Origin of the sequence: Croceitalea sp. MTPC6, from assembly GCF_036985525.1 — a bacterium.
In the GTDB taxonomy this organism is placed as follows: domain Bacteria; phylum Bacteroidota; class Bacteroidia; order Flavobacteriales; family Flavobacteriaceae; genus Croceitalea.
In genome coordinates this window covers 1-57671 of the sequence record NZ_BTGR01000003.1, presented here as the reverse complement: position 1 = coordinate 57671, position 57671 = coordinate 1, and the positions used below count along the sequence as shown (strand labels likewise).

Below are 57671 nucleotides of genomic sequence, written 5' to 3'. Positions count from 1 at the left end.
TTTTATTGCGTTTTAAGAATAATAGATAAATTCTATCCTATTTTAAAGTATCGATTTGCTGTGTCTATTAAAACACGCCTGTATAATTAACTTTTCTTCACTTAAAAACGTGTTTTCGGGGATAACTATATATGCTGTACTGTTAGGCGCTTAAAACGCTTTAAATTGATTTTCTAAGGATATATACGTGTGAGGAGTACTCTTTTGTGCTATTAGCCCTAAGATTGGATTTTAATCCATTAAAAAAAGCCTTGATAAAATTTTGTTTCCCTGTTTTGTATTTTTCTGAAAGCAATGAAACATAAAAAGAATCAAATAGCATAGGTTTGGTTTTTACCATTTCCATTTTATGTTTTTCAAAAAGCTTTTGAATCGATTGTTTTGAAAAATGCCAAAGGTGTCTTGGTACATCATAAGCTGCCCAAAATTTTTCATAATGTTCGGCGTCGTAGGATTTAAAATTTGGAACAGCAATAACCAAAGTCCCATTTTCATCTAGCAAAGAAACAATACTTGCAATCTGATTCTCCAAATCTGGCAAATGTTCCAACACATGCCAAAGCGTAATTATCTGAAATTTCTTATTAGACACTTCGTTTAAATCCGAAAAAAGAACTATTCCTTTTTTATTAGCCTTATTCCTTGCAGCACTATTTGGTTCTACTCCATTTACTTTCCAATCACTTTTTTTAGCTGCTGCCAAAAAATCTCCGGTTCCGGCTCCAATATCCAATATTGTTTTTTCAGATGGTTTAAAAGAGTTTAGTAATGAAACCTTCCTTTTTAAACTATAGCTTTTTACCAATTGGTAAATCTTATCTACAAAAGATTTTTTAGAATCGGTGTGGGAGATATAAGCTTCGCTTTCGTAATATCTATCTAGATTGTTCGGTCTTGGTTTGGTCACCAACATATCCAAATCTTCGTCATGAAAAAGTTCAAACTCTTCCTGGGAAACTGAAAAATCCTTAGTTCTTAAATACGACTTCATTGTAGTTGTGGGTAGAAAGGTATTCTTCTTTCATTGCCCGAAGATAAGGCAAAACCTTGTCTCTTGAAATGGAATCTTCATGCAAACAATCCTTTTCTTCCTTACTAAAAACTTCAATGGCGATATACCAAAATCCCTTCTTTAAAAGTGTAGTGTCTTCTTTCGTCGCATACGTTTCAAAGTCCTCGTTTTGTAATGTCGCATTTGCGGCAACATCGAAAACTAACGGAAACAAACTTATTGTCTTTGTAGGTATTTCAACTTCATAAAAAGAAAAGAAGTATTCCCTGCCATCTACTTTAAAAGGTACTTCTACATCCACGTAGTAATCTTCTAAATAAAACTTGGTGTTCACATAACTATAGAATTGACCAGCATCTTTTGGGTCTTCAAAAACAAAGGTTGTTGTTTTTGGGAGCCCTTTTTTAAACCGCTTGCCCTTTGTCAGTTTGTAATCAGAAATTGATGGAGCAATACGAATTGGAATACAAGAATTAAGTAATAATAGCCCTAGGATTAGCGTGTAGAATTTTTTCATTTTGGTTTTGATTTAGCTGGAATAACTATTTTCAAAAACCAAGCCAAAGAACATGTTCCACGTGGAACATTAGAGTTATTTATCTTCCAAGAAACACTAAAAGAACACTAACATCCGATGGTGAAACGCCACTGATTCTAGAAGCTTGTGAAATGGTAACTGGTCTAATGGCTTCCAATTTTTCAATTGCTTCATAAGACAATGATTTCAATTTTCTATAGTCAAAATCTTCAGGGATTTTTATGTTTTCCAGACGCAATAACTTATCTGCGTTATTCTTTTCTTTGGCAATATATCCTGAATATTTAACCTGAACTTCTGCCTGTTCTAAAACCTCTGTATCCAGATTATGTTCATTAACAAATTCAGAAACAGCATCCAAGCGAAGCATGTGGTCCATAGTAACTTTTGGTCTAGAAAACACCTTGAACATTTTATCAGACTGTTTTACTGGAGCTGATGAAACTTCTTCCAGAATAGGATTTATCTCTTCTGGATTGTAACTGGTATTTTTAAAAAAGTCAACAAATTTATCTGAGTTTTGTTGCTTCTCTTCCATTCTTCTAAGGCGCTCTTCATTAGCCAAACCTAATTCATAACCTTTAGGCGTTAATCTTAAGTCCGCATTATCTTGGCGAAGCAATGTTCTATATTCTGCCCTAGAGGTAAACATACGATACGGCTCCTCAGTTCCCTTGGTGATTAAATCATCAATTAAAACACCTATGTAAGCCTCGTCTCTTTTGAGAATGAAAGACTCTTTTCCATTAATTTTTAAATGTGCATTTATCCCGGCCATCAAACCTTGCGAAGCTGCTTCTTCATATCCCGTAGTTCCATTAATCTGACCAGCAAAATATAAGTTGTTTACCAACTTGGTTTCAAGCGTATGTTTTAATTGTGTGGGAGGAAAATAATCATACTCGATAGCGTATCCTGGTCTAAAGAATTTTACATTCTCAAAACCAACAACGGATTTTAAAGCTTTGTATTGAACATCTTCTGGCAAGGATGTAGAAAATCCATTTACATATACTTCAACCGTATTCCAGCCTTCTGGTTCCACAAATATTTGATGTGAACTTTTATCCGCAAAACGATTAATCTTATCCTCTATAGAAGGACAATATCTTGGTCCAATACTTTTAATTCTTCCATTAAACATTGGAGATCTATCAAAACCTTCTCGCAACAAATCATGAACCAGCTGACTCGTATGCGTCATATGACAATCACGTTGTTCTGTTAACTTTGGAGTGTTTAAATAGGAGAACTTTTCCGGATTAGCATCTCCTGGCTGTAGAATCATTTTAGAATAATCCAAAGAACGACCGTCTACTCTTGGCGGTGTTCCTGTTTTCATTCTACCACTTTCAAAACCAAAATCTACTAACTGTTCAGTAATTCCAGTTGCAGCCTTTTCCCCGGCTCTTCCACCTCCAAATTGCTTCTCTCCAATATGTATTAAGCCGTTTAGGAAAGTGCCGTTAGTTAGCACAACAGCTTTAGCCCTAACATCTATTCCCAAAGACGTTCGCACACCTACAACTTTGTCACCCTCGACCAATAACCCTGAAACCATTTCCTGATAGAAATCAGCATTAGGTGTTCTTTCCAATTCAAGTCGCCATTCTTCAGCAAAACGCATTCTATCATTCTGCGCTCTTGGACTCCACATTGCAGGCCCTTTAGACTTATTGAGCATTTTAAATTGGATAGCAGACTTATCTGTTACGACTCCACTGTATCCTCCCAACGCATCAATTTCCCGAACTATCTGTCCTTTTGCAATTCCGCCCATAGCAGGATTGCAAGACATTTGTCCAATCGTTTGGAGGTTCATGGTAATCAAAAGTGTTTTTGACCCCATATTTGCCGCTGCAGCAGTCGCTTCCGCGCCTGCATGACCTCCTCCTACTACTATTACATCGTATTCTTTATCAAACATAATTTCTATTGTTCCACGTGGAACAATCGCATCATTTCATTCTCTTTACTTCTCATCAATTGCTTATCACTCTCTGTCTTATCATTGAAACCTAATAAATGTAAAACGCCATGACTCATTACTCTCAAAAGCTCTTCCTTAAAATCAACCTTAAATATCTTTGCATTATCTTTAACTCTTTCAATCGATATGAAAATATCCCCTGAAATGGTGTTTTCATCAGAATAGTTAAAAGTTATAATATCAGTTAAGGTATCGTGGTTTAAATATTGAAGATTGATATCCAATAGATAAGCATCATCACAAAAAATATAGCTTAGATTTCCGAGATATGAATCTTGACTTTGAATCAGCTTATTAATCCAATCGGTATATTTTGATTCATTAACTAGTTTAAAATCAATCTCGTAGTTGAATTCAATCTTCATCCTTAAAATAAGTCTTTACCTTATTCTTGTAATTTTGGCGCAAAGGTAAGGCTTGTCTATTTAAAATCTCAATAGTGTTGCTTTTGTTCTTTAGTAAGGATGGTTTTGTTATTATAGGATTCTGAAACTGGTTTATATTTGTTTTGCTTTCGCGCTCTTTTCGTTCGCCTTGTTTTAGAGCAGCATTTTCTAATTTTAATAATTGATGCTGGATGGTATTCATTTTATTTATGGTGCGCTGTGTAATCCCATTCTCTAACAAATCATTCTCAAAATTTTCCATTTGTCTAACCAGTTTCTTGGCTAAATCTTGTTTGTCTTTCTGTATAATATTTGCCAATTGTTGTTCTAACTTTTGGCGAATTGTTTGCTGTTCTTTGTAAATCTCGTAAATCTCTTTGAGTTCTTCCTCAGATGGTCCATTTCCGTTACCCCCATCACTGCCACCTTGACCAATTCCATTTTGGCCATCTCCTTGTTTCCCATTTTTACCATTACCATTTTTTCCTGAACTGCCATTCTCACCACCATCTCCATCTTTTCCAGAACTTCCTTTCTGCCCAGATTCACCTTCCTTACCCCCTTGTCCTTCTTTTCCATTCTCTCCAGATTGTCCTTGTTGCCCTTCTTTACCCTGTTGACCAGATTGACCACTTTTACCCATCTTCTCCCCTAATTTTTGTTGTCCTTGTATAATGTCGGGCAACTGAAAACCATCACCCTGACCTTGCCCTTGACCTGGTTGCATACTTTGTTGCATATTGTCTAACAATTTTGCAAGGAAATCAGCCAAGGAATTTGAGGCTGTTAATACATATTGTTGATAAGAGGCTCCTTGATACAATTGATTCTCTGCAATACTCTCTAAAGACTTATCAATATTATAATACACTTCTGTAATCTGTTCGTTTATTTCTTCAGACAATTCTGCTCTACGAAGCGAAAGTGCAAACAGACTATCATCAACATGCTCAAAAAGTCCACGGAGCTCTTTTTGCTTACGTACCGTATTAGAAAACTCAGAAATCTCTCCTTGTGATTCTTGAATCCTATCAAAAAGACTTTCTTGCTTAAATGAAAACGTAATAAGATTATCCAAAATCTGTCGTAACATTTCAGCATCCTCTGTTATCGAGGAGCCTCCACCAGAAGATGAGCTTTGCTGTAAACTTTCGCTTATTTCCTTCATCTTTTGAGCTGCAGATTTTTGCTTTTGAGAAGCTTTATTTTTGCTATCCTGCTTCTCTTGACTTTCAGATGATTCATCCATGCCTTGGTGTTTATTAATTTCTTCCAAAGCATCTTCTTGGTCTTTCTTAACATCTTCTTCTTTTTGTTTGCTAATATCTATATCAAGTGGTTTCTTTAATGCTTGATTATCTTTTTTGAGTTCCTGTAATTCCTTAGCCAATTCATTAAACTTTTCATTCAGTTTTTCTTGTTGTTCATTGGAAAACTCCTCTCCGAGCTTAAGTTCAGACAACAACTTTTGTCGCTCAGCCAGCTTTTCCAGTTCTTTGGCTAATTGCGATGCTTTTTCAGTTACATAATAGCGCTTTGTTAATTCTAAAAGCTGTTCCAAATTACGTTCACTGTTACTTTGTTTCTTGCCTAATTCTTCAAGTCGCTTCTTTAAATCTTCTTTATCAATCTTATCAGCAATTTCATTTAATTCCTCTAAAAGCTTTTTATTCTTTTCCGCTTCTAATTCTTGTCGTTCCAAACGCTCTTTGAGCAATTCGTTCATCTTATCATTCTTCTGACTTTTATTCAGATTGTCTTTTAGTTCCTTGCTAAACTTCTGCATCATTGATTCCTGACGCTCTTGCTTTTGTAAAAAATCTTTAATCTGGTTTTGCTCATTAAAATTGAGGCCGCTATTTTCCTTCTGCTTATCGTTGATTTCCTTTAACGCCTCTTTTTGTTCTTTGAAGTTCTCCAAAGACTTGTCTAAATTTTGTAAAATCGACTTTTGGGCTTCTAACTCTTTGTTTTTCAATTGGTTATTGTCTAAAACTGTAGTTCTAAACAATTGGCTTTGAACTGACTTTCCCTTTCTAAGCCCGTCATTATCAAACACTTGAAAATACAATTCATAGTCCTTGCCCTCATCTAAATTTAGGCCTGAAGGGAATGTATAGTAAAACCGTTCTACATTGTTTTTTGCATCAACTAAACTCAGCTTATTAATAGCCTGAGGATTATCTAACGGATAGTAAACCAAGTCAATGCGTTGCAAGCCAATATCATCGGAAGCTAATCCAGCATAATACGAAACATTGGGATTTAAAGAATCTAAAGTTTGTTCCACCTTTACTGTTGGGTAAGCATCTTTAACGACGTCAATACTGTAACCCAAAGTTTCATAATGCTTTACATTTTTATTTGATGTGCTTAACTCATAACTCAAATCTGAATAAATGAATTTTGACAACTCAAAGTTGCTGTCATCATTTGTAAAACTAATAGTGGTGTCCTTTTCTACAAAATCTATTTGCTCCGTATGAATACCGGTAATCTTCCAAGTAACCCTAGTCCCTTCTTGCACTACAGCATTACCTGTTCCCTTTAAGACTTCATTTCGTTTGCCTAAATAGTTTGGATAGTTCAATTGCATTTCAAAACCTTGAATTGCTGGTACTTTCCCTACTGTAATTTGATGTGTTCTAGAATTGAATCCGTTAGCGGTAAAATAAAAACTACTCGATTCCAATGGCGGTTCAAACGTATATTGGAATTGTCCATTAGCTTCTTGCATCAGTAACTCCTTTCCTTCTATAACTATAGCTACGTTTTCAGGTTTTACTTTCCCTTCTGTAATTAAGTTAATGGTTAGTGATTCGTCCTCTAATAAATTCAATTCCTCGTTAAGTAATTGAAAAGAAAATGGTGCTGGCGGTTCATAAGCCACATCATAATTCACCACTCTCTTGTAGGAGCCAAAGAAATCGGCAATGTTCCCTGAAAGCCAAATAAGTCCGACCAATAGTAGCGGAATTAAAATATACTTTGCATACTTTATGTTATCCTTAAAGTCTACAGCTTTTGCAAATGGAATTGGCTGCATCTGTGCTGAACGTTGTTCTATAGCTGCCAACAACAAATCTGATTGTTGTGAATTATCAGCAAGGTCCAAAAGATTAATGAGCTTATCATCTACATCTGGAAAATGCTTGCCAATAAGTAATGAAGCCTCCCTATTGGAAATACCTTTTCTTACTTTAAATAAATAAAACAGCGGGGTTAAAATATAGCGATACAGCAAATAAAGTTCTATCCCAATAAATATTATTAGCAGCACTAAACGAAACGTAGAATTCAACCACAGGAAATATTCAACCGCAGTTATAGTAAGAAAAAATAGTAGCCCCAAGGTCAAAAATAAGATGACACCTTTAATCAAAAGCTTGGTGTAATACTTTTTGGTAAAGGCGTTCAGCTTATCCAGAACATTACTAAAACTGCTCAAATTCTACTATATTTAATACCAAGATACCCGTTGTTTCAAAACAGGGCTGAAAATTTTATGTTAAAATAGACGATATGAAGGATTTAAAGTATCTAGCAGCGTTAACTATACCTATTTCGGCAGTAATCAGCATCTATTTTAAAGGATATTGGGCCTTTTTTACCCCTTTTTATGCTTTTGTCATCATTCCAATATTAGAGATCTTGCTACCACATGACACTTCCAATTTAGAAGGTGAAGAACTGAAAACTAAAGCTAAAAGCAAGCTATTTGACTGGATGCTCTATTTAAACATTCCTATTGTATTTGGGTTTTTGGGCTTTGCTTTATGGGATGTTACCAACAACTCTTATGCTATTTATGAACTTATAGGGGTAGTCTTTTCTGTGGGGATAGTTTTTGGGGTAAATGGAATTAATGTCGCCCATGAACTAGGGCACAGACAACAAACTTTTGAACGATACTTGGGTAAGCTTTTACTTTTGCCCTCATTCTACATGCATTTTTATATTGAGCATAACTTTGGTCACCATGTACATGCTGCTACCAAAGAAGATCCTGCAACTGCGACATTTAACCAATCTGTTTATTCCTTTTGGTTCACCTCAACCATTAGACAATATGTGAACTCTTGGAAAATTCAAAAGAAGCTTTTAAAAACCGAAAACAAAGGGTTCTTCTCCTTAAAAAATGATATGCTTTTCTACACACTCATTCAACTAAGTTATCTTCTTTTGGTGTTTCAGATTTTTGGAAGTATTGGTGTACTTTTTGCCTTGGCCTCAGGAATCATTGGATCCCTTTTGCTTGAAACCGTTAATTATATTGAACATTATGGGCTAAAACGGTTTAAGCTCCCATCTGGCCGTTATGAACGTGTGCGAGAATGCCATTCATGGAACAGCAATCATGTTATTGGCAGAATTGTTTTATATGAATTAACAAGGCATAGCGACCACCATTACAAGTCCTCTAAAAAATATCAAACTTTGGATTATCATGATATTTCTCCTCAAATGCCCTTTGGGTATCCAACCTCTATGGTTTTGTCTTTTATACCGCCGCTTTGGTTTGGTATTATGAACAAGCGTATACCTAAAGAAATGAGGCTAACCACATAAGTCTAAATACTTGATTCACCTTAAAAGAGTTCATTACCTTTGTGGCTCAATTTTAAAAAATGAGTCAAAAAGTACGGGTTCGTTTTGCCCCTAGTCCAACAGGACCGCTTCATATTGGTGGGGTTCGCACCGCCTTGTTCAACTATTTATTTGCCAAAAAACATGGTGGTGATTTTGTATTGCGTATAGAGGACACTGACCAGAATAGATATGTTGAAGGTGCCGAAGCCTATATTGTTGAGGCTTTAAACTGGTGTGGAATTCCTTTTGATGAAGGACCAGGCAAGGAAAAAGGATTTGGTCCTTACAGACAGAGTGAGCGCAAACATTTATACGAGCAATATGCTTTGGAATTAATAGCAAAAGGACACGCCTATTATGCTTTTGATACTTCAGAACGATTAGATTTTCATAGGAAAGACCATGAAGCAAAAGGAAAGACCTTTATCTATAATTGGCACAATCGCTTAAAATTAAACAACTCGCTTTCGCTTTCTAAAGAAGAAACTAAAACAAAGCTGGATGCTGGTGAGCCTTATGTGATACGTTTTAAATCGCCGCAAGATGAAAAACTGCATCTAAAAGACATCATCCGCGAAGATATTGAAATAGACACCAATGTCTTAGATGATAAAATTCTTTTTAAGAGTGATGGCATGCCAACCTATCATTTGGCAAATATTGTAGATGACCATTTAATGGAAATTACCCATGTTATCCGTGGGGAAGAATGGTTGCCTTCTTTGTCATTGCACCAATTATTATACAATGCTTTTGGGTGGGAGGCGCCACAGTTTGCACACTTACCTTTAATAATGAAGCCAACAGGTAAAGGCAAATTGAGCAAGCGTGATGGTGAAAAAGGAGGTTTTCCTGTTTTTCCATTGTCTTGGAACGAATCTCAAGGTTATCGAGAAGCGGGATATTTCCCAGAAGCTGTAGTCAACTTTTTGGCAATGCTGGGCTGGAATCCTGGAACAGAGCAAGAATTGTTTTCTCTTGAAGAACTTGTTGAAACCTTTAGTTTAGAACGTGTTAACAAAGCTGGTGCTCGTTTTGACCCAGAAAAAACCAAATGGTACAATCATCAATGGTTGCAAACAAAAAGTGATACTGAGCTGGCAGATTTGTTTGGTTCAATGCTAGCTGATAAAGAAATTTCTCGCGATGCTCGAAATGACGGTTATGTTGAGAAAGTAGTAGGGTTGATAAAAGAACGGGCAGATTTCCCTTCAGATCTCTGGTATTTAGGAAACTACTTTTTTGAAGCCCCAACAAACTATGCTGAAAAATCTGTAAAAAAACAATGGAAGGAAGATACGCCAGAGCTTATCCAAAAAGTGGCTGAAATCATTGGAGCTACAGAAGATTTTACCCCTCAAAATCTAGAGACCAATATAAAGGCATGGATAACCGAAAGTGAACTTTCTTTTGGAAAAGTTATGGGGCCATTACGCTTGGTTATTGTTGGTGATTTAAAGGGTCCTCATTTGTTTGATATTCTGGCGATGCTAGGAAAAGAGGAATGTTTAAGCAGGATTAATAAAGCTGTTGAAGTTTTGGGTTAACGATCATTTGTATAGCTACCGCTTAAAACATTTTTAGTTTAGATTCTGAATTCACATTTATTGTATATAGAATCTTATATGTTTATTCCATTTTTTTGAATCCATATTCAGTATCCCATAATTGGTTCCTGATTACGTAAGCGAAATCAGACTTAGTTAATCTTATTATTCTTTTGTGTATTATGCCCTTTCTATCTTTGGTAATCAGAGTCATTGTTTTTGGATTTAATTTCCATTCACCATAGTAATCATCCCAACCATTGCTTATTAGGGTGCTACCATCGGGGTAGAAGATTGTCCAATAACCTGAGCTTACGGGCATTGAATAAAGCTTTCTTTGACCTTCATATGCCCGATAAGAGCCGTGCCATTTGCCCGAACAAAGGTTCGCTATTAATTCTTCGGTTTGAGCAGATAGGGTTTGTCCGAATATAAAAAGAATTAAAAAAAGAGTTTTTAATTGAAAGGATTCTTTGTTTATGAATGGTTTTCTCATTTTGATATAATGTTTTACAACAAGTGTATATACCAAACTAAGATAACTAATCTTAATTTGAATATTTAAAGGAAACTCAGTAAGAAGATTCACAATAGTGGTCAATTGTAACAATTCTCCTATAAATACTACTAATCTATTACTCTCTTTTGTATTTTAAACACATAAACTAAAAACACTAATATTATGGGCAGTTATATTTGGATTCCAGTAGCATTTTTCGTCGTTCTTACTATTCTTTCAGGTGTATTTATTGTAAAGCAACAGACGGCTGTAATTATTGAAACCTTTGGTAAGTTTACCAGTGTTAGACAATCTGGTATTCAATTTAAAATCCCATTTGTACAGCGTATTGCGGCTAGAATTGGCTTAAAGATTCAGCAATTAGATGTAATTATAGAAACAAAAACCTTAGACGACGTTTTTGTAAAACTAAAAGTCTCTGTGCAGTATGTGGTTATTAAAAGTAAGGTATATGATGCTTTTTATCAGTTAGAATATCCGCATGATCAAATTACTTCTTACGTTTTTGATGTAGTACGTGCCGAGGTGCCTAAAATGAAATTGGATGATGTCTTTGTAAAGAAAGACGATATTGCGATTGCTGTTAAGGGGGAATTACAAGATGCGATGTTGGAATATGGATATGACATTATTAAAACTTTGGTAACGGATATTGACCCAGATGCTCAGGTAAAAGAAGCGATGAATAGAATTAATGCTTCTGAACGTGAAAAGATTGCTGCTCAGTTTGAGGGTGATGCTGCTCGTATTCTTATCGTAGAAAAAGCAAAGGCCGAAGCGGAAAGTAAAAGATTGCAAGGGCAGGGTATTGCAGACCAACGTCGCGAAATTGCTCGTGGACTGGAAGAGTCTGTGGAGGTTTTAAACAAAGTGGGAATCAATTCTCAAGAAGCATCGGCATTAATAGTTGTTACGCAACATTATGATACACTACAATCTATTGGTGAAGAAACAAACACAAACTTGATTCTTTTACCAAACTCACCACAGGCAGGTAGTGATATGTTGAACAATATGGTGGCTTCCTTTACAGCAAGCAATATGATAGGGGAGCAAATGAAGAAAACCAATGTTCCTAAAAAGAAAGATGCTTAGGTTTAGGATTTTTCTTGTTGTGATAATCTCTACGGTTTTCGCCAATGCTCAAGAAACCCCTTTTTTTAATCCTAGTAGTTATTTTCTAAGTTTTGGTGCTGGAGAAGATAGAACTGCATCCATTGTCGCAGGTGATGTGGACGGCGATGGAGATTTAGATGTAGTTACTGCAGAAGGTCGTCATTGGCCAGCTCCCAATAGTGTGTTTTACAATGTGGGAAATGGTGTTTTTAGAACTTCTCGGGTTCTAGATACGGAATGGTCCTCTTGTTATGCTGCGGAATTGGGAGATTTGGACGGCGATGGAGATTTGGATATAGTGACAGGTAACGATAGGCATCCCAATGTTTGGTACAAAAATAATGGAGAAGGTATTTTTGAGCGAGCTGGGCTTGTTGGGGGTGAAACCACACCAACAAGAAATATTGCGCTAAGCGACATTGATGGAGATGGGGATTTAGATGTGTTATTTACCAACCGTGGTAGTCCCAATGAAATTGTTATTAATGATGGAACTGGAAATTTTATTAAAACCATCCCTTTTGGTTCTGAAGATGATTCTACCATAGATATCGTAGCTGCAGATATGAACCAAGACGGGAAATTGGATTTGGTGCTTGCCAATAGAGATAACCAACAAAACTATGTCTACCTTCAGGGAAACCAACTTGTCTTCAAAGAAAAAATTCCGTTTGGTACAGGAAATGATGAAACGCGTTCTGTTGCGGTTGGCGATTTAAACAATGATGGCTATCCAGATATCATTACCGGAAACTTGGTTGGTGCAAACTATGCGTATTTAGGAAATGGAAAAGATTTCAAAAATCAAATCATTTACGAAACTGAAGACTTGGCTACTGCCAGTGTTAAAGTTGCAGATTTAAATAATGATGGGTTAATAGATATCGTCAATGCAAATGGAGATGAGGTCAACTATGCATATATCAACTTAGGTAAAAATTCATTTGAGAAAATTCCATTAAACAAAGAAATAAAAATGGATACTTATGATATTCATTTGGCCGATATAAACGGTGACAACTATTTGGATGTTTTAGAAGCAAATTCTGGAGATTTGAACATCTATTATCTAAATAGATATGGAAGATTGAAAAAAGACAAATAAGACCATTTTTAAGGCTTTCTCAATCTGGCCAAACCTTAAGGTTCATTTCTAAAAGAAAAGCCCTTCAAATTGATTGAAGGGCTTCGTCTTTGATAGAAAATACCGATTGATATATTTTGTATGATAAGCATTTGTTATACGAAGGTTTTTCCTTCAAAATTAAAACTGTTAGCTCTTTTGCTGAATCTTCGCCCAAGTATCCCTTAAAGTTACCGTTCTGTTAAAAACTAAGTTCTCGGGAGCAGAATCAGTATCCACATTAAAATAACCCAAACGTTGAAATTGAAATCCATCTCCTGGTTTTGCATCTTTTAAGCTTGGTTCTAAAAATCCAGTTATTGTTGTCAATGAATTTGGATTTACAAATTCCATAAAATCTTTGTCCTTATGCCCGTCTGGATTTTCATCATTAAATAAACGATCATAAAGACGTACCTCAGCTTCAATAGCATGTTTTATGGAAACCCAATGCAGTGTTCCTTTCACTTTACGCAAACTTTCTTCAGTCCCGCTACCACTCTTGCTTTTTGGGTCATAGGTACATTGAACCTCTATAATATTTCCATCGGAATCTTTAGTGCAAGACTCTGCTTTGATGATATAACCGCTTTTTAAACGAATCTCACCTCCTAGTTTTAGCCTAAAAAACTTACGGTTCGCTTCTTCTTTAAAATCTTCTTGTTCTATATACAATTCCCTAGAAAAAGGCACTTCTCGTATCCCAGCAGTTTCATCCCCTGGATTGTTTTCAGTTTCCAACAGCTCTTCCTTGTTTTCAGGATAATTTGTAATGACTACTTTTAATGGATTTAGAACTGCCATAACTCGTGGGGCAATTCTATTTAAATGTTCTCGAACGTGAAATTCCAATAAGGAAACATCTACAAGATTTTCCCTTTTTGCTATTCCTACAGTATCAGCAAAATTTCTGATGGATTCTGGTGTATACCCTCTTCTTCGTAGTCCTGAAATTGTTGGCATACGTGGGTCATCCCAGCTAGAAACCACACCCTCTTCAACTAATTTTAGCAATTTTCGCTTGCTAACTATAGTGTGACTAAGGTTTCTTCGAGCGAATTCTCGTTGTTTTGGACGTAATTTATCATTTGATACCAATTGGTCTAAGCACCAATCATAAAGCTCTCTATGTGGTAAAAACTCCAAAGTACATAGGGAATGCGAAACTTGTTCCAAATAATCGCTTTGTCCGTGTGTCCAGTCGTACATAGGATAAATACACCAATCGGTATTTGTTCTGTGGTGTGCTTTATGCAATACTCTGTAGAGAATTGGGTCTCGCATCAACATGTTTGGCGAAGCCATATCAATCTTAGCCCTAAGCACGTGGATACCTTCTTCAAACTCGCCATTCCTCATTCTTTCGAACAGCTCCAAATTCTCTTCTACACTTCTGTCGCGATAAGGTCCGGCAACACCAGGTTCTGTTGGTGTGCCTTTCTGTTTTGCCATTTCTTCTGAAGGCTGACTATCAACATAAGCTTTTCCTTCTTTTATCAACATTACCGCCCAATCATAAAGCTCCTGAAAGTAATCTGATGCATAACATTCTTTATCCCACTTATATCCAAGCCATTCCACATCTCTTTTTATGGCATCTACATATTCTTTTTCTTCTTTTTCTGGATTTGTATCATCAAAACGAAGATTTACAGGGGCATTATAGCTTTCTCCTAGGCCAAAATTTAAGCAAATAGAGCTGGCATGGCCCAAATGTAAATACCCATTTGGCTCAGGTGGAAAACGAAAGCGCAAATCGTCCGGTTTGTAACTATTTGCTAAATCATCTTCAATAATATGCTCAATAAAATTCAGGGCTTTTTCGGCCTTTTCCATCAGAATAAATTTGAAAGCGCAAATGTAGGAAAAATGCGGTGTTTCACACGTTTTTCCGATGTACTCCAACAAAAAAATCGTATTCACAACATATTTAGGGCAATCGACAACAATAAATTTCCTCGTCCCATAGTATGAATCATATTTGTATATAGATTATAGTATAATCGCCTGAGGCAGTGAGATTCAAGGCCTCAAAATCTTAAAAAGCAAGAAAAGCGACCCCAAAGCTAAACCATTGCCTTATGAAAGATGTAAACTTATGTAGAACACTTATGCTGCCACTATTTGTCGCGCTGTTTATCGGCACAGCAAGTTTTGGTCAAGTATTGAACAAACCTGAACCTGCACCAAACTCTAACATTGGTGCCACTACTCCTTGGACCGCTGCTTGTGCATCGGCTGATTTTAACGAATACTTTGTGAATTTTACTTGGAGCCCACCTTTGGTGAATTCTGCAAATGAATTTATTCTAGAGCTATCTGACGCTACAGGAAATTTTGACTCAGCTACTGAATTAGCAAAAGTAACGGATCAAAACACCACATTCGATTTTGACTTTAGCTTTAATTTGGAAACAGATGTGCAGGGTGATGGATACCGCTTTAGAGTTAGAAGTACCAATCCTGCTATGATAAGTCCAGAGTCGGATGCCTTCTCTATGTACTATATCGGTTACAAAGACCCTATTCTTATAAGTAGAGATGGGAATGGAACAATACCTCCAGGAGGAATTATTGAAAATTGTAACAATGGAGATGTAACACTCGCCACACATAACGTTCCCAGTCCAGAAAACTATAATTACAATTGGTACCGTAGTGGGACATTATTGAGCGAAAAAACAAATACCATCACTGTCTCACAGGATGGGATGTACTTTGTAGAAATAGATTATGGTCCCAACTGTTCTGGATCAGCCAATACTTTATCGAATACTATTGAAATACAAACAGCTGCTTCATCAGGTATTGCAATTTCAGCTAGCTCCAGCACTACTTTGTGTGCGGGACAAACCGTTGATTTAGTAGCCAACATCAATGACCCTTCGTGGACCTATACTTGGTTCCAAAATGGAACTGCAGTTACCTCACCTACTTTAGGTGATAGTTTATTTACGGTAGATAGTTCCACTGCTAATTTTGATGGTGACTATACCTTACAAGTTGAGGGTAGTGGTATTTGTACTGAAATTACTAATGCTATTACTATTAACGATGCAGGGAATTTTTCTGTGACCCTAAATAACGATACAAATATTGTATTGCTGCCTAGTCAAACTAGAACTTTAAGTGTTTCCTCCACGGCAGCAACTCCATCTTACCAATGGTACAAGGATGGTAGTCCAATTGCAGGTGCTACAAATACGACATTGGATATCTCTACAGTAGGCATATACTTTGTTAGAGTTACAGAAAATGGTGGGGCTTGTTCAGGAAATACAATTGATTCTGAAAATATTACGGCTGTTTTGCCAGCTAGTTTTGAGTTCGTCATCTCTTTTACCACTTCTTATGTGTCTTGTGAAAGCACAAACGCCGTATTGGCACTTACTCAAATAAATGCTGTTGCCACAGATGGTACAAAAACTGATGTTACTAGTGATTTATCAAGTGATTTCGCATACCAATGGGCAAGGGGCGGTACGGCCGTTGCTGGAGAAACCAACAACAGTATATCATTGGCTTCAGCCACTGAGAATGGTGACTATACTTTACAAGGTAGTTTGGATTCCTTTAATCCTGAATCCAATCAAATGAATGCTACACTGGCAAGTGGTGAAACTGTGACTATAGTTAGTACAGATTTAGCACTTTGCGATGGTATCAATACAGTTACGTTGACCGCTGACATCGACTTGTCTTCAGAAACGTTTAGATGGTCAAGAGATGGGAGTGCCATTTCTACAACAGATCAGGCTTTGACCGTAAGTGAAACTGGAGTTTATGAGCTAGAGGTTCAGCGTACAGGTTGCCCTATACGTTCCAATGAAATAACAATTACTAGATTTGATGAATCCATTGTTTCCGCTGATGCTGAGGAAAATATCATTTTCCAAGAGGGAAGTTCACAAACTGTAACCGCATCTGGAGCTTCTTCCTATGAGTGGTACAACGAAAGTAATACCCTAATTTCTAATACGGATTCCGTAACCTTTAGTGAAGAAGGAACTTATCTTTTAATAGCTTCCATTGGAAATTGTACTGTATCAAGAAATTTCACCGTTTCCTTTAGAGACAATTTTGCCATACCAAATGTGATTACCGCAAACGGAGATGGTATTAATGACTTATGGGTTTTGCCCAACACCTTTTCAAGAGACCCTAATGTTACTGTGGTCATCTATAATGAAAACGGTGAGGAAATATTGAATCAGGCTAACTATCAAAATAATTGGCCAGAATCATCAACTGCTTTTACCAAACAAAATATGATTTTTTACTACCGTATAAAAAATGGTGGTAGAACATTGAACCAAGGAACCATAACAGTTATTCGTTAACCTCGTCATGAGAAAGATTCAACAACTTAGTATTCTCTTATTTGCACTATTGTGCTCGGGTCTTTACGCTCAAGAGGAAAATCCCTTTTTGAGCTACGAAGCTCCTTCGCAGAACTTGATAAAGTTCAATAGGTTTTTAATTAACCCAACATTTTCAACAGTTAGGGAAGACAAGTCGTACATTAATCTTTTTCATAGAAACCAATCGGTATCTTTTGATGACAACAACCAGACCTATTACCTAAGTTATAGTGGTAGGATAGGGGATAGAAGTGGTTTGGGATTAAGTCTTTACACGCAACGTGAAGGGCTCTTCAACAACCTTGGACTATTGGCCAATTACGCCTACGGTATTAAGTTAAGCGAAAAGAGCAACTTTACCTTTGGAGCTAATTTCTCTTATTATACCAGTGGATTTAATCAAGATAGAGCGAACACGTTAGACCCTAACGATCCAATATTGAACAGCTTGGATGATAGTTCTTTAATATCGTTCCAGCCAGGTTTTAATATCTCATATGGGCAATTTGATTTTGGTCTTTTTGCAGAAAATCTATTTGATTACAATTTAAAAACCAGCGAGTCCAATACCGAGTTTAATGAAAAGACATACTCCGGACACTTGCAATATACCCATCAGTTTAAAAATGGAAAGGGAATATTTGAAAGTGGCAGATTAATGCCTTTGGCAAGAGTTAAAAGAGTGGGGGAAGAGGGCTATACTTTAGGTGGAAACCTCATTCTAGACCTTCCAAAGTTAGGTTGGTTACAAGCTGGCTATGATGATTTTTATGGTGCCGCTGCCGGAATCGGTTTTAACCTTAGCAAGCATATTTCTCTAGGATATACTATTGAAAAAGCTGTCAATAACAATCTACAAAATTTTGGTGCTACCCATGAGATTTCCTTGGCATACTCTTTTACTCCAAACTTGACAGAAGACAGGGTAATGCTTGAAAAAGACAATGAAGACTTAGTGGTTAATGACGAAGACCAAGAGGTTGAAGAGATTTCACTTACGGAAAAAGACGCGCTAATTGCAGATTTACAACAGAAATTGGCTGAAAATGATGCCATTTTAGATGAGTTATTGCTTCGCCAAGATTCTATAGAAAAAGGAAGGCAAGCTGATTTAGAGCGTAGGTTCAATATGGTGATGCGTATGGTGCAACGTGAGACCAACAACAATCCAAACCTAAAAGAAAAGGCTCGAAAAGCTTATTTTGAAGATTCGGATAGTATTGGGATTGCCAACAACTATAAACCCAACGATCCAGTATCAAATCAGGGTATTACCAGTACTGCATCAACTAAAAGAGTCATTTCCTTAAAAAATAATACCAAGAAATCTTTAGTGGCCAATAATGAGACAAAACCCAACAATACTGTTAAGGACAAAATATATATGCCCAAAACTGTAAAACCATCCAAAAAAATCAACTCCGGTTTAAAGGCATTTAATATTCCTGCCGTGGAAAGTGGTTATTATATAGTGGCCAACGTTTACAATGGCAAAAAATACATGAGCCGTTTTATGGAGGATTTAGAGTCTCAAGGTATAGATGCAGACTATATTGAAAACCCTAAAAACGGTAGAAAGTATGTCTACTTAAAAAAGTTCAGTAGTAAGCAAGAAGCTATGAACGCATATGCTTCTAAAATGGACGGAGCCTACACTAATGATATGTGGGTAATGAAGGTAAAAGGAACCGACAACTCTTACGATCGTGATATTGCAAGCAACAACGACTCCAGCTATGGTTCCAATACGTTGCAAAAAAATATCGTTAAAAATAATGGTCAAAACCCAAGCGGGGTTTCAGCTAAAACATACCGTTTAAATGGTATTGGAAGCGGATACTACATCATCGCAAATGTTTTTGCCAACACATCCAACGCAAACCGATTTGTAAAACAATTAAACGCTCAAGGCTTAAATGCCAGCTACTTTGTAAATCCTGAGAACAATTACAAGTATGTCTATTTGAAAAAGCACGAAACATGGAATAATGCACTTATTTCTTATTACACCAAACTAAACAGCGCTTATGATGACAAAATGTGGATCATGCGCGTAAAACCAAATTCTCTCTCATAGATGAAAAACTCTATTTTCCGTTATTCCATTTTGTTTGGGATAGCACTGTTCTCATTTGCACAATCACTTGCACAAGAGGTTCCGTTTTCAGCCAGACTTGTTGAAGGCGGTAACAACTATATCAATATTAAAGGGGAATACACGTTCTTGTCCAATAGTGTCATGAACCGTGTTTTCTCCAATGGTTCTGGTGTTAACACGCCATATAATGGCAATGGCAGTAATAACAGTTTGCACGTAGAATATGTAGATATAGATTCTGATCCTACTACATTTAGTTCGAGCAGCTCAACACTTACTGTGCCTGATTGTTCCCGCATATATTGGGCCGGTCTATATTGGGCCGGTAATTATGATGCAGAGCGGAGTAACGAGTCTGGTGATTTTAATAATAATTTTACGGTAGACCCGACTAGATTTGACACCTTTAATGAAATTAAATTACAGGTCCCAGGGGGCACTTATGTGGACATTATCGCAGATACCGCAGCAGACCCTGTTGGAGAAGAGGATGACATTATCATTGATGGTTTTGGTAACACGCCAAACGACCCATACGTATGTTTTAAAAATGTAACCAATCAACTTCAAGCGCTTGCTGATCCAAATGGAGAGTATTTTGTGGCAAATGTTAGAGGCACTAGAGGTTCCACAAACCATGGAGCAGCTGGTTGGACTTTAGTGGTTATCTATGAAAACCCAACATTGCCGGGTAAATATATTTCCGTTTATGATGGATATGAGGGGATTACGACACAATCAGGAAATAGCACAGCAGACATTACGGTCTCTGGTTTTAATACAATTCCTGTGGGGCCGGTAAATGCCAGAATTGGTGTTAGTGCCTTGGAAGGGGAAACTTCTCTTTCTGGTGACACTTTTGGTATTATTTCCAACAGTAGCTCCACTTTTACCGACATTTCAAATGCTGCAAACCCAAATAACAACTTCTTTAATTCAACCATTACCAATGATGGAGTAAACGTCACAACAAGAAACATTAATAGTACCAACGCAATTGGTTTTGATTCGGATGTTTTTGATTTAAACAACCCAAGCAATAGTATTATTGACAATGGTGATACTAGTGCTACGCTTAGGTTGGGAACAAGTGGAGACTGGTTTGCTTCCTTTCTGGTAACATTTTCAGTGGAAATTATAGAACCAACCATTGTATTGGAAAAAAAGGTTGAGGATATCGCTGGTAATGATATTACCGGTGCAGGCGTAAACCTTGGTCAATACCTTGATTATGTCTTATCATTTGTAAATACTGGTAATGACGATGCTGCCAATTATACTATAAGGGATGTGCTACCTATAAATGTTACGTTGGATGAAACGAACATTACCATGCCCACAGATGTTACATATACTTATAATGAGGCCACGAGAGAAGTTATTTTTAGTGTCCCAAACAATTTAGTTGAGGAAAATGACCCAGTATCCGAAATTCGTATGCGTGTTCAGGTTGCTGAAAACTGTTTTGACTTTATTGATGCGTGTACAGATCAAATTCAGAACCTTGCATATTCTACATATGAAGGTGTAATTAATGATAATCAAATTTCCGATGACCCTAGTGTATCGGACTTTGATGATTGCGGATTTGTTACTCCTGGTGCCACAAACTTCTTGCTTGACGATTTAGAAAACTGTGATTTCAGTAGAACCGTCCAGCTTTGTGGTGACAATGTATTGCTAGATGCTGGTGACGGATTTGATGATTACGTGTGGTATATAGATGAAAATGGTGATGGAGAAATTGATGCTGGAGACACCGTGATTCCTGGTGAGAATACAGATACACTTCTGGTAACAGAAATAGGGACTTATATCGTGGATAAAATTATTGCTGATCCATGTAAAGGTTTTCAAGAAATTATCACGGTAACCCAGTTTGGGGTAACACAAACCAACCCAATAATAGGTCTTATAAACGACACCTCAAATACCGTTGAGGGTGAAATTGTGGTTTGTCCCAATGATGGGGAAGAATTGCCAGAAATATTCCTTTGTGGTCTTAATGATACCGAATTGATTCAAATTAATATCCCTGATGCGCAGAGCATTGAATGGGAACAATTGGATGAAGCTAGCTGTACAGCAGCAACTGAGGATTGTGCCAATAAAAACAACACTTGTACTTGGAGCAATGTGGGTAACGGAGGTGATTTTACGGCTTCCGATGCTGGTCAATATCGTGTGGTTATAAATTATTTAAACGGTTGTTTTACTCGTTTTTACTTTAACATCTTCAAAAACCCTTTAGACCCACAATTCAATAGTAGTGATATAATATGTAATACTCCAGGAAATATTACCGTTACCAATGTGCCTGTAGACTATGAGTTTCAATTGGTCGATGCTACAAATGATAATACATTGGTTCCTTACAGTGCCAATAACGGACCAAGTTTTGATATTGCTACAAATGGGGCTTATCGTGTTGAAATGCGCCAACAAGGGGTGACGGATGGTTGTGTTTTTATACTTGATAATATTGGGATTATTGACAGGGATTTTCAAGTTGACGTTGTCACAAGAGATACCGACTGTAATGGCTTGGGAGAAATTTCAATCTCAGTACTAAACGTAGAAGCTCAATATTACTATGAAATATCGCAAGGTGGCACTGCAGTGGATACCTTTGGTCCTTCTAATGACAACAATTACACTTTTGAAAATCTAAATGACGGTGTTTATGATGTATTGGTTACAACGGATGATGGCTGTAATTATACAGAACAAGTTACCATAAATGACCTTTCAGATTTAGACCTAACCGCAAGGGTTTCTCAACATATAACTTGTCGAGAGGGCAATATACAAATGGATTCTTCAGGAGGAAGAACACCACACACCTATGCCATTTGGTCTTATGTAGATGAAAGTGGCACAACAGTAACTTCATATCCAGATGTAAGTGATATACCTGCCAGTGAATACCAAACTAGTGTCATCTTTGATATTTTTAATCCAGGGGATTATACTTTTGTTGTAGTAGACCGTAACAATTGTCATACATTTTCAAATACAGTAACAATTTTCTTTGAAGCTTCCGTAGAATATACAACCGCCTCAACAGACGAAACTTGTTTTGGGGATGAAGACGGTACCATATCCTTTAATGTTACTGACCGTAATGGCTATCAAGTAGAATTCTTTTTAATAGATGAAAATGGGGTTGAAATTGCCAATAACACATCTGGCACTTTTACCAATCTTCCACAAGGAGATTATCAAGTAAGAGTAAATCAACGCAAAGGAAGTGCTTCTTGTGATTTCTTTGAAGATTATACTATAGCTGGTCCCGTAGATGCAGTTGCGGGAACTGCAACAATAACACAAGACTACACATGTGCCCAAGATGCCACTATCACAGTGCAAACTGCAACTGGTGGAACGGCGCCTTATGAGTATAGTATTGATGGAATAAATTTTGATGGGACAGCGGGAGCTGATGTATTTCCCAATCTAACAGACGGCACTTACAACATCCATATACGTGATGCCAATGATTGTATGTTCATAACTCCAGACATTGTTATTGCTCCTTTAAATCCACCAACTGATTTAACCTTTACGGCTACAAACCCAGTTTGTCCTACTTTAGTCTCTGATGTGACTGCTACTGTAGTGGACGGCAATGCTCCATTTGTGTTTGAGATTATTGCTCCTTCGGCAATTGCAGCCACAACGACAACTGGTGCTTCAGCAGATTTTGACGGTCTTTCTCCAGACACCTATACCTTCAGGGTTACCGATGCTAAAAATTGTGTCTATGAAGAAAGCTTTACTATAACGCCTGTTTCTCCAATCACGGTGGTTGGACAATTAGTAAGCAATATTACTTGTTTTGATGATACTGATGGTGAAGCTCGATTTACCGTTGCAAACTTTAATACTTCTTATGATTATTCCGTTACGGGACCTTCCAATTTTTCAGGAACAAACGAAACCAACGGAACAATAGATTTGACAAATTTGGATGATGGAACATACACCATCACCGTTACCGATAATGATACCAATTGTACGGCTACCACTGATGTAACTATTAATGCTCCTCCAGCAGCAATTTCAATTACTGCAAGCGAAACTCAGCCAACATGTACTACTACTGGTAGTGCTCAAGTTACCGCAACCGACGGATGGGGAGGCTATACTTATGTTCTTAACAACCCAGATACCACCCCTGTAGCAACTAACTCAAGTGGTACTTTCAACAACTTAACTCAATATGGGGTTTATAATGGTACCGTAACTGATGTCAATGGATGTGTGGAACCATTCTCATTTGAACTGTTTGAGGCGTTCCCACCCGTTTTATCGGTTACGCCTAATGATTTTTGCTATGATGGCGCTGTAGGGTTAACATTGACCGCAACGGTGACATCAGGTGGTGATGGCAACTTTGAATATAGCTTAAACAATGGCCCTTTTGATACTCCAAATGTTTTTACTGGACTTGGGCCTGGAACGTATCGCGTAGATGTTCGCGATGGTAATAATTGTACAGCTTTTGTAGACAATATCATTATTAATCCTGAATTGTCTGTTACTGCTACTGCACCAAATATAACAGCTTGTGCTACGGATACAGATATTGATATCACAGCAGCTGGCGGTGACGGTAATTATGTATATGCAGTTGTCGGCGATGGTGTAACTCCGAATGCCGGAGATTTTGCAACCACTAATCCTGTTACAGTTACAGGAGCTGGTGATTACGACGTTTATGTTCGGGACAATGCAGGAAATACAGGGTATTGTGAGGCTTCTTTTGACATCGAAATTTTTCAAGATGCCCCTTTGGCAATTTCAATATCTAATACTGATATTTTGTGCAGTGGTTCTTCAACATCAACCATAACAATTGCTGCTTCAGGTGGTGAAGCGCCATATAGATATAGTATCGATAATGGTACAACTTACCAGACAACAAATACGTTTGTAAACCAAGGTGCTGGCAGCTATAATATTAGGGTAAGAGATGCCAACAATTGTGATGTTACACAGACATATACGATAACTGAGCCGTTTACACTTTCTGCCTCTGCGGCTGTTACAGCTCTAGTGGAATGTAATCCAACAGATGGTGCCGAAGTACGAATCACTAACGCACAAGGGGGGACTGCACCTTACGAGTATAGTTTTGATGGTGGAACAACATACGGCACTAGTGCCATTGGATTTTTATTGGAAGGAACGCACGCCTTGTACATAAGGGATGACAACGATTGTACTTTTGAAATGACCGTTACTGTTGACCCTCAACCAACACCTCCTACCTTAGCGGCTTCAGTTGATTATGAATGTGATGGTGAAGGAACAATTACGGTTACCCCAAGTAGTACTGACTTTGATTATACTTATTCCATTTCTGTTAACGGCGGTGCTCTAACACCTAACACACCCAACACTTCTAATGTCTTTAGTGATGTAGTGGTTGGGAACCATACTATTAGTGTAGATTACATAAGCAATTCTGCTCCAGTAAGAAGCACGTTACTATTGGAAGACTTTGGAACTGGTCCAAATATACCTCTTCCTGAAATTGATACAGATTACTATTGCTATGACCCTCAAGATGGTACAGCTTCGCCCTGTAGTCCTCTAGATGGTCGTACTACAAATAGCGCAAACTCAAGAATTAACGATTTAGAATATAGTGTAACCAGTACAATTGTAGCTCCTTTTGGAGCATGGGTAAGCCCGATAGATAATTCTGGAGATCCCAATGGAAGATACTTGGCCATTAATGTGGGTAACCCTGGTGTAAACACTGTGGTATACACTAAAGAAGATATTGAAATTATTCCGAACAGGGATGTTGAAATTTCTTTAGATGTAATTAACCTAGTAAGTAACGGTAGGGGACTTATTGAACCCAATATCTTGATTGAACTGGTTGACCCAGCTGGTATTGTAATTGCAAATGCGACTACCGGTCCGATTTCAGAAAATTTTGGTCCTAATGATTGGAGAAATTTTGTGATTCCACCACTAGACCCTGGTGCAAATACCACAATAGATATTGTTATTAGGACTATCGGTACCGGTAATAATGGAAATGATGTTGCCATTGATAATATCCAAGCGTTCCAAACTCCTGAGCAATGTGCTGGCACAGTTACCATTGATGTAAATGTTGAGGATGGTCGTGCTTTTGGTGCAGATATCACTGCATTCTCCAATATTAGTTGTAACGCAGGTACAGATGGCACAATTTCTTTTGAGGTAGAAAACTTTGATACTGATTTTCAATATCAAGTAAATGGTGGTGGTTTCTCTGCTCCTCAAAGCACAAGTACAGTTGACCTTACTGGCTTGCCATTTGTTGGTCCTTCTGGAGAGTATGTTATTGATGTAAGAACTACAGATAATTTAGGAAACACTTGTTCTGTCCAATTAACTCAAATAATTACACAGCCAACAGCTGTAGTGGCTTCTGCTTCTTTAACTACTGCTGTTACTTGTAATGATGATGCCATTATAACCGCTTCTGCTTCTGGCGGAACACCAAACTATGAATATCAGTTAGAGCTCAATGATGGTGGTCTTGCAGAAGCTTCATATAATATCATATCTATTGAAAGGCCTTTTCAAAATGCAGTAACATTTACAGGAGTTCCTGAAAATGCCCCTGGAGAGTCATATGTTATTCGCATAAGGGATGCTAATGGCTGTATCGATGTTATAGACAATGCAATTGTAGTAGATGGGCCAGAACTTGTAACGTTTGATGCTGTGCCTACAGCTTGTTATAGCGGTAGTAATAATGGAACCATTGAAGTAACTGTTACCAACGGAAACGGCGGATATCAGTTCCAAATTAATGGAGGTCCATGGTTGGCCCCAACAGTTGCGGGCCCACCTGATTATATCTTTGATAACCTGGGTGCTGGAACTTATAACATCAACGTTAGAGATAGTTTTGGTTGTGAAGGAACAGCCGTGCCTATAACAATAAACCCTCAACTAAATGCATCTGCAACTTTACAAAATGACCTAACCTGTATTGCTGATGCAACAATTGAGGTCAATGCAACTGGAGGTTCTGGAGTGTACACTTATGGGTGGGGTACTTCAGCAACAGGGCCATGGAACAACACACAATTTACAGGGAATGTATTTACTACAAATACGGCAGGTGATTTCTACTTTAGGGTAACGGACAATACCACACCAACTAACTGTTTTGATATTGTTGGACCAATAACTGTGACACCTGCTCCAGATCCAATCATAGCATCGGTAACTCCTACAGATGTTCTTTGTAATGGTGATAGCACTGGAAGTCTTGATGTCGTAATAGACACATCGGTAGGTATTCCACCATACGTAATTGATGTGATAGAAATAAACGGCCCCACAAATTATGGAACTCAAACCACAGGATTGTCTGCTGGAGATTACGAAGTAACCATTACTGATGCTAATGGGTGTGTCTCCAACCCATTCCCTGTGACCATCAACCAACCAGACGCAATAACATATGATATTGACTTACAGCCAATAACTTGTGATTCAAGTACGGGCACAAACCCTGGCTCAATAACTGTAGAAAATGTTGCGGGCGGTACGGCTGAATACACTTATTACCTAACTGGAAATAATGGCTATTCAGATTCTTATTTAACCACTTCTGGAGGTGAGGATTATACTTTTACGATACTTGAATTCGGAATTTATGAGGTTGATGTTGTTGATGCCAATGGATGTTCCGTTGTTACTACAAATATTATAGCTTCCCCACCTGATGATTTGGATATTGATGTTTCTGCTGCAACTGCAAGTTGTGCCAGTGGAGGAACTGCTGAAGTTACGGTAACTACGGCTATATTGGGAACAGACTATGAATTTGGTATTTTGGACACGTTTGCCGTTCCATATGCTTCAACTTACTTTCCACCAGATACTGCGGGCGGACCAACACATACGTTTACGGGTTTAACTCCCGGTATAACGTATACCTTTGTCGTACACGATAGAACTACAGACTGCTACTATTTTGAAGAAGCTGCTGCGCCAATAAATTCACCATCTAATATGACAGCAGTATTAGATGCCGTTAACAATGTTACGTGTACTGGCTCAGATAATGGTAATGTTACATTCACAATTGAAGACTACGATGTTGGAGCTACACATGTAGATTATGAGATATTCAATGCTCAGTCCAATGGAAGCATCACGCCAACCGCAATAACTGGTAGTGTGGCGGTAAACCCACCGACTGGACCCCAAACGGTGCCTAACGTTGGTCCTTTGGCCCCGGGTATTTATTATATCCTTTTAACTGAAAGAAATGGAGCTTTTGATGGTTGTTCTATTAGTACTGTAGATTTTACTATAGATGAATCTACTAACCTATTAAGTGTTACGGCAGATTCTCCAACAAATGATAATTGTAATGTGAATGCTGGAGTAATTACTGCAGTAGGTCAATTTGGAACAGCTCCTTATGAGTACCAATATTTATTGGATACCGATCCTACTCCTGCAGTTTCCCATACTCCGCCAACAGCTGCCTCGGCAGGCTGGACAAGTAGTACTACCGCAAATGTTGAGTCAGGTGATTATAGGGTATATATCAAAGATGCTAATGACTGTATACAATTTGATGATGTAACAGTTCTATTGGATCCATCACCTGAAATTTCTTTGTCTATTGTGGATGAATGTGTGGAAGAAGGTATGTTCCAGGTAACAATTACATTAGATCAAGCGGGTGTTACAACTACGACTCCGCCATCACCTCCTGCAGAAACATATTTAATAAGCATTAATGGTGGTGGCTTTCAAACCGTTACTTTTACTGGCGGTCAGCACACACTATCTAATTTAAGCTCTGGTTTAGGACAAACTATTGCCATACAAGACTTAAATGGTTGTGGGGAAACAGAAAATTTGAATATACAGGTTCCACTTGAATTTACTGTTATACAAACTGTTGCCCTTGATTGTGAGCCTGGAGTATCAGCAAATGCAGAAATAGAAATAAACGTAACCTCTGGATCTGGAAACTACGAGTATGTAATAGACGGGCCAGGTTCTGTTGATGTAGCTAGAACTGCATTGCCTTCTAATCCTTTCACATGGACAGGTGCTAGTGCTGCAGGTCCTTACGCGGTAACTGTTTTTGATTTAGGCACTACACCGCCAAATTGTTTCGAGACAGTTACTATTGATATCCCAGATGCTATTCTCCCTGATTTTTCAGAAAGTAATATTGACGTTACTTGTAATGGTGGCGCCGATGGAAGTATTACACTTACTCAAGTGGACAAGGGTATTAATCCGTTGACCTATACCCTGACGCCAATGCCAGTGGGTGCGGTGCTCAATGGAAATACTTTCGAGAATTTACCAGCTGGGTTTTATGATGTTAGGGGAACAGGAACAAATAGCTGCTTTACAGATATTTTCAATATTGAAATTTCAGAGCCTACTGTAATCAATGTTCCAGCTCCTACGGTTGTTGAATTCGGATGTACATCGGGCAATAACCCAGATAACGCAACTATTACTGTTTCTGGTATGACAGGTGGGTCTGATACATTTGTTCGCTATCGTTTCTTTACAACTGACGATCCATTGACCGCAGCCATTGAGCCTGACGTGGAAGTGCAGAACAATACGAATAATAGTTATACAGAAACCGATTTTAATGGTGGTTTTTATGGAGTAGAAGTTTTTGATGATAGAGGTTGTGTGGGCAGTACAACTGCAAGAATTCTCCCTTTTGACGAGCTACAATCTGCATCAATCCATATAGATGATGCCATTTCTTGTACAAATGGCGGCGAAGATATTAGAATAGACGCGACCAGCTCTATTACTAACTTCGGGGCCAACCCGGCAAACTATCAATTTAGAGAACTGCCAAGTGGAACTTTTGCAGCAACCAATACATTTACGGATTTAGCCGTAGGAACACATAATTTCGAAGTCCGCAATGTGGCTACTGGTTGTATAATACCTATTTCCCATGTTGTTGTTGAACCTAATACTTTTACAATAGATGTTGTAAAACTTAGGGATGTTCAATGTTACGGTACGGAAACTGGAGAAATAACCTTAGAACTTATTGATGCTACTTATACCGATGGCTTCAGCTGGACCATTTATAATACCAATGGTACTGCTGACAGGTTGGATGACACAGTTTATACTGGTGCAGATGGTACTGGAAATATAACCACTACTGGGCCAACTGGAACTTTAAATTTAGAGGCAGGAAGTTATCTGGTGGAAATTGTTCAAGATGCTTTCCCAGAATGTACCAATATTGAAGCGTTTACAATCGCTGGGCCATCAGCTGCAATTACAGGAGATACAGAAGTAACCCAAATCACATGTGCTACTGATCCTGCGTTTAATGATGGTGCCATTGAAGTGATAGATGTAGTCGGTGGATGGGGTGATTACCAATATTATGTGAGCACTACGCCAAACCCAGATGAGTTTGATGTGTCTAACTATGTTGCTACCCCTAGGTTTGAAAACCTAATCGCTGGCACTTACGAAATTTGGGTGATGGATCAATTTGGTTGTCCCGAACAACTGCCAAATGTAATTTTGAGCAATCCTACGCCTATAGTAGCGGACCTTCAAATAAATAATTATAACTGTACTAACCTTCAAGGTGAGATAGAGGTTGTGGGTATTCCCGCGATTAACCCAGTTAGTGGTGGCCAAGGAAGCAATTATACATATCAACTGGTGAGAAATGGTACAAATGTAGGTTCTCCTCAGAACACAACTATATTCTCAGGTCTTGGTGCTGGTTCTTACGAAGTTTATATCCTAGATCAGTGGGGATGTGATACAACGGTTGGCCCAGTCGTGTTGACAGATGCAATCACAGCCACTACAACAGTTGTAAAGCCTATTGATTGTACAGTAGATCCTGGAGGCCATATAACAATTAATGTTAGTGGCGGTTCTACAAACTTGGATTTTACGGTTACATATCCAGATTTAACAACAACGGTTTCTCAGAACAATGGCGTGTTTACAAACCTTACTCAACCTGGAGAATACGTATTTGTTGTTACGGATTTAGATACGGCAACGCCTTGTACTTACACTGTACGCCAAACCTTAGATGATAAGGTTGATCCTGTGCTTTTAGACGCTACAATAGAAAACGTAAGTTGTTTTGGTGGTGCCGATGGTAGTATTGCTGCGGTTCTAGATGCTACTACAGCAACTAATCCGGATTATACCTATGAACTATACAGGACTTCTGATTTGGTTACTCCGTTAAGAACGGCACAGGCAAGTCCGTTATTTGAAAACTTAGATGCTGATTCTTATCAAGTCCGCGTGATATCAAGCAGGGGTTGTGAGGATACAAAAGTAGAAATAGTTACACAGCCAACACAGTTGTTGATTGATGCTACAGCTTCAATCTTTACTTGCGCAGTTGATAACACCGTTAATACCTCAACAATCACAGTGGCTATTCTAGACGGTGCTACCACCCCTGGAACGCCTTCTGGAACATCGCCATATTTATACAGTATTGATAATGTGAATTTCCAGACATCAAATACTTTCGAAATTATTGATGATGGAACAGATCAAACTATCACAGTTTATGTTACCGATGGGGAAAGTTGTCCAGCTACGGATACAGTTACCATAACTGCTTTAAATACTTTTACGGCGGCCGTTACTGAGAATATTGACATAAGTTGTGCCAACCCAGAAGAAGTAACCATTGCGGTTACCGAAACTGGAGCCCCAGGCGATGTATACACTTTTGAGTTATTGCCGATTCCGAATGCTAATGGAGTGATGACTTCGAACACAAATACTACGGCAATTTTTGAATTGTCCGCAGTTGGAAGTTATACGTTCCGTGTCACCAATACAACCACGGGTTGTTATGTAGATACTGCGCCTTATGAAATTGCGCCTTATGATGTGATAGATGTGATTGCTACAGCAACAACGCCTGTATCATGTTTTGGTACTGCTACCGGTGCATTGGAGATAAATATTGTTGGATATACGGGTAACTATGATTATCAAGTCTTTGATAGTTCAAATAATCCGTTTGGAGGAGTTGTTAGCACAGACACTAGTATCAACCCAAGATCAATTACTAATGTTCCTGGTGGAAATTACTATGTAAGAGTAACTGAAACCGATGTTCCTTTGTGTATAGAAGACTCTAATACTATCACTATTGTTTCGCCAGCTGCTCCGCTCGATACTTCGGTGTCCATTGAAGCGCCAGCAACTTGTGATAATAATCAAGGAGAAATCTTGGTCGTGCCATCTGGAGGATATGCTCCTTATGACATCACATTAACAAATACTACAACCGGACAAGTTTACGTAGAAACTGATGTAAATAGTTTTGCCTTTACTGGTCTTTCGGCTGGTAGTTTTACCATTGAGGTTTCTGATAGTGGTACTGTTCCTTGTATTGATAACGAGACTGAGACTATTGTACCTGCTATCCCTATTATAGCAGATATAACGGCCACGCCGACCACTTTGGTTTGTTATGGTGATACCAATGCTATAGTAACGGCAATTAATGTTTTGAACGGATCAGGGGAATATCAATATCAATTAAACGAATATGATGTTACCGGTACAACAATAGCTTTTACAAGTGGTTCTCAGGCTAACCCAGCTTTCGAAAATCTTGGTGCCGGAATTTACAGTATTACTGTTTCTGATGGCTGGAACTGTGATGTGGAAACTGTTCAAGTGACCATTTCTGAACCGACAGATGTAATGGCCTCTTTAATACAGTTGACCCAGATGACTTGTACTAACGATGCAGAAATTCAGTTATCTGCTTCTGGCGGAACTGGTCCGTATGAATACAGCGTAGACGGCAGCACATATACTGCAATGTCAAGCGGTAATTCACACACTTTTAGTGTTACTGATGGGGTATATCAATATTATGTAAGGGATTCTTTTGGCTGTGAGGCAATGATATCAAACCAAGTAACTGTTGACCCTGTTCCTCCATTAACCATTACGATAGATGACAGTGCGGCATTTATTAACTGTACTGGTGAAGCATCTGCAACTATAATTGCAAATGTTACTGGTGGTTTAGGAAATTACAGCTACGAATTATATGCGGATGCAGGGCTTACCAATTTAGTTACTGGTCCACAAACCAGTAATACATTCAGTGGTTTAGTTGCAGGAAGCTATTATGTTAGGGTAACAAGCCAAGATTGTGAAGCCACGTCAACAGAAACCTTAATTGTTGATCCTGCTCCACTACAAATTGATATAGAAGAGTTCACAGATGTAACTTGTTCTGGTCTTGACGATGGTACAATTACTGTCGAGGTTTCTGGTGGAACTGGAGAAATCCTTTATGCCATTACCCCTAACCTAAATCAGTTTGACGATGTTAATACATTTGACGGTTTAGAGCCAGGTGTTTATGATGTGGTAGCACAGGATAGAAATGGTTGTTTTATTCCATTCCAATTCACTATTAATGAGCCTCAGCCGCTTGATTTGACTACAGTATCTGTAATGAATGAGATTTGTGAAGGAGATGCCGATGGTTCTATTGAAGTTGCAATATCTGGTGGTACAGCACCATATAGCACTGCATTTAACTCCAATGCAGATGCCGATTTTGTGCAAGACCAAACTTTGTTTACAGATTTGGCAGCTGGAACTTATGTGATTTTTGTAAGAGACGCTCAGGGTTGTGAAGAAAACATTATTGTTGAAATCGAGTCTGGAGTAAATCTAAATGCTGTGATAACACCCGTTTACGAATGTTCCGGTGATACTCCTGATAATCGAATTGATGTTGCTTTAGAAGATCCATCCGTGAGTGTAGATGTTCTTTATGGATTAGATTCCAATCCAATGCAATTGGCTCCAGATTTTACAAACATGGCTCCTGGAATACACACTTTGACCATTGCGCATGCAAATGGGTGTATCAACACCATAGATTTTGAAATTTTAGGTTTTGAGCCTTTAACATTAACATTGGAGCAAAACAATATTAATGAAATCACAGCCGTTGCTAGTGGCGGGCTTGAAGTATATACTTTCTATTTTGACGATGTGGATAATGGAGAGGACAACACCTATATCATAAATAGAACGGATACGTACACAGTTCGTGTTGTCGATCAAAACGGTTGTGAAATGGTGGCTCAAATTGAAATGGAATTCATTGATATAGAGATTCCTAATTTCTTTACTCCAGATGGTGACGGCGTTCGAGATGGGTGGGTGCCAGACAATTTAGAGGCGTTCCCTAACATACTAACTATCATCTTTGATCGTTATGGTAGAGAGCTCTATAGGATGAAATTGAACGATGCTCCTTGGGAGGGTGTTTATCAAGGCCATGATTTACCAACAGGTGACTATTGGTACGTGATAAAACTTCAAGGAGAGAATGATGACCGAGAATTTGTCGGCCACTTTACCTTGTACAGATAGATGATGATGTGTTAACCTATAAGCCATGAAAAAGACCCAAATCTTAGTATTATTATTGCTGTTAACGTTCAGCACAAAAGCCCAGGAGCTAACCATTCCACAGCTTTCACAATATATTGCGGACAATCCCTTTTTAATGTCTCCCACTTACGCGGGTGTTGGAGACCATATTAAGATTAGGTTGAACGGTCTTACCCAATGGGTTGGAATAGAAAATGCGCCTGATACGCAAACCCTTGCTGCTGATGCCAGAATAGGAAATAGGTCTGGGTTGGGTATGTTAATGTACAATGATAGTAACGGTAATACAAGACAGCGCGGAGCCAGGGTTTCCTTCGCTCACCATTTAACATTAGATCGCTATGATGATGAGTTTTTATCACTAGGTATTTCATATAATTTCAACCAATTCCGAATTGATGTGGAAAACTTTAGGGATGAAAATGGTCAAATCCCGACAGATGATAAATCCACAGTTAACCATAATTTTGATATTGGGGTTCTTTATCGTTTGGATAAATTTTATTTGAGTGTGAACGCTTCTAACATCTTACCTAAAGATTTAGAAACCTTTAACCCAACATTTGAGCCAAACACCTTAAGAAACTACTATGCCTACACGGGATATAGTTTTTCTAAAAACAAAAACAGTAAAATTGAAGTGGAGCCTTCCATCTTTTTTCAATGGTTTGAAAGTGATGGGCGTTCGGTAACGGATTTAAACACTAAAGTACGTTTTCATGATTATGAAGACTACTATTACTTGGGTTTAACCTATCGTTTTTTGAATGACCAAGTTGGTACACCATTATATGTTGCGCCTATTGCAGGTTTTAAAAAGAGCAACTTCTATTTTGGTTATTCTTACCAGGTAATAACCAATGAGCTTTTAGGCTATAGTTCTGGAACTCATGTTGTAACTGTGGGAATGGACTTATTCCAGGGAATTAGTAATTGTCGTTGTACCTACTAAACTAATATTCACTTAAATTTGCCCTTCTATTTACTACAATGGGCAAAATAAAATTAAACAATATTAGAGTCCATGCTTGGCATGGATGCTTAAAAGAAGAAAGTATCATAGGTAGTGATTATCGTGTTGATTTAGAAGTATCAGCAGATTTATCAAAACCTTCGATGTCCGATAGTTTAAGTGATACGGTTGATTACGTACATTTAAACAACATTGTTAAGGAGGAAATGGCAATAAAGTCTAAACTCCTTGAACATGTGGCCAAACGAATCTTAAACCGTATTTTCTCAGAAATTGAAGCTATAAAAAACGCTGAGGTTTCTGTATCTAAAATAAACCCTCCCATTGGTGGGGATGTGGAAAGTGTTTCGGTGGTTATTAGCTCTAAGAAGTAGTGGTTTTCCTTTTTGGAAACCTTAAAATAACATGGTACATTTGCTCCGTTATAACGGCATCGTGGCCGAGTGGCTAGGCACAGCTCTGCAAAAGCTTGTACAGCGGTTCGAATCCGCTCGATGCCTCAAAAAAACCCAGTAAAATTACTGGGTTTTTTGTTCTTGTATTCGTTCTATTCCATCGTGGATGTTAAACTGTTCTTTTGGCAAAAACCCTTTAATTATCAATACTAATCCACATATGGTGAGTACCGCCCCAAGGCCTTTTTTTATTAGCTTAATCCTGTCTTGGGTTAATTTTTTGCGAAGCTGTTTTGCTAAAAGTATTTTACATATATCCGTTATAAAATAGGCGGCCAGCATTGTCCCGAAAAAGACAAAAATTCTATTCGGCTGGTTATCCAAACTTGGTCCAACAATAATCAAAACTCCTAACCAAAATACCAATACGCCTATATTAATGAAGTTTAGTAAAAAACCTTTTACAAATAAGTTTAGATAGGTCGCTTTTGAGCTTTTTGTTTTTTCCTCTTTTGGAGGTTTTTTAACAAAAATTACAATGCCATAAACCAATAAAATCATCCCCCCAAAAACATAAAGGCCGGGTTGGTTGCTCAGATTTTCCAATAATTGAAAACTACTGAAGTACGCTATAAAAAGAAAGAGTATGTCCGCTAATATAACTCCAATATCCAGTACTAAGCCTGCCCTAAATCCTTTGGTTGCACTAGTTTCCAACAAAACAAAAAATACAGGCCCTATCATAAAGCTTAGTAAAAAACCTAAGGGAATCGCTGCCTGTATATCTTCAATCATTCTATATCGTTATTCTATTCTTTCTATAGTTCCTCCAAACACTGTTTTTTCGTCCATCTTTTCGGGGTCTCCGTAAACTTTGACTTTACCCCCTCCTTTAACGTCCGCTTTCACATATTTGGTTGCATAAATAGAGGCATTACCGCCTGCACTGACAGATATAGTGGTAAACTTTGATTTAAATGTTTTTCCATCGTAGGTTCCTCCGGTATTTATACTTATGTCCTGATTGTCTGTAAATCCTGTAGTAATAATATCTCCACCTGTTACTGCTTTTACCAATAATTGTTCCGTTTGACAGTTGAGATTAATTTCTCCTCCTTCCTGAGCCTTTAATTCTAATACATCTTGGGCAAAAACATCTTCTGAAGTTATAAGTGCATCTTCATTAACATCAATGATTAATAACTCTTCAGTATGGTATAAATCAACAAAAGTTCTAAAACCACTGAATATTTTATCAATCTCCATTCTAATTTTTAAAGTTCCATTATTATTGACAATGGCAACTTTGTTTGTGTTTGTTCCAGTTATTACCGCTTCATTCTTATCTGATTTTATAAGTCTGATGGAAATACCATCAAAACCCTTTAACTCTTTAAATGGTTTAAGTTCTTGGGTAATCTTTTCCTCTTGTGCATAGGTAAGCATAACAAAAGCAAAAAAGGCTATTATAAGTTTAGATGTTTTCATTTTTGTTCTTGATTGATATTCAATAACATAAACAAATTTAATTCCAAAAAAGTATTATTCTTTCTTACCGATTAACGAAAAATCCAAATGTCTTTTAACCAAGTCTGTATTTTTTACCATAACAAATACTTCGTCCCCTAATTGATACATTTTCTTAGACCTTTCACCAACTATCGCAAATTGCTTTTCATCAAATATGTAATAATCATCTTTGATGTCTCTAATTCTTACCATTCCCTCACATTTATTCTCAATAATCTCTGCATAGATACCCCACTCCGTAACACCAGAAATAACACCAAGAAATTCTTTATCGCTGTGGTCTTGCATAAACTTAATCTGCATATACTTGATAGAATCCCTTTCTGCACTTGAAGCTAAAATTTCCATATCTGAAGAATGCTTACATTTTTCTTCATAAACAGTTTCTTTTGCAGATTTACCACCATCCAAATAGTGTTGTAGCAATCTATGCACCATTACATCCGGATATCTTCGTATAGGTGACGTGAAATGACTGTAATAATCAAAAGCAAGACCGTAATGTCCAATATTATCGGTAGTGTAAATTGCTTTGCTCATACTCCTAATAGTCAATGTATCTACCAAATTCTGTTCTTTCTTACCTTTTACATCTTGTAACAACTTATTTAGAGAGTTGCTAATACTTCTTTTATCTTTAAGGTTAACACTATGTCCAAATCTAGAGATAACACCATTAAGAGCCATTAATTTATCTTCATTTGGCTCGTCATGGATTCTATAAACAAATGTTTTCTTTGGTTGTTGCTTACCAATATACTCCGCTACTTTCCTGTTTGCCAAGAGCATAAATTCTTCAATAAGTTTATTGGCATCCTTAGCTTCTTTAAAATAAACACTCTCTGGTTCGTTTTTTTTATTAAGATTAAAGCGAACCTCAATTTTATCAAAAGAAATAGCTCCTGATTCCATTCTTTTGGAGCGCATAATTTTAGCTAGTTTATCAAAAGTTAAAACAGCTTCAACTACTTCATTAGAAACTTGGTACGCATCTTTACGTATTGATATGTTTTTTGGGATTGTATTTTCTGAAGTTTCAATTATGTGCTGTGCCTCTTCATAGGCAAAACGCTCATTGGAATTTATTACCGTTCTTCCAAACCACTGATTTTTTAAAATGGCATTTTTGTCCAGTTCAAAAATTGCTGAGAAGGTATATTTCTCTTCGTTAGGTCTTAAGGAACATGCATTATTAGATAAAACTTCCGGGAGCATTGGTACAACTCTATCAACTAAATAAACAGATGTTGCTCTATTATAAGCTTCTTCTTCTAGAATAGTGTCTGGTAAAACATAATGGGATACATCTGCAATATGAACTCCAATTTCAAAATTTCCGTTTTCCAATTTTTCAAAAGACAACGCATCATCAAAATCTTTAGCATCTTTTGGGTCAATCGTAAACGTAAGTACGTCGCGCATATCCCTTCTCTTCGCTATTTCTTCAGGTTTAATCCTAGTATCTAAAGTTTGCGCGTATTTTTCTACTTCATAAGGAAATTCATAGGGCAATCCGTACTCTGCTAAAATGGAATGGATTTCTGTATTATGTTCTCCAGGTTTTCCTAAAACCTCCACGATTTTACCATACGGAGAATCTGTATTATCTGGCCATTCACCTAACGCAACCAATACCTTGTCACCATCATCGGCTTTATTAATATTTTCTAAAGGGACAAAAATATCTGTATACATTTTTGGATCTGTTGGTCTAACAAAAGCAAAGGTTTTTTGTTTGTCCACAATCCCAACATAAGTATGCTTTTTTCTTTCTAAAACTGAAGCTATTTCACCCTCTTGTCGTTTTCCACTACTCTTTCTTTTTAAGAAAACCTCCACAGTATCTCCATGTAAAGCTTTATTCAATTTATGTTTTGGAATAAATATATCATCTTCCATCTCATCAACTAAAATGTAAGCATTTCCACTAGTAGTCAAATCAACAGTACCCTGTATGAGTGATTGTAAAGAAGGTTTCTTCTGATATTTGCCTCGTTCAACTTCAATAATCCTTTCTTTTACTTTTAGCTGTCCGAGTCTTTTGATTAAATAATTTCTTCCTTGGGTATCTTCTATATGAAGTTTTGCAGCAATTTGCTTGTAATTAAAACTTTTAGAGGGTTCTTTTTCTAGTATTGTAAAAATGCCTTTTGTTATCTCGTTCTTTCTCTGGCTTTTTGCTCTCTTATTCTTTTTAGACATTCAGTTTATTTATTTTTTGAAAATTACAAATTATAATTCGTCAATCTCTGGTAATAAGTATACATAAATAAGCCAAATACAATTTTATCAACATTATATATAATTACATTTCCTTTTTTTTAAAATTTAAATAGAAAAATGATTGTTATGATTGTCTGTTGAAATGGAGAATAAAAAAATTAAAAATAACTTGCTTTGAACAAGAATTATTTTTTGTTGACATTTTATAGAACTTAAAAAAACGTAGAAATCAAGTAGTTAAATTGGTTATAAACAGCATTTGATAACCTTTCTTAACATGAATTTATTGATAACTAAATCTATTTTTAATGTTAACTAGTAGCATCTGACGTTTTATAAGTGTTGATTATTTTTTAATTGAATTATACCAAGACATGAGAATAAAGATTGTAATGCTAAAAATAAATGCATTTTGAAAAAAGTTTAATCATAAGTTTTCTTCTTGTTTTCAACAAAAGGCACTTTAGTTTAAAGTCTTGACATAAAGAATAATAGAATTTTTTCTTAAGCTTTATAAACATTGTCCTTTTAAAAGAATTGTACCTTTGTTATAGACCTAAATACAAAAGAACAAACGATGAAAATAGCCATAGGAAATGACCACGCTGGGACAGAGTATAAACTAGCAATAGTAGGTATGCTAAAATCCAAGGGGATAAAAGTTTTTAATTATGGAACGGATGGAACGGATAGTGTAGACTATCCAGACTTTGCCCATCCTGTGGCCAAGGATGTTGGGGAAGGGAAAGTAGATTTTGGAATAGTGGTTTGCGGTACTGGTAATGGAGCAAATATGACAACTAATAAACATCAACTAGTTCGTAGTGCACTTTGTTGGAATAAAGAGATTACGGCACTGGCAAGGGCACATAATGATGCAAATATTTTAAGCTTGCCGGCTCGCTTTATAGCATTGCCACAAGCTTTGGAAATGGTACAAACATTTTTAAAAACAGATTTTGAAGGTGGTAGACATGAACGAAGGGTAGAAAAGATACCCTGTCAATAAAAAATGAATGGGCCATCATCACGGACACAATCATTCACATCACCACCATGACTTAAAAGGTAGAAATCTTGGTATTTCTATTTTCTTAAATATTCTTATCACGGTAGCACAAGTTATTGGGGGCCTGGTTTCAGGAAGCTTAGCTTTATTATCTGATGCGCTTCATAATTTTAGTGATGTTCTTTCTTTAATCATTAGTTATGCTGCCAACACACTTTCAAAGAAAAAAGCATCAACCAATAAGACCTTTGGATACAAAAGAGCTGAAATAATAGCTGCTTTTGTAAATGCCGCAACATTGATGGTTGTAGCTGTGTTTCTAATCATTGAAGCCTTTAAGCGTTTTTTTAGCCCAGAAGAAATAGGGTCAGATTTGGTAATATGGTTATCTATAGTTGCGATATTAGGTAATGGATTTAGTGTTTTGTTAATTAAAAAGGATGCAGATGTAAACATGAATATGAAATCTGCATATTTACATTTATTGACAGATATGATGGCATCTATTGCTGTGTTGGTAGGGGGAATACTAATGAAGTTTTACAAAATATATTGGGTGGACCCTTTGCTTACATTGTTGATTGCACTTTACTTAATTTATATGGGCTATGATCTTTTAAAAGAATCGACAAAGGTGTTGATGTTATTTACTCCAAAATCGATAACTGTTCAGGAAATTGTAAGTTCAATTTCAAAAATTAAACCCATAAAAAATGTACACCATGTTCATATTTGGCAATTGAACGAAGAAGAAATCCATTTAGAGGCACATGTAGATTTTGAAAAAGATATTAAACTTTCTGAATTTGATAAGATTTTAGAACAAATAGAAGATAAGGTCTTCCATGATTATGGTATCAACCATGTTAACATACAACCAGAATACGGCAAATGTGACAGTAAAAAAATAATAGTTCAAGATTAGATGGAAATATTAATAAAATCCTTTGTCGAGCTGGAGTTAGAAGAGCTATATGAGTTATTGCGTTTAAGGAGCGAAGTTTTTGTTGTGGAACAAGAATGCATATATCAAGATATTGATGATAAGGACAAAAACGCTATACACGTTATAGGAAAAAAGAATGATAAAATAGTGGCCTACACAAGGATTTTTAAACCTAATGATTACTTTAACAACCCAAGTATTGGTCGGGTTGTTGTTGCCAAGTCCTATAGGAAACAAGAGCTTGGCAAAGACATCATGTTAGCTTCCATAAAGGCCATTGAAAGTATATTCAACACATTCACTATAGAACTCTCTGCGCAGCAATACTTAGTACAATTTTATAATGATTTGAACTTTAAAGAAGAGGGAGATGGATATTTAGAAGATGGAATCCCTCACATTAAAATGATTAGAAACTAGATTTTAATAGGTGTTTTTGAACTTAGGTTCAGGTCGTTCAACAAATCATCTGTGAACTTATAATGACCCCTAGTTGTAATAATTTTGAAACGATTGGACTTAAGCCTACTTATTGTGTCCAGAAATAACCACTTGGTTTTTAATAATTTTTCCTTCTCTGTTTTTAGGCTAACATCAAAAAAGTACTTTCTGCCATTTTTCACCGCTACGATGTCTGGGGTTATTTTCGTATCTCCACCTTTTTTAAGGTAGGATTTTGGGGTTTCATAACCATCTAAATCCGCTTTTATATTTTCAAAGCCAGTATGCTCCAGATGGTTGATTGATTTCTGTAAAAACTCTTTATTTTCCTTTTTATCTATTTTTATCATAGCTAACAACATACAAAAAAATAAGCGCTTAAACAAATAAAAACAGCTGATTAACAGCGTATTAACAATTTAAAACAAGCGTTTTGCAATTTTATGCTGAATCAAAAAATCCAAACGTAAAATTAAATTTATAGGTTGTTCATTTTTGTTCTGCTTTGAAAAAAATAAATATCCCTCTTTTTTATCATCTAGCCCTAAAATTTTATGTTTTCCATGTTTTTTAACCCTAAGGAATATGTTTTCTGAAATCGACTTTTTATCTATACCCCTTTTTAATAGAAATTCAATTAACCTTTTCCTGTTTACTAAGGTTATTTTGCATGAAGTATAAGAATTTGGCTCATCTGAGTATATAGCGGTTATTAATGAATAAAAGTTGGTTATTTTCTTTTCATCAAACAACCAGCCTCTTTTTTCTTCACCATTCTTTAGATAACAAAGTTCAAAGGCAAAAGTTGGCAAATCCTCATTAATATAATCTAGCTGCGCTTTTTCATCTATATAGAAAGAAGCACCACTTTCCATGTGTTTAAAAATTAAATCTACTCCTTTATACTGCTGCTTAATATCTGTAATGCGCTCAAAAGTATAGTGTTTTAGGTTGGATTTGTAATAAGAATCTAAGAGAACTGTTAGCTTTTTTTCTTTTTCAAGATCGGATTTAAAGTTGTTTTTTAAGCCCATCTAAGATTGTATTTTCTCAATAAGGGCATTAGCAATTTGTTCCACTACACCCACGACAAGTGCATTACCCATAAAAAATGCTCTTTTTGTATCTGAAATCCCTTCAAGTTTGGTGTGGTTGTCGGGAAACATATTAAGACGCTCTAACTCTATAGGCGTAAGTCTACGAAGTCCTTTTGTGGTTTGCACCACATGCTTAAACCGTGAAGGAGATTTACCGCCTTCCCCAGTAATTATGGTTCTGGAAGGTTTATCCAAAGCATCAGGAAAAACCATACTCCCTTCGGAATAATTATATTGGAAACCCTCCTTTGTGGTTCGAATCTCTTTTTTGCCACCTTTTAGATATTTCCATTTGGGCAGATCACCATCAGAAATAAAGTAATCTTTGGAAACGTCTCCGTTTTGAAGAACTTCTGCAAGTGAGTGAAAAGGTCCGTCATAATTAGCAGAAGTTTTTACTGTTGTCACCAAACTATCAACGCATAGACCTGAATTAAAAAATGGAGACAGCTTTTCATTTTTATTAAAGTTCTCAGAAATCTCCAGAATACTATTATCAAGTGCCAAAGAACTCTCGTTTAGAAAATTCATTTGAACAGGAAAGTTTTTGGCAAACACACCTTTTTTAAATAGTATATCATTTGCTTTTTCACCAATATATTTAGAATATAATGTGGATGATTTGTGTATTCCCAAAAGAAAAACCCGTCTTCGGCGTTGTGGCATTCCATATTCTGCAGCATTTATTACACGCCATTCAATAGCATATTGCAAATCCGAAAGACTCTTCAGCATAATTGCAAAATCCCTACCGCGTTGTGAAGAAGGTGATTTTAACAATCTATCTACGTTCTCAAGGATTAGATATTTTGGTTTTTTCTTTTTCTCAGAAAGAATACGATAAATGGACCACCACAACACCCCTTTTTTACCAAGCAAACCTTTTGAGTTTTTTAAAGTGGTGGCAACGGAATAGTCTTGGCAGGGAAAACCACCCACTAAAACATCATGGTCTGGAATCTGCTTTGTTGGAATCTGCTCAATATCAATATTAGAATGGTTTTCCGAACCAAAACGGGCTTCATAGACCATAGAGGCATGCTGGGTTTTAGTAGAAGGCTCCCATTGATTGCTCCAAATTACCTCATACCCATCAGTTTTTTCTAAGCCCAGTCTAAAACCACCAACACCAGCAAAAAGTTCGCAGACCTTTAATTTTAGCATATATCAAAAGTAAGCAATTGCCATTTCTAGCAAACAAAAAAGGTGCTCATAAAATAGAAGCACTGCTTTGCATAAAAATTATCGACATAATGATTAGAAGGTTTGCTATGACCATTAGATGGAAAAATAGAGTTTTTATCAGCTTTAGCCATTTTAGAAACAAAGGAGGTTGATCTTACTCGGGAATAAAAATAAGCAAAACCCTACAAATTTTCAAAGAAAGGACGACCTCAGAAAAACCGCTACAGAATTAGGGCGTAAGAATTTCGGCATATTTTTTCTTATCCTTTAGAATTTCGGTAGCAGATAAAATGGCATCATCATTATTTAAATTATACGCAAAAAGCCCCCCCCTGTAGAAATAACGTTTAATTATTTCGTCTTCTAATTTTTTAATGATTTCTGTTTTATAGATATCCAAAGCTAAAATCTTACCTCGATTTACCGCAAATAGTAAGTCCTTGTACTTGTTCTGGACTTCTGTACCTAAAAGTGAGTCATCAGAGTTCAATGTCTCTTCCAAGAGTTTTTCAGTCTTAGTTTTAAATGAAAAACCCTTACTATTTGCAAAACTTTTAAAGGCATTGTAATTGACTTGGGAAAACTTAAAATCCTCAACAGAACTAAACTCATTCTTGTAGTAAAATTCAGTTGCAAAATCAAAGATTATATGATTGGCTACCAATGCATTTGTTAAGGCATTAGATTTTGAGGACGTTATTTCAACATCCGGCATTACGCCACCTCCATCTTCAACAACCCTCCCATTTCTGGTCTTGAATTGATTGAAAGTTGTATTTCTAACAGCATTTCCCTCATCATCCCTATTCCAATAATCCAAGGATTGAATACATCTGCCCGAAGGCGTAAAATATCTTGAAATAGTGACTTTTAGTTGGGTGCCATATGTAAGCCTTAAAGGCCTTTGGACCAAACCTTTACCAAAACTACGAGCCCCCATAATCACTGCTCTGTCCAAATCTTGCAAACTGCCCGAAACAATTTCACTTGCAGAGGCACTACTGCCATTGACCAAAACCACGAGCGGAATTTCTAAATCTTCTGGTTTGTTTTTGGTCTTATAGGTTTGATTGAATTTTTTAACTTTCGATTTTGTGGTAACAATCAACTCTCCTTTTGGAACAAATAAATTAGTAACATTGATTGCCTCAGATAATAACCCGCCAGGGTTGCCCCTTAAGTCTAGAATGATTTGTTCTGCTCCTTGTCCTTTTAAGTCTTGCAATGCAGATTTGGTTTGACTAGAAGCTTTTCTATTGAATTTTGCCAAGACAATGTAGCCGGTTTTATCATCTACCATACTATAGAAAGGTACAGCATCTACCTCTACACCTTCACGCGTAATAGTAGTTGTTTTGGTTTCGCCCTGTCTTTTGTAAGTAACCTCTACATTACTATTATTGGCACCCTTAAGTAACTCGCTGGCATTATCATCAAAATCTGAAACCGTTATTTCACCAATTTTAATAACCTCATCCCCAGCTTTGAGACCAGCCTTATCGGCAGGATAATCTTTATAAGGCTCTACAATAACCAGCTTGTCATCATAAGAACGGACCAACGCCCCAATACCAGAGTATTCACCTGCGTTATTTATTTTATATTCTTCTACGTCTTGTTCGTTCAAAAACTTAGTATACGGATCTAATTCATCCAGCATATTTTTAATGGCAGAGTCCATCAATTCAGCAGGATTGGTCTCATCCACATAGTTCATGTTGAGCTCTTTAAACAAGGTTGTAAAGATTTCAATTTGCTTGGCAATTTCGAAAAAGTCGCTTTTAAAACTACTGCTTGCTATTAAAAAGAAAATTGCGGCTACTGGAACTAAAAGCTGTTTTTTATAAAGATTTTTCATGAAGGTTTTTTTCTTGAAATTTTTCTAAAAGCCCAAGCATTTTTTCGTTTACAGCTGAATAAGTGGGCATTTCCCTACCAAGATATAAAATCATAAACGCAAAGTTTCCCTCAATGTTGTTAAAAATGGAGGGCTTGTTTAGCCTGTAAGACTCTCTTAATAGGCGTTTAATACGATTTCTTTGTACTGCTTTTTTAAAATTTTTCTTAGGGGCAATTACCCCAGCTTTAATCTTGGAGCTGTCCTCAAAATCCGTTTTAAGATAAATTAACTTAAGAGGAAAATTTGTGATGCTTTTACCCTCTTCAAAAAGTGTTTCAATCAACTTTCTGCTTTTGAGTTTTTCGTTTTTAGGGAAAGTAAAGGCCATTATTAAAAGTAAAAAATCCGTTTGAGAGTACAATGCCCCAAACGGATTCATTAACTGTTTCAATTTTAATTATTCAGGCTGATAAATATTGTTCTCTCTATCAACATCTGCCATTAGTTGGGAGGGGTCTATAGAAATACCCGCTACATTTTCCAAAGGTTTATCAATAACCAATTCATAGGTATTGCTTGCCCATGCCCAATCATCGGAAACGGTTCTTTTTAATGAGGGATAAGGGTTTTCTTTTTCACCACGCATCATTCTTAAAGGAACATAATATGTCTCTTGGTTTCCATTAGCATCAACCACCAAAATATCCAAGGGCATTGGCATTAGGCCAATACGCTCTAAAACTATTTTGGTTTTGTCACCATCGGCCACAACTTCTTTTATCCCATAATCTATTGTGTTGGTGGTTTGTGTCCAGTCTGTTAAGTACCAGTCCAATTCCATACCTGAAACTTTTTCAGCGGTTCTTTTAATATCATTGGGCACAGGGTGCTTAAACTTAAAATCCTCGTAGTATTTTCTAACTGTCTCCATCAACTTATCTTGCCCAATTACGTATCCCAATTGCGACAAAAAGATAGCACCTTTACTATAAGCTGCTATTCCGTATGGAGTGTTTTCATTGTATCTGTCTGCATGTGTGGTCTGAGGCTGTTCCTTTCCGGATTTTACCAGATAAAAGTATCCCCTGTACGAATTTTCAAAAGGATTTTCCTTGTTCTTTTCCAATACTTCGTTGCTACATAAAGCTGAAATAAAAGAAGTAAAACCCTCATCCATCCACTCATGCTTAGCTTCGTTAGTGGCCAAAACGTGTTGAAACCAAGAGTGGGCCAATTCATGAATCATGGTACCAACAACGCTACCTGGTTTATCCCCGCCAGTTATTAAAGTTGACATGGCATACTCCATACCACCATCACCACCTTGGATTACTGAATATTGTTTATAGGGATATTCACCTATGTTTTTATTAAAAAAGAGCATTGCCTTTTCCGTTAAAGGCTGTACTTTTTCCCAGGTTTCTTTGAACTTTTCATCATTTTTATATAGAAAATGAAGCGTTGGACCATTCTCCATTTGTAAAGTATCATGAACATATTCTGGGTCTGCGGCCCACATAAAATCATGGACCATAGGCGCCTTAAAGTGCCAGGTTAAGGTTTTGCCTTTTGTTTTTACTTTGGTTTCCGGGGCTTCATACCCATGTCCAATCTCATCAGGATTTTGCAAATAACCGGTTCCACCAACAGTGTAGTTTTTGTCGATGGTAAGCTTTACATCAAAATCTCCCCAAACCCCATGAAATTCTCTAGCTATATAGGGGTTGGGATGCCAACCTTCAAAATCATATTCTGCTAATTTAGGATACCATTGGCTCATAGAAAGCGCAACACCATCCTTATTGATGCGACCGGACCTACGTATTTGGACAGGAACCTGACCTTTGAACTCCATCTCAAAAGTGGTTTTGCCGCCTGAAGCAATCGGTTTAGCTAAATCGACTACCAGCACAGTTCCTTCTTCTGAAAAAGACACTTTTTGACCGTCTTGGGTTAAAGAAGTAGCGTGTAAATAGCCAATTTCCGAAGGAGACAAAGAAGCAATCCTGCTTTTTTTCTCTGCATTGACCATTCTACCATCAGGATCAGCTATATTCTGTAAACGCATGTCCATTTCACTACCGGGCTGGAAGGCATTAAAATACAAGTGATAATATACCCGGTTTAATTCATCAGGCGAATTGTTGGTATATACCAATTTCTGAGTGCCGGTATACTGATAATTTTCTACATCCATGTCAACATTCATGGTATAATCAACATGCTGTTGCCAATATCCGGTATTATTTTGAGCAATTAAGGTAGTTATCCCACAAAGAAGAAGAAATACAATTTTTTTGACCAGTTTAATCATTTTATTCTGCGTTAGAATCTAAAGTTAATTTTCCTTTTGAAATATTTTCAGCTAAAAGTAATGCATTATAGGCGTTGACCATTTTTCCAGACTTTGAAATTTCTGAAAATGACTTGCTTTTTGAGGGATCACCAGCTACAATAACAGATGCTTTTGAACGCAACCCTGATTGCATCAGCACTTTTTTGACTTGAGAAGCAGACAGACTAGGGTAGTATGAACGTATTAAAGCTGCAACTCCAGCTACAGCAGGGGCAGCCATTGAAGTTCCACCTTGAAAATCATATTTGTTGTTGGGCATGGTAGAATATATATTGTCTCCAGGAGCAAAAACATCAACATTATCAGCCCCATAATTTGAAAATGTTGCAACCATTTTAGAGCCATAGGCAGGGGCTAATGCGCCTACGGTTATGACATTATCGCTAATTTCTGAGCCAACATATTTATGGTCATTGGGAAAATTTGGATTAGATGCATCGTCTAAATCATCCCCATCATTACCAGCCGCATGCACAATTAGCACATCTTTTGAAGCAGCATATTTTATAGCATCATAAACCCATTCCGCATTTGGAGAAAATGATTTTCCAAAACTACAATTGATGATTTTTGCGCCATTGTCCACGGCATATCTAATCCCCAATGCGATATCTTTATCGTACTCATCACCATTTGGGACGGCACGGATACTCATTAGCTTTACATTTTTAGCCACACCATTAACACCTTTTCCATTGTTACGTTCTGCAGCTATAATACCAGCTACATGCGTACCGTGGCTTTCATCTTCAACACGATTTTTGGGATTGCCATTACCGTAGTTTCTATCGTTAAAATCATAGGGCTTATCGCCAACGACTTCTCTTCCATTGAAATTTTTGTTTAAATTGTAGTTTGCTTGTTCGGTAAAGTAAGTCACACCCTCTGTAACTTCTTCAATTACTTCATCGATAGTATCAGCATATTGAAACATTTGAGAAAGTATGGCAACATTTTGTTGCATTTTTTCCGAAGTGGGCTTCATGGCCATTAATTCCTTTTTGGTGTAAGTATCTTTACCTAAAGCTGTTTTAACTTCTGTATCAGCATTTTTAACTGCCTGAAGAATCTGCTCATACTGTTGTTTATTCTGTAAGGCTTTTGGATATTCTTTGTCCAATTTTATTTGGGCCTTAGCTCGCATAGCAGCATCACCAATTCCCAATCGTAGCATGCGCACATACTCTAATTGTTCGTTATAAGATTCGCCCAAAAAATTATAGCCATGAATATCATCTACATAACCATTATTGTCGTCATCTTTTCCGTTTCCGGCTTTTTCACCTTTATTGGTCCAAAGCACATCATCCAAATCCTCATGGGTTAAATCCATTCCAGAGTCTAGAACAGCAACCACAACAGTTTGTCCTCTTTTGTTTCCTATTAATTCTGTATAAGCCCTATCAACACTCATACCGGGGATAGTGTCTGTGACCAAGTCTGCATGGCCCCAATTTTTCTTCTGAGAATCTGAAAGTTCAGTAATTTTTAAGGGTACGGTATCTATATTTTCAACAGGAGTTGAAACTAAAGAAGTTGCTCCACACCCCATTAGGAATATACTTCCAGATATAAGGGCAAAAAATGATTTTGAATATGTAGTCATCATATAAATGTATTTTGAATAATAAGATTAACCGAATAAAGTATCAAAAGAAAACAATTCGTTAAGCCGGACACCTTTCTCGGTATGTTTTAATGTACAGAGCTCATTGTGTGCATCATGCTCAAAAAATAGTACAAATCCCTCTTCAACTGCCCTTTCTGAAAAGTTGGCTTTTTCATCCATACTAAGTAGTGGACGAGTATCATAACCTGTTACATAGGGCAGAGGGATATGGCCAACTGTTGGCATTAAATCTGCCATGAACACCACAGTCTTTCCTTTGTAATTAATGTGGGGAATCATCTGTTTTTCTGTATGGCCATCTATGAACAGAATATCAAAACCTAATTCTGAGTTTTTAACAAATGAATTACCAAAAGACGGTATAAATCGCAATCTTCCACTTTCTTGCATAGGAAGTAAGTTTTCTTTTAAAAAAGACGCTTTTTCACGAGGGTTCGGTTTTGTAGCCCAATTCCAGTGATTTTCGTTTGTCCAATAATCGGCATTTTTAAACGCAAGCTCATAACCAGTTCTATTTTTATTCCACTGGACACTTCCACCACAATGATCAAAATGTAAATGCGTCATAAAAACATCGGTAATATCATCGCGATGAAAACCTAGCTTTTGTAAAGAGCTATCAATAGAAAAATCACCCCATCGGTAATAATAATTAAAGAACTTTTCAGATTGCTTGTCACCCATTCCTGTGTCTATAAGAATTAATCTCTCACCGTCTTCAACCAAAAGGCTTCTGGCAGCAATATCGATCATATTATTATTATCAGCAGGATTGGTCCTAGACCATAGCGATTTTGGTACCACACCAAACATGGCACCACCATCAAGCTTAAAATTTCCTGTTTCAACGGGGTATAAAGTCATCAACACTTAAAAAGCCATGCAAAATAAGAAAAGAGGGGATAATTGCCTTAAAAACACGTAATTATTGGATGTTTTTTAACAGAAAACTTTGGCTCTAGGCCTTAAGAGGCTTTTACAACTGCTGTCCAAAATAAATTATAGCCTTTATTTCCTGAAAGCTTAACAGCAGTTCTTTTTTAAGAATCTTTTCCGTTGAAGTAAAAGCGTTTGTTGAAATCAGACTGGTCATCAATTTGGATATTGAGAAAGCCTAAGAAGTGTAAATAAACACTGGTATATTGGTGATATATACCGCGTATGCTAAGCAGATGACATGATTTACCGCTTGCTAGCGTTTTTTTTCAATATCATCTCCCTATTTCATTTCATTTAAGATTGTGGCTAATTCTTTGCCATAATCTAGGAACGCAACGGTTTCATCCGTTCGCGCCAATTTGATTTTATCAAAAATGATTAGCGCCTCGCCATTACTTTCTAAGTGATAAATCTGATGATTTTCGAAAAAGCGAATGACTTCGTCTGTAAAAAATGACCTAATTTCAGGCTCTTTACTACCCATAATTAGAAATTTTTTGGAAAAATCTGGATACATCTCAAAATCAATATCCTTATAACCTGTATAGGCCATCACACGGTCAAATAATCTTTCCAATACGCCTTCTTTTTCCATTGTAAAAATGGGTATTTTTTTGTTCAACTTCAGGACCAAGAGTGTTGTGTTGAAAGTCTCGGCCGTAAAAGCCGCACCCTCACTGAAGGTTACATCCGCAATTTCCCAAGACACGTCCAAGCCTTTAAATGTTCCTTTAAGGCAATTTGATTTACGTTCGATAGGCCGAATCTCAAAAAAGTGAAAATTCTTTAGATAATTTGTATTCCAATCTACTTGATGGGCGAATTGATAATCTTTTTCATTGGCTAAATTTTGCAATCGATTTTGTCTGGGCGATAATTTGGCGGCAGAACTGTTTAAAGAAATTTTTAAGGCTCTATTATGGCTAGATGATGAAACATGGTTGTCTAATCCTTTTATGACAACTTTGCCACCTGTGTCCTTTTGTATTTTTAAGTAATCCACGATATAATCCATATAGGTCATGCCGACCAATCTTGTTTCCGATAAATCAATATTCACATCCGCCCCAGAAGGAATTTGAGCCACTAATTTGTCGACTTTTAAGATGCCCAAAAAGTTTGCGATTCCCTTAATCTTTAAATCGTAACTGCCATCTGGTCTCGTAATCAAATCAGAACCCGATTTATACACCATTTTAAAAAATTGGGGGATGGATACCCGAGCCAACAACATGTGACTGACCATGGCCAATACTAACCCTCCCAGTAATCCAACTAACAAATTGGTGTACAGGGTTAGAACCATTGTAGCCACAAAGAATATGAGTTGCTCGGTACCTTGACTATACACTTGTTTAAAGACGGCTGGTGAAGCTAATTTAAACCCGGTATAAACGAGTAAAATAGCAAAAGCACATAGCGGTACTTGACGCATTATGGGACTCAATAACACAATAAAAACTAACAGCAGCAATCCTTGATACATATTGGACCACTTTGTCTTCGCGCCATTATGGATATTGACCGTACTTCGAATTATCACGGCAATAATGGGTAATCCACCAATCATACCCGCTGCCACTGTACTCAATCCAATACCGGTCAAATCCTTATTCAAATTCGTTTTTCGTTTATAAGGGTCAATTTTGTCAATCGCTTTTGCAATGGCTAATGATTCAATACTTGTGATGATTAAGATGGAAAATACGGTCGTCCAAAATTCAATAGTATTGATTTTACCAAAATTGGGATGCATTATGGAATCCATAATATTATCGGGAATGTCCAACAGTAAATTAGGTCCAACCTCATAGCCTTTTCCAAAGAAGGAAAGCGAATGTTGGTCAAAGAAATTGAAAAAATAAACAAACGGAATCGAAAGCGCAACGACCCACATGGGCGTCGGTAGAATATGGAAAAACCGATTACTGATTTTGGAATGAAACAGTAATAACAGTAGGCCTACCAAAGCAATAATTACCACAAAAGGATTCGCCTGGGGCAGGAGTACAATTGCATCGACAAGGTTTTGTATGATGCTCGGACTATCAGAATGCGTGCCAATGGCAACATGAATCTGTTTGGCAAAAATGATAATTCCGATGGCGGCCAAAATACCTTGAATCACCGAAGAATGGAAGATATCCGCTAGTCGACCCAATTTCAATATTCCTAAAAATACTTGAATAGCACCAGAAACAACCACCGCCGCTAAGACATAATTAAAAGCTTGCCCTGAACCATCATCCATCAATGTGATTCCTAAAAGTATGACGGCAATGACTCCTTTTGCAGGTCCGTTAACCGAGATATGCCCGCCTCTATAAAGTGTTGTTACAACACCACCAACAATTGCAGAAATGATGCCTGACATAGCGGGTGCGCCCGCTGCTAAAGCAATACCTAATGAAAGTGGTAAAGCAATGAGTGAGACACTCACAGCGGCGATTAAATCACTTTGCCAATTTTCTAGTAAACCCTTGACCCCTTTTTTTGGTGTAATTTCCATTTGTTTAACTATTTGACTTATAAAATATGTCAATAAATCGTTTCACAATTATTAAATGATTCTCAAAAAATGAGCAATTTGTATGGCTTCAAATACATTGACCGAAGTGAAGGTGAAAATGCAAAGCCAAATAAAATGGGTTTAAAAGGACGTCCTTTTTGCTCCAAAATGTGATATCATTTTTGCCGAATATAAGACATAAAACACGAAGAGTGCAATGTTTAAAATCACAACAGAATTCTAAAATAAAAACAGTAAATTCCCAAAAAAATACAACAATGCTAGAGCTTGCGGGAATTATAATTTTAGGAATTATTGCGCAATGGGTAGCTTGGCGACTTAAATTGCCCGCTATTTTACCCCTTATCCTGATAGGGTTGTTGGTTGGGCCAATCGCAACTTTATATACAGAAGATGGCGCAAAATTAATAGAACCTATTTGGAATGGAGAGAAGGGATTGTTTCCTGGTGAAGGGCTATATTATTTTGTTTCTCTAGCTATTAGTATTATTCTTTTTGAAGGTGGACTGACCTTAAAACGTTCTGAAATTGCCAATGTTGGACCCGTAATTACAAAGTTAATTACAGTTGGTTCTGTAGTTACATTTTTTGGAGCTGGAGTAGCAGCTCATGATATTTTTGGACTTTCTTGGCAAATTTCTTTTTTGTTCTCAGCGCTGATTATTGTAACAGGCCCCACCGTAATAACACCAATATTGCGGAATATTCCACTTAAAAAGGATATCTCTACCGTTCTTAAATGGGAAGGTATTTTAATAGACCCCATAGGTGCTTTAGTAGCGGTTTTGGTATTTGAATTTATAAGTGTTGGGGAAGGAAGCGGTTATACCCAAACTGCATTGATCGAGTTTGGTAAGATTTTACTTTTTGGAACTACTTTTGGATTCACATTTGCCCATGCACTAGCCTTTGCTATAAGAAAGAATTTAATTCCGCATTATTTAATGAATGTGGTTTCACTATCCGTGGTACTGTTGGTTTTTGTGGAATCCGATGTTTTTGCCCATGAATCGGGTCTTTTGGCAGTTGTGGTAATGGGAATGGTCTTAGGAAATATGAACCTTCCAAACATAAAAGAACTTCTATATTTTAAGGAATCACTAAGTGTTTTATTAATTTCAATCCTCTTTATATTATTAGCGGCAAACATTAATATCAGTGATTTGGAATTGTTAATGAACTGGAAGACTGCAGCACTTTTTGTTTTAGTAGTTTTCTTAATTAGGCCTCTTGGCGTTTTTCTAAGTACGCAGGGCTCCAAATTAAAATTGAACGAAAAATTATTTATTGGATGGGTAGGTCCTAGAGGTATCGTTGCCGCTGGTATAGCTTCTCTCTTTGGTTCTAAACTTTTGGCAAAGGGAGAGCCAGGAGCGGAATACATTACACCATTGGTTTTTATGATTGTTTTGGGTACGGTTTTGTTAAATGCCACTACCGCTAGGTTATTTGCAAAGCTAGTAGGCGTATTTCTTAAAAAGTCTGAAGGTATTTTGATTATTGGAGCTTCTAAAGTTTCAAGACTGATTGCCAACTACCTAAAAAAGAATAATCGCCATGTAGTACTTATTGATAATAATCAGCATAATGTTCAAAAGGCAAAGAACTTGGGTATTGAAGCCATGGTTGCGAATATTTATTCGGACTCTTTAACCGATAATATTGAATTGAACGATATGGGGTATTTAATGGCCTTAACGGGAAATTCGGATATTAACAAATTTGCAATAGATAAGTTTAAAAAACAGTTTGGGGAAAACGGAGCGTTCAGAATAGTGAATACTGATGAAATGAATGACCCGGAAAATAATCCCGAAGAAGGATTGTTTTCACATACGGATGATTTTATAAAACTGACTGATGCAGCAAGAAAATATCCTTCAATCAACGAGACAGAATTGAAAGATCAAGAACATTATAATGGACTTATAGAGATTACAAAAGCAGATAACAATATTATTCCTCTATTTCTAAAAACCCCAAACAACGATCTAAAAATTATATCTGCCTTTAGCAAGGAGTTTACAGATATTCAAGAAGGATATAAACTCGTATATTTAGGAAAGGTATTTGATTTTGACGAATAAAATTAATCGTTCAACTTCAATACGGCCATAAATGCTTGCTGAGGTATTTCTACATTACCTACTTGGCGCATTCGTTTTTTACCTTTTTTCTGTTTTTCAAGCAATTTACGTTTACGCGAAATATCACCACCATAACATTTAGCAGTAACGTCCTTTCGCAAAGCTTTTATAGTTTCTCTTGATATGATTTTTGAACCAATTGCGGCCTGGATAGGAATATCAAACTGTTGTCTTGGTATTAGTTCTTTCAACTTCTCACACATCTTTTTACCAATGGTATGGGCATTATCAAAATGAACCAAAGCAGAAAGTGCATCCACCGGTTGTGCATTTAAGAGGATGTCCACACGAACCAATTTTGAAGTACGCATTCCAATCGGGGCATAATCAAAAGAAGCATACCCTTTTGAGACAGTTTTCAATCGGTCATAAAAATCAAAAACAATTTCGGCCAAAGGCATATCAAACGTTAACTCAACCCTTTGGGTGGTCAAATAAGTCTGATTGGTAATCTGTCCACGTTTTTCAATACAGAGGGACATTACGTTACCTACAAAATCTGACTTTGTGATTATTGTCGCTTTAATATAAGGCTCTTCAACACGGTCTAACGTAGAAGGATCTGGCAAATCTGAAGGATTGTTTACAATAACAACCTCTTCCGTATTTTTTGTGGTAAAAGCATGGTAACTTACATTGGGAACGGTGGTTATTACGGTCATATTAAATTCACGTTCCAGCCGCTCCTGTATAATTTCCATATGAAGCATTCCTAAGAACCCACAGCGAAAACCAAAACCAAGTGCGGCACTGCTTTCCGGGGCGAAAACCAAAGAAGCATCATTTAGCTGAAGCTTTTCCATGGAAGCACGTAATTCTTCAAACTCCTCGGTATCTACCGGGTAAATACCTGCAAAAACCATAGGTTTTACATCTTCAAAGCCCTCGATTGCATTTTTAGTGGGTTTCGCTGCATCGGTAATAGTGTCTCCAACCTTTACTTCTCTTGCATCTTTGATGCCAGTTATAAGATAACCTACGTCACCAGCTTTTATACTTTGCTGTGGATGTTGCTCCAATTTTAACGTACCGACTTCATCAGCAAAATAGTCCTTGCCAGTAGCCACAAATTTTATCTTTTGTCCTTTTTTAATTTCACCGTTGATTACTCTAAAATAGGTTTCTACACCTCTAAAAGGATTGTAAACAGAATCAAATACTAATGCTTGTAAAGATTCGTCAGGATTTCCTTCCGGGGGAGGGATACGCTCTATGATAGCACTTAATATTTCTTCAATTCCAATTCCCGTTTTAGCGCTAGCAGGGATAACTTCTTCAGCATCACAACCGAGGAGGTCAACAATATCATCGGTTACTTCTTCAGGGTTGGCACTGGGCAAATCTACTTTGTTAAGGACTGGGATAATCTCTAGATCATTCTCTAATGCTAGATATAAATTGGAAATGGTTTGAGCTTGAATACTTTGGGCAGCATCAACAACCAGCAGCGCACCTTCACACGCTGCTATAGATCTTGAGACTTCATAAGAAAAATCCACGTGGCCTGGAGTATCTATCAAATTAAGTATGTATTCTTCCCCTTTGTAAGTGTGCTCCATTTGAATGGCATGACTCTTAATGGTGATACCACGCTCTCGTTCTAAATCCATGCTGTCTAAAAGCTGGTCTTGCTTTTCACGCTCGGTAACAGAACCAGTAAAATCCAATAGACGATCGGCCAAGGTACTTTTACCATGGTCTATATGTGCAATAATGCAGAAGTTTCTAATCTTTTTCATACCAACTGCAAATATAGTTCTTTTGCATAGCAGGATAGTTAAATATAAATGACTGCTCAGAAATATTTTCTTAGATTTGATATTCAACCTAAGCCTAAATGAAGAACTTCCTGCTCTCCTTTTTTTTGGTGCTATTTGTTTTTGGATGTTGTTTTTCCCAGACTTTTAAAATATCGGGAAAGGTTGTAAATACTGAAAATGAGATAATCCCTTTTGCCAATGTATTATTGTTGAGTGCAAGTGACTCTACATTTGTTAAAGGAACGTCAGCCTCTGAGAGTGGATTTTTTGAATTACCGAACGTTGAACCAAACCTATATTTACTACAAGCCAGCTACATAGGAAGAGGCTCAAAACCTTTGGCACTCGACATAAAAAAGGATGTTTCACTTGGAGCGTTGATTATACCGTCGACAGCAGAAAATTTGGATGAGGTTGTGGTTACAGCTCGCCGACCTACAGTTCAAAGATTGTCCGACAGGTTGGTTTTTAATGTTGAAAATACAGTGATTTCCCAAGGAAACTCTTGGGATATTTTAAAGAATACACCAGGGGTAATTGTAAATCAAAATGACCTCCAAATTAGAGGACAAAATGCAACAGTCTACTTAAACGATAGAAGAGTACAGCTATCAGGACAAGAAGTTCAGGATTTGTTACAAGGACTTACAGGCACAGCGATTAAGTCGGTTGAAGTAATTGCGAACCCACCGGCTAGATATGATGCTGAAAGTGGTCCAATTTTGAATATTGTTACTAGTAAAAGCATTGTTCCGGGATACAAAGGGAGTGTAAACGGGTCATATACGCAAGCAGTTTTTCCAAAGTTTAGCCTGGGGACAAGTCACTATTATAAAACTGACAAACTAAATCTTTTTGCCAATTATTCTATCAACCCTAAAAAAGAATTACGAAAAACAAAAAAAGGAATAAATTTTATAGAT

At 37.1% G+C, this 57671-nt stretch carries 34 protein-coding genes and 1 tRNA gene; 15 read left to right on the top strand and 20 right to left on the bottom strand.

From position 1 onward, the window contains the following. Positions 1 to 160: 160 nt before the first annotated feature. From AACP56_RS06790 to AACP56_RS06770, 5 genes are all read right to left on the bottom strand, one after another. Positions 161 to 991, bottom strand: coding sequence for a class I SAM-dependent methyltransferase (locus tag AACP56_RS06790; RefSeq protein ID WP_339336110.1), 831 nt, complete (start codon positions 989 to 991; stop codon positions 161 to 163). Continuing rightward, entirely contained in the window at positions 969 to 1529 is a 561-nt protein-coding gene (locus AACP56_RS06785; protein ID WP_339336112.1) for a hypothetical protein, read from the bottom strand. Before AACP56_RS06785 ends, AACP56_RS06790 begins: the two co-directional genes overlap by 23 nt. Positions 1530 to 1608: 79 nt before the next feature. After that, complete coding sequence (mnmG, locus tag AACP56_RS06780) at positions 1609 to 3477, bottom strand: tRNA uridine-5-carboxymethylaminomethyl(34) synthesis enzyme MnmG (RefSeq protein ID WP_339336114.1); 1869 nt, start codon at positions 3475 to 3477, stop codon at positions 1609 to 1611. A gap of 5 nt (positions 3478 to 3482) precedes the next feature. Then, entirely contained in the window at positions 3483 to 3905 is a 423-nt protein-coding gene (gene ybeY / locus AACP56_RS06775) for an rRNA maturation RNase YbeY (RefSeq protein ID WP_339336116.1), read from the bottom strand. Then, positions 3895 to 7374, bottom strand: coding sequence for a hypothetical protein (locus AACP56_RS06770; protein WP_339336118.1), 3480 nt, complete (start codon positions 7372 to 7374; stop codon positions 3895 to 3897). Before AACP56_RS06770 ends, ybeY begins: the two co-directional genes overlap by 11 nt. Before the next feature lie 74 nt (positions 7375 to 7448). On the opposite strand from AACP56_RS06770, the gene AACP56_RS06765 reads away from it, so the two are divergent. Together AACP56_RS06765 and gltX are read left to right on the top strand one after the other, a co-directional pair. Then, positions 7449 to 8495: an alkane 1-monooxygenase gene (locus AACP56_RS06765; protein ID WP_339336121.1), complete on the top strand. Its 1047-nt coding sequence runs from the start codon at positions 7449 to 7451 to the stop codon at positions 8493 to 8495. 59 nt (positions 8496 to 8554) lie between these two features. Further along, the gene (gene gltX / locus AACP56_RS06760) at positions 8555 to 10063 is read left to right on the top strand and encodes a glutamate--tRNA ligase (RefSeq protein ID WP_339336123.1); all 1509 of its coding nucleotides are present in this window, start codon (positions 8555 to 8557) and stop codon (positions 10061 to 10063) included. An 82-nt stretch (positions 10064 to 10145) separates the two neighbouring features. Here gltX and AACP56_RS06755 read toward each other — a convergent pair whose 3' ends face one another. Further along, positions 10146 to 10559 (bottom strand): hypothetical protein, encoded by a 414-nt coding sequence (locus tag AACP56_RS06755; protein ID WP_339336125.1) that lies wholly within the window; start codon positions 10557 to 10559, stop codon positions 10146 to 10148. 186 nt (positions 10560 to 10745) lie between these two features. On the opposite strand from AACP56_RS06755, the gene AACP56_RS06750 reads away from it, so the two are divergent. Next, positions 10746 to 11678 (top strand): SPFH domain-containing protein, encoded by a 933-nt coding sequence (locus tag AACP56_RS06750; protein WP_339336127.1) that lies wholly within the window; start codon positions 10746 to 10748, stop codon positions 11676 to 11678. Next, a complete protein-coding gene (locus tag AACP56_RS06745; protein ID WP_339336129.1) occupies positions 11653 to 12804 on the top strand; it encodes an FG-GAP repeat domain-containing protein in 1152 nt (383 codons plus the stop codon). Before AACP56_RS06750 ends, AACP56_RS06745 begins: the two co-directional genes overlap by 26 nt. Before the next feature lie 168 nt (positions 12805 to 12972). On the opposite strand, the gene AACP56_RS06740 is transcribed toward AACP56_RS06745, so the two are convergent. Further along, positions 12973 to 14658, bottom strand: a complete 1686-nt coding sequence (locus AACP56_RS06740; RefSeq protein WP_339336131.1) for a glutamine--tRNA ligase/YqeY domain fusion protein — start codon at positions 14656 to 14658, stop codon at positions 12973 to 12975. A 245-nt stretch (positions 14659 to 14903) separates the two neighbouring features. Between AACP56_RS06740 and AACP56_RS06735 the strand changes: the two genes are divergently transcribed. From AACP56_RS06735 to AACP56_RS06710, 6 genes are all read left to right on the top strand, one after another. After that, positions 14904 to 17162, top strand: a complete 2259-nt coding sequence (locus tag AACP56_RS06735) for a T9SS type B sorting domain-containing protein (protein ID WP_339336133.1) — start codon at positions 14904 to 14906, stop codon at positions 17160 to 17162. Between the two features lie 7 nt (positions 17163 to 17169). Beyond that, on the top strand, positions 17170 to 19260 hold the full coding sequence (locus AACP56_RS06730; RefSeq protein ID WP_339336135.1) for a PorP/SprF family type IX secretion system membrane protein: 2091 nt from the start codon (positions 17170 to 17172) through the stop codon (positions 19258 to 19260). Next, complete coding sequence (locus tag AACP56_RS06725; protein ID WP_339336137.1) at positions 19261 to 33726, top strand: T9SS type B sorting domain-containing protein; 14466 nt, start codon at positions 19261 to 19263, stop codon at positions 33724 to 33726. It begins immediately after the preceding gene. A gap of 25 nt (positions 33727 to 33751) precedes the next feature. Next, positions 33752 to 34699 carry a PorP/SprF family type IX secretion system membrane protein gene (locus tag AACP56_RS06720; RefSeq protein WP_339336139.1) on the top strand — a complete coding sequence of 316 codons (948 nt, stop codon included), beginning with the start codon at positions 33752 to 33754 and terminating at the stop codon, positions 34697 to 34699. Between the two features lie 38 nt (positions 34700 to 34737). After that, positions 34738 to 35094 carry a dihydroneopterin aldolase gene (gene folB, locus AACP56_RS06715; protein ID WP_339336141.1) on the top strand — a complete coding sequence of 119 codons (357 nt, stop codon included), beginning with the start codon at positions 34738 to 34740 and terminating at the stop codon, positions 35092 to 35094. 55 nt (positions 35095 to 35149) lie between these two features. Beyond that, a tRNA-Cys gene (locus AACP56_RS06710) sits at positions 35150 to 35220 on the top strand. Positions 35221 to 35238: 18 nt separating this feature from the next. Here the strand turns inward: AACP56_RS06710 and AACP56_RS06705 are convergent. Genes AACP56_RS06705 through rnr form a run of 3 tightly spaced genes read right to left on the bottom strand, consistent with a single transcriptional unit; the run spans position 35239 to position 38847 of the window. Beyond that, positions 35239 to 35910, bottom strand: coding sequence for a LysE family translocator (locus AACP56_RS06705; protein ID WP_339339878.1), 672 nt, complete (start codon positions 35908 to 35910; stop codon positions 35239 to 35241). Between the two features lie 9 nt (positions 35911 to 35919). Beyond that, on the bottom strand, positions 35920 to 36603 hold the full coding sequence (locus AACP56_RS06700; protein ID WP_339336145.1) for a head GIN domain-containing protein: 684 nt from the start codon (positions 36601 to 36603) through the stop codon (positions 35920 to 35922). 54 nt (positions 36604 to 36657) lie between these two features. Next, complete coding sequence (gene rnr / locus AACP56_RS06695; RefSeq protein WP_339336147.1) at positions 36658 to 38847, bottom strand: ribonuclease R; 2190 nt, start codon at positions 38845 to 38847, stop codon at positions 36658 to 36660. Between the two features lie 598 nt (positions 38848 to 39445). Here rnr and rpiB point away from each other — a divergent pair. The 3 genes from rpiB to AACP56_RS06680 are packed head-to-tail and all read left to right on the top strand — an operon-like array spanning position 39446 to position 41243. Continuing rightward, a complete protein-coding gene (rpiB, locus tag AACP56_RS06690; protein ID WP_339336149.1) occupies positions 39446 to 39877 on the top strand; it encodes a ribose 5-phosphate isomerase B in 432 nt (143 codons plus the stop codon). 7 nt (positions 39878 to 39884) lie between these two features. Beyond that, on the top strand, positions 39885 to 40802 hold the full coding sequence (locus tag AACP56_RS06685) for a cation diffusion facilitator family transporter (protein WP_339336151.1): 918 nt from the start codon (positions 39885 to 39887) through the stop codon (positions 40800 to 40802). Next, positions 40803 to 41243, top strand: coding sequence for a GNAT family N-acetyltransferase (locus AACP56_RS06680; protein WP_339336153.1), 441 nt, complete (start codon positions 40803 to 40805; stop codon positions 41241 to 41243). It begins immediately after the preceding gene. On the opposite strand, the gene AACP56_RS06675 is transcribed toward AACP56_RS06680, so the two are convergent. From AACP56_RS06675 to AACP56_RS06635, 9 genes are all read right to left on the bottom strand, one after another. Next, positions 41240 to 41614, bottom strand: coding sequence for a hypothetical protein (locus AACP56_RS06675; protein WP_339336155.1), 375 nt, complete (start codon positions 41612 to 41614; stop codon positions 41240 to 41242). The two genes, AACP56_RS06680 and AACP56_RS06675, sit on opposite strands and share 4 nt — an antisense overlap. Before the next feature lie 69 nt (positions 41615 to 41683). Next, positions 41684 to 42298, bottom strand: a complete 615-nt coding sequence (locus AACP56_RS06670) for a hypothetical protein (RefSeq protein WP_339336157.1) — start codon at positions 42296 to 42298, stop codon at positions 41684 to 41686. Further along, positions 42299 to 43525 carry a DNA (cytosine-5-)-methyltransferase gene (gene dcm / locus AACP56_RS06665; RefSeq protein WP_339336159.1) on the bottom strand — a complete coding sequence of 409 codons (1227 nt, stop codon included), beginning with the start codon at positions 43523 to 43525 and terminating at the stop codon, positions 42299 to 42301. A gap of 250 nt (positions 43526 to 43775) precedes the next feature. Further along, positions 43776 to 45404, bottom strand: coding sequence for a S41 family peptidase (locus AACP56_RS06660; protein WP_339336161.1), 1629 nt, complete (start codon positions 45402 to 45404; stop codon positions 43776 to 43778). Next, complete coding sequence (gene rnpA / locus AACP56_RS06655) at positions 45388 to 45825, bottom strand: ribonuclease P protein component (protein ID WP_339339875.1); 438 nt, start codon at positions 45823 to 45825, stop codon at positions 45388 to 45390. Before rnpA ends, AACP56_RS06660 begins: the two co-directional genes overlap by 17 nt. Before the next feature lie 18 nt (positions 45826 to 45843). Then, positions 45844 to 47700, bottom strand: coding sequence for a M1 family metallopeptidase (locus tag AACP56_RS06650; protein ID WP_339336165.1), 1857 nt, complete (start codon positions 47698 to 47700; stop codon positions 45844 to 45846). Between the two features lies 1 nt (position 47701). Further along, positions 47702 to 49351, bottom strand: coding sequence for a S8 family peptidase (locus AACP56_RS06645; protein ID WP_339336167.1), 1650 nt, complete (start codon positions 49349 to 49351; stop codon positions 47702 to 47704). 24 nt (positions 49352 to 49375) lie between these two features. Beyond that, the gene (locus AACP56_RS06640) at positions 49376 to 50236 is read right to left on the bottom strand and encodes an MBL fold metallo-hydrolase (protein ID WP_339336169.1); all 861 of its coding nucleotides are present in this window, start codon (positions 50234 to 50236) and stop codon (positions 49376 to 49378) included. A 355-nt stretch (positions 50237 to 50591) separates the two neighbouring features. Next, positions 50592 to 52820 carry a SulP family inorganic anion transporter gene (locus tag AACP56_RS06635; RefSeq protein ID WP_339336171.1) on the bottom strand — a complete coding sequence of 743 codons (2229 nt, stop codon included), beginning with the start codon at positions 52818 to 52820 and terminating at the stop codon, positions 50592 to 50594. A 278-nt stretch (positions 52821 to 53098) separates the two neighbouring features. Between AACP56_RS06635 and AACP56_RS06630 the strand changes: the two genes are divergently transcribed. After that, positions 53099 to 54928: a cation:proton antiporter gene (locus tag AACP56_RS06630; RefSeq protein WP_339336173.1), complete on the top strand. Its 1830-nt coding sequence runs from the start codon at positions 53099 to 53101 to the stop codon at positions 54926 to 54928. Between the two features lie 2 nt (positions 54929 to 54930). Here AACP56_RS06630 and lepA read toward each other — a convergent pair whose 3' ends face one another. Beyond that, on the bottom strand, positions 54931 to 56727 hold the full coding sequence (gene lepA, locus AACP56_RS06625) for a translation elongation factor 4 (RefSeq protein ID WP_339336175.1): 1797 nt from the start codon (positions 56725 to 56727) through the stop codon (positions 54931 to 54933). A 98-nt stretch (positions 56728 to 56825) separates the two neighbouring features. On the opposite strand from lepA, the gene AACP56_RS06620 reads away from it, so the two are divergent. Continuing rightward, on the top strand, positions 56826 to 57671 hold an 846-nt coding region (locus AACP56_RS06620), incomplete at its 3' end, for a carboxypeptidase-like regulatory domain-containing protein (protein WP_339339873.1).

Bases quoted from the DNA above. Each gene is read 5' to 3' on its own strand.
- AACP56_RS06790 (WP_339336110.1), bottom strand. From the start codon at position 991: ATGAAGTCGTATTTAAGAACTAAGGATTTTTCAGTTTCCCAGGAAGAG.
- AACP56_RS06785 (WP_339336112.1), bottom strand. From the start codon at position 1,529: ATGAAAAAATTCTACACGCTAATCCTAGGGCTATTATTACTTAATTCT.
- mnmG (WP_339336114.1), bottom strand. From the start codon at position 3,477: ATGTTTGATAAAGAATACGATGTAATAGTAGTAGGAGGAGGTCATGCA.
- ybeY (WP_339336116.1), bottom strand. From the start codon at position 3,905: ATGAAGATTGAATTCAACTACGAGATTGATTTTAAACTAGTTAATGAA.
- AACP56_RS06765 (WP_339336121.1), top strand. From the start codon at position 7,449: ATGAAGGATTTAAAGTATCTAGCAGCGTTAACTATACCTATTTCGGCA.
- gltX (WP_339336123.1), top strand. From the start codon at position 8,555: ATGAGTCAAAAAGTACGGGTTCGTTTTGCCCCTAGTCCAACAGGACCG.
- AACP56_RS06755 (WP_339336125.1), bottom strand. From the start codon at position 10,559: ATGAGAAAACCATTCATAAACAAAGAATCCTTTCAATTAAAAACTCTT.
- AACP56_RS06750 (WP_339336127.1), top strand. From the start codon at position 10,746: ATGGGCAGTTATATTTGGATTCCAGTAGCATTTTTCGTCGTTCTTACT.
- AACP56_RS06745 (WP_339336129.1), top strand. From the start codon at position 11,653: ATGTTCCTAAAAAGAAAGATGCTTAGGTTTAGGATTTTTCTTGTTGTG.
- AACP56_RS06740 (WP_339336131.1), bottom strand. From the start codon at position 14,658: ATGGAAAAGGCCGAAAAAGCCCTGAATTTTATTGAGCATATTATTGAA.
- AACP56_RS06735 (WP_339336133.1), top strand. From the start codon at position 14,904: ATGAAAGATGTAAACTTATGTAGAACACTTATGCTGCCACTATTTGTC.
- AACP56_RS06730 (WP_339336135.1), top strand. From the start codon at position 17,170: ATGAGAAAGATTCAACAACTTAGTATTCTCTTATTTGCACTATTGTGC.
- AACP56_RS06725 (WP_339336137.1), top strand. From the start codon at position 19,261: ATGAAAAACTCTATTTTCCGTTATTCCATTTTGTTTGGGATAGCACTG.
- AACP56_RS06720 (WP_339336139.1), top strand. From the start codon at position 33,752: ATGAAAAAGACCCAAATCTTAGTATTATTATTGCTGTTAACGTTCAGC.
- folB (WP_339336141.1), top strand. From the start codon at position 34,738: ATGGGCAAAATAAAATTAAACAATATTAGAGTCCATGCTTGGCATGGA.
- AACP56_RS06705 (WP_339339878.1), bottom strand. From the start codon at position 35,910: ATGATTGAAGATATACAGGCAGCGATTCCCTTAGGTTTTTTACTAAGC.
- AACP56_RS06700 (WP_339336145.1), bottom strand. From the start codon at position 36,603: ATGAAAACATCTAAACTTATAATAGCCTTTTTTGCTTTTGTTATGCTT.
- rnr (WP_339336147.1), bottom strand. From the start codon at position 38,847: ATGTCTAAAAAGAATAAGAGAGCAAAAAGCCAGAGAAAGAACGAGATA.
- rpiB (WP_339336149.1), top strand. From the start codon at position 39,446: ATGAAAATAGCCATAGGAAATGACCACGCTGGGACAGAGTATAAACTA.
- AACP56_RS06685 (WP_339336151.1), top strand. From the start codon at position 39,885: ATGGGCCATCATCACGGACACAATCATTCACATCACCACCATGACTTA.
- AACP56_RS06680 (WP_339336153.1), top strand. From the start codon at position 40,803: ATGGAAATATTAATAAAATCCTTTGTCGAGCTGGAGTTAGAAGAGCTA.
- AACP56_RS06675 (WP_339336155.1), bottom strand. From the start codon at position 41,614: ATGATAAAAATAGATAAAAAGGAAAATAAAGAGTTTTTACAGAAATCA.
- AACP56_RS06670 (WP_339336157.1), bottom strand. From the start codon at position 42,298: ATGGGCTTAAAAAACAACTTTAAATCCGATCTTGAAAAAGAAAAAAAG.
- dcm (WP_339336159.1), bottom strand. From the start codon at position 43,525: ATGCTAAAATTAAAGGTCTGCGAACTTTTTGCTGGTGTTGGTGGTTTT.
- AACP56_RS06660 (WP_339336161.1), bottom strand. From the start codon at position 45,404: ATGAAAAATCTTTATAAAAAACAGCTTTTAGTTCCAGTAGCCGCAATT.
- rnpA (WP_339339875.1), bottom strand. From the start codon at position 45,825: ATGAATCCGTTTGGGGCATTGTACTCTCAAACGGATTTTTTACTTTTA.
- AACP56_RS06650 (WP_339336165.1), bottom strand. From the start codon at position 47,700: ATGATTAAACTGGTCAAAAAAATTGTATTTCTTCTTCTTTGTGGGATA.
- AACP56_RS06645 (WP_339336167.1), bottom strand. From the start codon at position 49,351: ATGATGACTACATATTCAAAATCATTTTTTGCCCTTATATCTGGAAGT.
- AACP56_RS06640 (WP_339336169.1), bottom strand. From the start codon at position 50,236: ATGACTTTATACCCCGTTGAAACAGGAAATTTTAAGCTTGATGGTGGT.
- AACP56_RS06635 (WP_339336171.1), bottom strand. From the start codon at position 52,820: ATGGAAATTACACCAAAAAAAGGGGTCAAGGGTTTACTAGAAAATTGG.
- AACP56_RS06630 (WP_339336173.1), top strand. From the start codon at position 53,099: ATGCTAGAGCTTGCGGGAATTATAATTTTAGGAATTATTGCGCAATGG.
- lepA (WP_339336175.1), bottom strand. From the start codon at position 56,727: ATGAAAAAGATTAGAAACTTCTGCATTATTGCACATATAGACCATGGT.